The organism is Amycolatopsis sp. NPDC028719 (genome assembly GCF_055565395.1).
In genome coordinates this window covers 56611-112249 of sequence record NZ_JBVHUL010000013.1, presented here as the reverse complement: position 1 = coordinate 112249, position 55639 = coordinate 56611, and the positions used below count along the sequence as shown (strand labels likewise).

The window sequence follows — 55639 nt, the reverse complement described above, 5'->3', positions numbered from 1 at the left end:
CCGGTGGCGAGAACGGCGCAACGAGCTGCGCAAGGCGCACAACCAGGTCGCGCTGTTCGGCACGGAAGAACCCCGCCGGCGCGGCAAGGAACTGTGGAAAGTGGCCCGCAACGGGGCGAACGACGTCCTCGCCGTTCCGGACTCCGGGGACCCGGCGGTGCGGCAGGCCGGTCTCGACCGCGTGCTGACGGGGATCAGCGAGACCGGCGACCGGTTCCTCGAAGCGTGCCGCGCCGATATCCAGGGCACGACGACGGACCACTAGTCACGCCGGGCCGGCGAGCCCGACCAGGTTGCCCTCGGGGTCGGTGAAGTGCGCGACCACCAGGTCGCGCCCCGGCGCGCGGGCCGGGCCCAGCCGGCGCGTTCCGCCGAGGCGTTCGGCCTGCGCCAACGCCGCCGCGACGTCCGGGACGCCCACGTAGAACACCACGTGGCTCTCGTGTCCCGCGCCGCCGCCGACGCCGCCCGGGATGGTGTCCGTCTCGACGAAGCCGTAGTTGCCCGCTTCCGACACCTGGTCCGCCACCGGCCCCGAGGTGTCGAACTCCCAGCCGAACAGCTCGCCGTAGTACCCGCGCAGCCGCGCCGGGTCCGTCCCGATGACCTCGAAGTGCACCACTGGATTTCCCATGACGGCGACCGTACGCCGCTCTAGTTGTTTAAAACAACCTCTCAGTTGTAGATTGGCACCATGTCGACGAGCCGTACCTACGGAGACGCCTGCGCCACCGCCCGCGCGCTGGACATCGTCGGGGAACGCTGGGCGCTGCTCGTCGTGCGCGAGCTGCTGCTCGGGCCGCAGCGGTTCTCCGACGTCCGCCGCGCGCTGCCGGGCGCCAGCTCGAACCTGGTCACCGACCGGCTGCGCGAGCTCAAGGGCCACGGCGTGCTGACCCGCCGGAAGCTGCCACCCCCGGCGGCGTCGACGGTCTACGAGCTGACCGAGTGGGGCCGCGAGCTGGAGCCGATCGTGCTGGCTCTCGGCGCGTGGGCCGCCCGCGTGCCCCTCCCCGAGCCGGCGACGCTCGGCGCGACGTCGATGCTGCTGTTCCTCCGCGGCTCCGCCCGCCCGCGCACGACGGCTTGCTACCGCGTCGAACTGGACGATCGCGTGTGGACGGTCCGCACCGAGCCGGGCCGGCTGACGGTCGAGCCGGGCGAGCCCGCCACCCCGGACGCGACGATCCGGACCGACCCGCCCACGTTGAACGCCCTGCTCGAGAAGCCGTCGGACCTGGACGCGGCGATCGAAGACGGCCGGATGACGGTCGGAGGCGACCGGAAGGCCGTCCGCCGGCTGCTCCGGGAAAGAGTCACCGCGTGAGCGCTGCCTCGCGGACCCGCAGCGACGGTGCGAGGAACACGATCCCGAACGTCGCGACGACCGCCGACGACAACGCCCAGTGCAGCCCGATCCTCGTCGCCAGCGCGCCCACGAGCACCGGCTCCACCAGGAACCCCAGGTACCCGCACGCGGCGACGGCCGCGACCGCCTTGCCCGGCGCGTCCGCCTGCTTGCGGCTCGCCACGCTCCACGCGATCGGCACGATCCCGGCCACGCCGAGGCCGACCACCGCGAAACCGAAGACCACCGCGACCGGCCAGGGCACGAGGAGGACCACGGCGAAGCCCAGCACCGCGACCGTGGTCGCCACGCGGACGAACCGCACCGCGCCCGTGCGCGCCACCACCCGGTCGGCGACCAGGCGGACCGCGATCATCGTCCCGGAAAACGCGAAGTAACCCAGTGACGCGAGCGCGGGCGTCGCGCCGGTGACGTCTGCCAGGTACACCGCACTCCAGCTGTTGACCGCGCCCTCGGCGACGAACCCGCAGAACGCGATCACGCCGAGCGGCACCAGCGCCCGGCCCGGCCACGCGAACGCCGCGTCGCCCTGGCCGCGATCCGCCCCGGACAGGAACAGCGCCCGGCCCCACAGCGCCAGCGCGAGCAGCACCGCGCCCGCGATCGGGAAGTGCACCGAGACCGGGACGTGCAGGGCCTCCATCAGCGCGTCGACGCCCGAACCCGCGAGGCCGCCGATGTTCCAGAACGCGTGGAAGCCGGCGAAGATGGGGCGCCCGTAGCCCTCCTCGACGCGAGCCGCGTGGGCGTTCATCGCGACGTCGAGCAGGCTGTTGCCCACGCCGAGCACCACGAGCGCGGCGACGAACACCGGCGCGGACCACGCGAACGCCACCAGCGGCAGCCCGCCGCACAGCACGGCCGCGCCGAGGACGACGGCCGCGCGGCTGCCGATCCGGGTGAGCAGCGCCCCCGCGCCCACCAGTGCGACCACCGACCCCAGGGCGAGCCCGAAGAGCCCCGTCGCCAGCCCGCCCGTGGTCAGCCCCAGGTGCTCCTGCACCGCCGGCATGCGCGCCAGCCAGGTCGCGAACGCCGCGCCGCACACGGCGAAGACGACGGAGACCCCCAGGCGAGCGCGTTTCAGTTCTCCGGTCACTTTCGCGATTATGCTGATCTCCGTGGCCGGCTGGGACGACGCCGGCCGGATCGCGCGTGGGCTGCCTGAGGTGATCGAGGACAGCTCCCGCGGGTATCCGGCCTGGCAGATCGGCAAGAAGGGCTACGCCTGGGAGCGCCCGCTGCGCAAGGGCGACGTCGAAGCGCTCGGCGCGCGGGCGCCCGCCGGGCCGGTGCTCTGCGCCTACGTGCCGGACGTCGGGGTCAAGGACGCGCTGATCGCCGACGACCCGGCCGTCTTCTTCACGACGCCGCACTTCCGCGGCTTCCCCGCGATCCTCGTCGAGCTCGACCGGATCGACGTGCCGACGCTGGAGGAAGTGCTGGTCGAGGCCTGGTTGTGCCGGGCGCCGAAGCGGCTGGCGAAGACGTGGCTGGAAAATCGGCGAACCCTGTAGAGAACGCGGACCGGACTCCGTCCTTTCCCGTGAACGCGCCACCGGGGCGCGGAAAGGAGCCGATCATGGCGAAGTACATGCTGCTGATGAGCTACACCGAAGGCACCGCGTGCGACCTCCCGATGGGCGAATGGCCGCCGGAGGACATCCGCGCGCACATCGACTTCCAGCAGGCGCTCGACGCCGAGCTGCGGGACAAGGGCGAGCTCGTCGACGCGCAGGGCCTGGCCGGGCCCGACCTGGCGAAGACGGTGGTCTCCGACGGCCGGACCAGTCCCGTGGTCACCGACGGGCCGTACCCGGAGGGCAAGGAGCTGCTGGCCGGCTACTGGGTCGTCGACGTCGAAAGCGAGGAGCGCGCGCTGGAGATCGCGGCGAAGGCCTCGGCCGCGCCCGGCCCGGCCGGGGTGCCGATCGGGCAGCCGATCGAGGTGCGCCAGGTGATGAGCGCGCCCGCCTGATGCCCGGCGACCGGGTCGAGGACCTGCTGCGCACGCTCGCGCCGCAGGTCCTCGGCGTCGTCGCGCGGCGGTTCCGCGACTTCGACGCCGCGGAGGACGCCGTGCAGGAGGCGCTGCTCGCGGCCGCGCGGCACTGGCCGTCCGGCGGGTTGCCGGACAACCCGCGTGGGTGGCTGCTCCATGCCGCCGTCAACCGGCTGACCGACCAGCTTCGCAGCGACCAGGCCCGGCGCCGCCGGGAAGACGCGGCGGCGCTCGAACCACCGCCGCCGGACGTCCCGGGCACCGACGACACGCTGACGTTGCTGTTCCTCTGCTGCCATCCGGCGCTCACGCCCGCGGCGGCGATCGCGCTGACGCTGCGCGCGGTCGGTGGCCTGACCACGGCCGAGATCGCCCGGGCGTTCCTGGTTCCGGAAGCGACGATGGCGCAGCGGATCAGCCGGGCCAAGGCGCGGATCAAGGCGTCGGACGTGCCGTTCCGGCTGCCCGCGCCCGAGGAGCGCGAAGCTCGTCTGCGGTCGGTGCTGCACGTGCTCTACCTGGTGTTCAACGAGGGCTACACGAGCAGCGCGGGCGGCAGCCTGCACCGGACCGAGTTGTCCGGCGAGGCGATCCGGCTGACCCGGCTGCTGCACGGGACGCTGCCGGCCGACGGCGAGGTCACCGGGTTGCTGGCGCTGATGCTGCTCACCGACGCGCGGCGCCCGGCGCGGACCGGGCCGTCCGGCGAGCTGGTGCCGCTGGCCGAGCAGGACCGGGCGAAGTGGGACCGCGGGCAGATCCGGGAGGGCGTCGCGCTGGTCACCGAGGCGCTCGCGCTCGGCGACGCGGGCGAGTACCGGCTGCAGGCCGCGATCGCCGCCACGCACGACATCGCGCCGCGCGTCGAAGACACCGACTGGGACCGGATCCTGCGGACCTACGGGCGGCTGGAGCGGGTGACGGACAACCCGGTGGTGACGCTGAACCGCGCGATCGCGACGGCGATGGTGCACGGGCCCGCCGCCGGGCTCGCCCTGCTGGAGACCCTTGACCTGGGCGGGCACCGGCCCGACGCCGTCCGCGCGCACCTGCTGGAGCTGGCCGGGGACGTCGCCGGCGCCGTCCGGCACTACGACGCCGCGGCCGCGCGGACCACGAACACCCCGGAGCAGCGGTACCTCCTGACGCGCGCCGCCGCGCGGCTCCGGTCGTCGAGGTCCGTCCGAGGCAGCTGAAAACCACCCCACGGCCACCTCGGTCCGGACTATCTTGGCCGGGTGAAATCCTTGAGCCACGATCGGCTGGCCGAGGCGCTCGTCGCCGAGGCGGAGGAGTTCGGGATGGCGATCGAGGGCGCCGCGCCGGACGCGCGAGTCCCGTCGTGTCCCGAATGGACCTTGCGCGACCTGACCTGCCACGTCGGGCTGGCCTACCACAAGTCCGCCGCGATCATCGCGAGCCGGCCCACCGGGTACGTGCCGTTCGAAGCCGTCACGGTCGACGACCCGCCGGACTTCGACGGTCTCGGCGGCTGGCTCGTCGACGGCGCGGAGCGGCTCGTCGAAACCGTGGCCGACGTCGGCCCCGAGACGCTGACGTCGACCTGGACGCCCGATCGCCGCGCCGGGTTCTGGACGCGCCGGCTCACCCACGAGACCGTCGTCCACCGCGCGGACGCCGCGCTCGCGACCGGCGCCCCGTACGACGTCGACGCCGATCTGGCCGCGGACGGGATCTCCGAAGGCCTCGACCTCGTGGCCGTCTTTTCGCGCATCGAGCACCCGGCGCTGGATCGGACGTCGCTCCGCGGCACCGGCGAGACCCTGCTGTTCCGGGCCACCGGACCGGACCTCGGCTGGCTGGCCCGGCGGACGCCGTCGGGCGTCGAGGTGAGTCAGTCACGGGGCGACGCGGACGTCGTCGTCGAGGGCCGTGTCGCCGACCTGCTCCTCGTGCTGACCGGGCGCATCGCCGCCGACGACCCGCGGGTGACGATTTCGGGCGACGCGGGCTTGTTCCGGCATTGGCTGGAGAACACGAAGTTCTGAGGCAGCCTCCTTGACGTCAAGGTCCTTACAGTCAGACGGAGTGTAAGGTTCCTGTCATGAGTTCAGCTCCGACCGGCGACCGGCCCGGCTACCTGATCAAGCGCGCCCAGCAGGCGCTGAACCAGGCCTGCACCGACCGGCTGCGGCCACTGGAGCTGTCGATGTCGCAGTACGCCGTGCTGCGCGCGCTCGACGACCACCCCGGCGCGTCGTCGGCCGAACTCGCGCGGATCACGTTCGTCACCCGGCAGTCGCTGCGGGACGTCCTGGGCGGACTGCGGTCGGCCGGGCTGGTCACCGTGGCCGAGCAGGCGAGCACCGGCCGGGCGCGACCGGTGACCCTGACGACGTCCGGCCACGCGAAGCTGCGCGCCGCCGAAGACCTGATCACGCGGGTCGAGCTGGAGATGCTCGGCGACCTGTCGGCCGATCAGCGGCGCTACCTGGCCGAGCTGCTGCGCACCTGCGTCGAGAACCTGGCTTGACGATGGTCGTATAGTCGGTTCCGACTAATAGGGAGCGACTAGTGCCACCACGCAAGATCCGCAACACCCTCGCGCTGGCCCTGCTCGGGCTGCTGCTGGAACGCCCGATGCACCCGTACGAAATGGCGTCCACGCTGCGCGAGCGCTTCAAGGACAGCAGCTTCAAGATCAACCCCGGCTCGCTCTACGACACCGTGGAGTCGCTGGCGAAACACCGGTGGATCGAGCCCGTCGAGACGGTCCGGGAGGGCAACCGGCCGGAGCGGACCGTCTACGCGCACACCGAACTCGGCCGCCAGGAGTTCATCGCGTGGCTCGACGAACTGGTCCGTGAGCCGGTCGCGGAGTACCCGAAGTTCGTCGCGGCGGTGAGCTACCTCGGCGCACTCGGCCCGGAGCGTGCCGCCGACGCGCTGGAGGAACGCGCCCGCCACCTCGCCGACCGCATCGACGGCGCGAACACCGCTCTCGACGAGACCGTCGGCAAGGGGGCACCGCGGCTGTTCATGATCGAGGTCGAGTTCGTCCGGCACGCGTGGCAGGCCGAGCTCGACTGGGCCCGCGCCACGGCCGCCGAAATCCGCTCCGGCTCCCTGCCCTGGCCCGACCACTTCTGAGGGGAAGCTCGTGCTCGAAACCGATGTCCTCGTCGCCGGCGCCGGTCCGGCCGGCCTGCTGCTCGCCGCGGAGCTCGCGCTGGCGGGCGTCCGCACCACGATCGTCGAACGCGACCCGGAGCGACCGCCGTACTGCCGGGGCTTCAACCTCAACTCGCGCTCACTGGACCTGCTGGCCCGCCGCGGGCTGGCCGAGGGCCTGGTCGCCGAGGGCCACCAGGTGCCGCACGCGCCGGTCACCGGCCTGCCCGGGCCCCTGCCGCTCACGGACACGGCGACCGGTCACCCGTTCTCGCTGGGGATTCCGCAGACGCGCGTCGAGGAGGTCCTGGAGGGGTGGGCCGCCGACCTCGGCGTCGAAATCCTGCGGGGCCACGAGCTGCGGTCGTTCACGCAGTCCCCGGAAAGCGTTTCCACGGTCGTCCACGACGGACAGTTCGGCCGGACGATCTCCGCGCGTTTCCTGGTGGGCTGCGACGGCGGGCGCAGCACGGTGCGCAAGCAGGCCGGGATCGGCTTCCCGGGCGTCGACGCGCGCTGGTACGCGCTGCTCGGCGACGTCGAATGCGAGCTGCCGTACGGGGTTTCGGCCGGGCCGGACGGCCGCACGGTGTTCGTCATCCCGCGGCCGGGGTACGTCCGGATCGTGGTGCGGGAGGACGACCCGCCGGCCGACAAGTACGCGCCCGTGGCACTCGAACGGCTGCAGGCGCAGGTGGACGTCGTGCTCGGCCGGCACGTCGAACTGCGCGCACCCCGCTGGCTGACCCGGTTCGGCGACGCGGCGCGCTTGGCCACGCACTACCGCCAAGGCCGGGTGCTGCTGGCGGGCGACGCGGCGCACATCCACCCGCCGGCCGGGGCGATCGGGGTCAACGTGGCACTCGACGACGCGTTCAACCTGGGCTGGAAGCTCGCGGCGACGGTGCACGGGACGGCCCCCGACGGGCTGTTGGACACTTACCACGCCGAGCGGCACGCGGCCGGCGCGCGAATCCTGGCGAACACGCGGGCGCAGGTTGCGCTCGAAGAGGCCGGCGACGAGCCGTGGGCCGACCTGATGCGCCGGATCGCCGCACACCCGGCGGGCAGCCGGGCTTTGGCGGAGATCATCACGGGACTGGACACGTGTTACGAGCCGGGCGGCCACCCATGGCTCGGCCGGCTGGCGCCGGACGTGCCGCTGGTGGTCTCTTCGACCGAGACACATATGGCCGCGCTGCTGCATCCGGGGCGTCCGGTGCTGGTGGACTTGACGGGGTCTTCGGGCGCTTGGTCGTCGGTGGTCGAGGTGGTTGCGGCGTCGAGTCCGTCCATTTCGGACATCGATGCGGTGCTGCTGCGGCCGGATGGGCATGTGGCTTGGGTCGGTACGCCTGGTTCGGGAGACGAGGGGTTGGCCGAAGCCGTGCACCGCTGGGTGGGTAGTGCTCTTCCTTTGCCGGGTGCCGGAAAAGTCGGGGCCACGCTGCCTGGCTGAGGCTTGGCGGTGTCGCGCGATGGTGGTGTCGTGAACGACTCTTTCACTTCGCCGGACGAGGTGAAAGGGTCGCTCATGACGTCCGGGATGCCGCCGCCGCGTCGACCCGGCCGCGTCACCTCGGGAATGCCCGACTCCGGCTTACAACGGACAGTGCTCCCGGATCGGCGGCGTGCCGCCCCTGCCTTTCCCTGGCAGGGTTCCAGGGAAGTCGCCCGGCCTAGCCGCCCCGGCGCAAGCCACGGGCGTGGCACCTTGGGCAAATCCCGCTGCGAGGCCGAACAGCCCGCGGAGGCGACACCGACCCGGCAGCCGAGTTGTCCACAATCGAACCGGGCTGTGGAAGGTCAATGCGGGCGGTCCAGGACCGCCCGCTGCTCGACCCGTCCGTCCAGCGTGAACCGGCTGTGCGGGGTGAATCCGAGTTTCTCCACCACCCGCGCCGAGGCCTTGTTCACCGGCTCGTACACCGCCATCAACCGATCCGCGAGCCCGGCCGAAAAGAGGTGGTCGCGCACCGCTGTCGTCGCTTCGGTCGCATAACCCCGGCCCCAGCCCGATGGTGCTATCCACCAGCCCATCTCCACCGCCGGCAACCCCAAGCCCGACTCCGTGGGGCTGCGGCTGACCAGCGATACCACGCCGTCGAACGAATCCGGGGCCGTCGACACCGCGAACCAGCCGAAGCCGTGGGTGGCCCAATGGGCGAGCGTCGCCTGGTGCTTGGCGAGTGTGTACTCATGGGTCCACGGCTCGCCCGTGCCCACGTACCGGACCGTCTCCGGGAGCTGGGCCAGCGCGAACAACCCGTCGAAGTACTCCTCGGCCCACTGGTGGAGCGTGAGCCGTTCCGTGGTGATCAGCACCGCCCGAGTCTAGGTGGCCCGTCCACCGATCACCGCGGGTCACAAACAGGGTAGCCCGTTCGGCCTATGGTCCGGACCACCTTAAAGGTCTATACCAATCATGTCCGGAAATCCCCGCCGCCGCGCTCGTCGTCGTGGAGGTTCCACCATGCGTCTCCGTTCCCTGCTGGCCGGGCTGGCCGGCCTCGCGCTCATGAGTACCGGCGCTCCCGCCGAAGCCGCCGCCGGGTCGCCGATCCCCGTCGGGCCCTACGTCGACATGGGCGCGTGGCCCACCCCGAGCCTGTCGGCGATGTCCGCCGCGAGCGGCGTCAAGGGCTTCACCCTCGCCTTCGTCAACTCCTACGGCTGCAAAGCCAGCTGGTTCGGCGCCTACGACCCGCGCACCGCCTGGCAGAAGGACGAGATCACCAAGATCCGCGACGCCGGCGGCGACGTCAAGATCTCCTTCGGCGGCGCGTCCGGCATCGAGCTGGCCCAGGCGTGCAGCACGTCCGCGCAGGTCGCGGCCGAGTACGACGCCGTCGTCAAGGCGTACGGCCTCAAGTACGCCGACTTCGACATCGAAGGCGCGGCCATCGCCGACCCCACGACGATCGCGCGGCGCTCGCAGGCTCTGAAAACGCTCCAGAACAGCAACCCGGGCCTCAAGATCTCGCTGACCCTGCCAGTGCTGCCCACCGGCCTCACCTCGGACGGCCTCAACGTCGTCAAGTCCGCCAAGGACGCCGGCGTGAACCTCGACCTGGTCAACATCATGGCGATGGACTACTACCAGGGCGCGGGCGACCAGGGCGCGAAAGCGATTTCCGCGGCCAAGGCCACCCAGGCGCAGCTCAAGTCGCTCTACGGGCTGAGCGACGCGGCGGCGTGGAAGAAGATCGGCGTCACCCCGATGATCGGCGTCAACGACTCGCAGAACGAGATCTTTTACCAGAAGGACGCGAAGGCGCTGGTGGCCTTCGCGAAGACCGTCCACCTGGGCATGCTGTCGTTCTGGGAGGCCGGCCGCGACGCCAACGCGTGCACCGGCGCGCTCTACAAGTGCACCAACGTGCCGCAGGCGAAGTACGAGTTCGCGAAGATCTTCGCCGGATACACCGGCTGACTCACCATCGGACGGCGTCCGCGAGCAGTGCGTCCCGCACCGCCGCGGGCCCCGCCCGGCAGGGTTCGGCGCGAGTGACCGCGAACAGCGTGTTGATCGGCGGTTCCTCGGGGTCGAGCAAAGCGATCAGCGCGCCCGAAGCCAGCTCGGCCGCACACAGGTACCGCGGCAGCACGCTGACGCCGAACCCGGCCAGCACGCACGTCAGGACGCCACGCAGGTCCGGGACGACGACGGCAGGCCCGGACGACGGCCGCACGCCCAGCACCGAACGCCAATAGCGGCGGATGATCGGCAGGTCTTCGGCGTAGGCCACCAGCGGCGCGGTACGAGGATCGCCAGCGAAGCCGCGCGGGCCGACCAGGACGAACTCCTCGTCGGTCAGCGGGGTCGCCGTCAGGCCCCGGCCGCGCGGCCGGATCGTCGACACCACCAAGTCGAACCGGCGCTGCGCGAGACCCGCCAGCAGGTCGTCGGCCAGGCCGAACGTCACCCGCAGCTTCAGCCCGGAGGCGACCAAACCGGCCAGCGCGGGCAGCACCCGCGACGTCGTGAGCTCGGCGGGCCCGGCCAGGTGCACCGGTGCGGCGAAGGGGTCGACCTCGCCCACGGTCAACGAAGAAAGCGCGTCGACGTGCGGCGCGATCCGGGCGGCCAGTTCGTCGGCCGCCGGGGTCGGCGTGACCCCGCGGGCGCGCCGGACGAACAGCTGCCGCCCGAGCTGGTCTTCGAGGGCTCTGACCTGCGCGGTCACCGTCGGCTGGGACAAGCCCAGCGACGGCGCCGCACCGGTCAGCGATCCTGCCCGGTGGACGGCCAGGAACGTCCTCAGCAGATCGAGGTCCAGGTCAGTCCTCGACCAGTTCGATCGAGTCCACGACGTTCGGGTAGAACGCGACGTGGTCCTTGATCGCCGCGACCGCGTCGTACGGCTTCTCGTACGTCCAGATCGCGTTTTCGGCCTTCACGTCACCGACGTTCAGGCTGTAGTAGTTGCTCTCGCCCTTGTACGGGCAGTACGTCTCGTGGTCGGTCCGCTCCAGCACGCTGAAGTCGACGTCCGCCCGCGGGATGTACTGCGCCGCCGGGTACGTCGACTCCTGCAGCGTCAGCGCGTTGCGGCTGTCGGCCACGACCCGCCCGCCCACCTTGACCACCACGCGCGCCCGGGTCGGCTCGACGGTGATCGGGTGGTCCGGGCCCGGTACCAGTACCTTCTTCTCCGGCATGTCAGCTCCTCGAGAAAGTTCTCTTAGGAGGAGCAGCACTCCGGGCCCGGCCGTTATTCCACCTCAGGGCAGGTAGTACATCGGGTTCGGCAGCTTGGTGGGGTGCAGCGCGTAGCCGCCTTCGAGGTCGCTGAACTGGTCACCGACGTTCAGCACGATCTTCGCGCCGGTCGCCTCGATGTGCGCCCGCGTGCCGGACTTGTACTGGACGGTGTTGCAGGTCAGCCCGCACGGCAGGTAGTCCGGCGCGGTCACCTTCGGCTTGAAGAACGCGCCGGCCGGGGCCGGATAGCCCTCGTTGGCGAGGTTCTTCAGCGACTGCGGGCCCTGCAGCTCGTTGCGGCCGGTCAGGAAGTACAGCTTGACGCCGTGCTGCACGGCCCAGTTGGCCAGCTCCAGCACCGGCTTGTTCGCGTCGAACGTGCCGTTGTCGATGGCCTGCTGCTGCTTGACCGGGTCGAAGCCGAAGTCGTTGTCGGCCTCCCAGCCGTAGGTGACCTCGGCGGTGTCGTCGACGTCCAGCACGATCGCCGGGTTCTTCACGCGGCCGAGTTGCTGCTGCAGGTAGCGCTTCGCGTCCGTGACCACGCGGTTGGTGTCCTTCACGAACCGGCTGGTGTCGGAGTAGTGATGCTTGCCGGCGGCGTCGAGGTAGTCGCCGTAGTAGGCCTTGACGTCGTTCTTGACCTGGCCGATGTTGGCCGGCTCCTTCGAGCGCGCGGCGGTGGCGTCGTCCGAGCCGGCCAGCGCGGTGGCTCCCGAGGCGACCGTGGCGCCGATGGCCGCGGCGGCGGCGAGCTTGACGAGACCTGACCATTTTCCGGACACGGCGACCCTCCAGTGCAGACTTGACGACTCGGGGAACCTACGTCACGTTCACCCGGAGTTCCACCCCTCGAAAGTTTCCGTTCACCTTTCGGCGCGGCAGAGGAAAGCCACCGGCGACCGACCGATGCGCGTCAGCACCACCGACGCTTCAGCGGCGCCACGGGGTTTCAGCCGCCGCCGCAACGCATCCGGGTCGACGTCCAGGCCGCGTACGAGGATCTCCAGCCGTCCGACGTCGTGTCGCTTGAGGACGGCTTTCACCGACTTTTCGCTGTAGGGCCCGTGTTCCAGGACGCGGAAGGCGCGCACGCCCGGTGGCGGTGCGTCGCCGGTCAGGTACGCGATGCGTTCGTCCAGCTGCCACAACCCGTGGCGGGCCGCGTAGTGGCGGACCAGCCCGGCGCGGACGACGGCGCCGTCCGGGTCGACGATCCACTCCCCCGGCTCCCGGGTGGGCAGTTCGTCCGGTTCGGCGTCGGTGACCGTCCACTGTGTCCCGTCCGAGCGCAGCACCGTCGCCCGCCGGGTGACGCCGGTGCCCAGCCCCCGCCAGAGGCAGGATTCCCGGACCTGGCCGTCGAGGGACACGAGCTCGACCTCTTCGGCCCACGGCGTGAGCGCGAAGTCGAGGCCGGGCGCGCACTTCACGGACAGCGCGCGGCCGGGGTAGGCGTCGATCAGCCCGTCCAGCGGCGGGGCGAAGTCCGCGGGTTTCCACGCCCGGCGTCCCGCGGAGTCACGACGCGCGGGGTCGGCGACGACGACACCCGAGCGGCTCACCGGGCGCAGGGCATCCGCGCGGACGAGTCCGAACGCGACACCCGCGGTGATCCCATTGTGCCGGGCCATTTCCAGCCGTACCGGGTCCAGATCGGACCCGAGCGCGCGCCGCGCCACCCGCGCGATCTCGACGAGGTCGGCGCCGACCGAGCACGTGACGTCGTGGACGTCGAGCCCTGCCAGCCGTGCCGCCCGGTGCCGGGCGACCGGCGACGCACTCGCCTGCTGGAGCGCGTCCGAGGTGAACAGCCAGCCGTCACCGGACAGTTTGCCGGCGGCTTTCCGGCGCAGCAGCACGGTTTCCAGGACGGCGGCCGCGAACTCGTCGCCCACCAGACGGCGCACCTGGGCGACCGACGCGATGCGGTCGGTCAGCGGCAGCGCCGAGACCTCGGCGAGCGCCGCCGTCCCCGCGCCGGAGCGCAGATAGGCGACGTCGCCGAGGCTGAACGAATATCCCAATTCAGGACGGCCGCTTGGTCCCGGTGATCATCACGTTGTAGAACAGCTCACGCGGGAGCACCTTCGACAGCAGCTTCTTGTCCACAGCGGACAGCCGCAGCCACAGCTTGTAGGCGAACAGCCGCCAGCGGACGGTCAGCTTCTCCTGCGGCACCGCGGCTTCGAACGTCCGGATCGGCCAGCCCGCCAGCGCCGCGGCGAACTCCTCGGTGACCGCGTGGACGTCCTGCGCACCGGCCCCGCGGGCCCACGCCTCCAGCTCCGACGGGTCGAACGTGTGGATGTCCACCACAGCTTCGAGGGCGGCGGCGCGGGAGGACTCGTCGAGCTCTTCCTGCGGACGGCGCCAGCCGCTCAGCGCGGGCAGCTTCGTCACGCGGGTCGTCAGGAACCAGGTGAACTGGCCGAGCTTGCGGGCGTAGAAGTCGCCGATCTTCGTCGGCTCGCCGGCGAAGACGAACCGCCCACCCGGCTTGAGCACGCGCAGGACCTCGCGGAACGCCGCCTGGACGTCCGGGATGTGGTGCAGCACCGCGTGCCCGACGACGAGGTCGAACGTGTTGTCGTCGTACGGGATGCGCTCGGCGTCGGCGACCCGGCCGTCGACGTCGAGGCCGAGCTTCTCGGCGTTGCGCAGCGCGACCTGCACCATGCCGGGCGAGAGGTCGGTGACCGACCCCTTCTTGGCGACGCCGCCCTGCATGAGGTTCAACAGGAAGAAGCCGGTGCCGCTGCCCAGTTCCATGGCGTGCTGGTAGGGCTGGCCGTCGTCGCCCGCGACGGCGTTGAACACGTCGGTGGCGTAGGAGATGCAGCGCTCGTCGTACGAGATCGACCACTTCTCGTCGTAGGTGCCGGCTTCCCAGTCGTGGTACAGCACGTTCGCCAGCTTGGGGTCGGCGTAGGCCGCCTGGACCTCTTCGGCGGTGGCGTGCGGGTTCGGGGCCGGGTCGTTCACGTCGGTCAAGGCGTCATTTCCCTTCGAAAGTGGCCTTGCCGGGCCCGTTTTCGATGAACGACTTCATGCCGTTCCGCTGGTCTTCGGTCGCCCAGAGCGCGGCGAACAGGTGCGACTCGAGCTTGAGCCCGTTCGCGAGGTCGGTGTCGAGGCCGCCGTCGATGGCCGCCTTCGCCGCGCGCAGCGCCACGGCCGGGCCGTTCGCGAACTGGGCCGCCCACTTGTGCGCGGCCGCGTAGACGTCGTCGGGGGCGACGACCTCGTCGACGATGCCCAGCCGCAGTGCCTCTTCGGCCTTGACGAACCGTCCGGTGTAGACGATGTCCTTGGTCTTGCTCGGCCCGATCAGCCGGGCGAGGCGCTGGGTGCCGCCCGCGCCGGGGATGACGCCGAGCTGGATCTCGGGCTGGCCGACCTTGACGTTGTCGCCGGCGACCCGGCGGTCCGCGGTCAGCGCCAGTTCGAGGCCGCCGCCGAGGGCGTACCCGGTGATGGCCGCGACGACCGGCTTCGGGATGTTCGCGATGGCCGCGAGGGTGCCGGTGAGGTTGGCGCCGAACTTCGCGATCTCGGGGTACGTGCGGCTGGCCATCTCCTTGATGTCCGCGCCGCCGGCGAAGGTCTTTTCGCCGCCGTAGAGGATCACCGCGCGGACGTCGTCGCGCTCGGTGGCCTCCTTCGCCAGCTCGGCGAGTTCGGCGGTGACCTGGGCGTTCAGGGCGTTGACCGGCGGCCGGTCGAGCCGGATCGTGCCGACCCCGTCCTTGACCTCGAGGGTTACGAACTCTCCCACGTCACTCCTCCTCGGTTGACGAATCGCCTTCGCCTCGAGCCACTCTTTACCGGGTGAGAGGCCATTCAATGGAGCCTACCGGTCGGTAAGCGACAGCTTAGCGACGACGGGCGAAGAAGCGATCGCCGGAGCGCTCCAAGACGAGGTCCTGGTCGAACGTCTTCGACAGGTTTTCGCTGGTGATGACGTCGTCGACCAGGCCGGACACCACCGCGCGGCCGTCGCGGAGAAGCAGCGCGTGGGTGAACCCGGGCGGGATCTCCTCGACGTGGTGCGTGACCAGCACGAGAGCCGGCGCGTCCGGGTCCAGGGCCAGCGCCGAGAGCCGTGCGACGAGATCCTCGCGGCCGCCCAGGTCGAGGCCGGCGGCCGGCTCGTCGAGCAGCAGCATCTCCGGGTCGGTCATCAGCGAGCGGGCGATCAGCGCGCGCTTGCGCTCCCCCTCGGACAGCGTGCCGAAGGTGCGCTCGGCGAGGTTGCCGATGCCCATCGCGTCCAGGAGCTCGGTCGCGCGGGCGGTGTCGAGGGTGTCGTATTCCTCACGCCAGCGGCCGAGCACCGCGTAGCCGGCGCTGACCACGACGTCCTTGACCAGCTCGTCGCCGGGCACGCGCTGGGCGATGGCCGCGGACGTGAAGCCGATGCGGGGGCGCAGGTCGAAGATGTTGACCCGGCCGATCCGCTCGCCGAGCAGGTCGACCTCGCCGGTGGTCGGGTGCAGTTCGGCCGCGGCGAGGCGCAGGAGGGTGGTCTTGCCCGCGCCGTTCGGCCCGAGCACCACCCAGCGCTCGTCGAGTTCCACGGCCCAGTCGAGGCCGGCGAGGAGGTCGTTGGTCCCCCGGCGGACGCCGACACCGGCCATCCGGACCACGAGGTCGTCAAGTTCGCTGGACTGGATCGGCTCGCTCACGAAGCCCATTCTGTCTGCCGTCGCGCGCGCGTGCGCACCCGCCCGGGTGAGACGGCGATCCGGCTGGTCGGAGCGCGTCCACGACGTGGAACGGCGCACGCCGGAAGTGCCGTGCGCCACGCGGTTGTGGCAGGATCGCGACCATGTCAGCCGACGTGCACGCCACCCCGGTCACCCGGGGCTCGTTCTGGCGCCGTCGTGCGATCGACCTGCTCCTCGTCGCTTCGGCCGGGTGTACGCGGGCGCGGCTCCGCTGATCCGACGCGTCCCGGCGCGTGCGGGTGCGGTACCGCGCTGGTCCGGTCCCGATCACCTTCGCGTCCGAGGAGCACCCGCGTTGACCACTTCGATCATCCGTCCCGCCGTCGAGATCCATCCGCAGCTGACCGATCCGCTGCTGCCCGAGCTGCTGCACCCGTCGCGGCTGCTGTGGACGCCGCGTGAGCTGGCCGAGCTGACCGCCACCGTGACCACCGAGCTGACCGCGAGCGTCCAGAGCATCCTGCGGTTCGACGAGGACCGGCGCTGGTGGGCCCGGCTGGCCCTGACCGACGGCGTCGAGCTGTGGTTGCTGTCGTGGCTGCCCGGCCAGCACACGAAGCCGCACGACCACGGCGGCGCGGCCGGCTCGTTCACCGTCCTGCAGGGTGAAGTGGGCGAGGAGTACCGCTACCCCGGCGGCCCGATCCGGCGGCGTACGCACGTCGCCGGCGAAGGCATCGGCTTCGGCGCCGGTCGCGCCCACCAGGTCACCGGCATCGGTGACGTGCCGGCGGCGAGCGTCCACGCGTATTCGCCGCCGCTGGTGCCGACGCGGGAGTACGCGACACTCGCCGACGTCCCGGCCGAAATCCCGCCGCTGCCCGCTATCGTCCACGGATGAGCGCGATCGATTCGTTCCTGGAGCAGGCCCGCTCCGGCCTGGCCCGCGTCGGCCCGGCCCGGGCCCGCGAGCTGCAGGAGGCGGGCGCGCTGCTCGTCGACATCCGCCCCTTCGCCAACCGCCAGGCCGAGGGCGAGATCCCGGGCTCGGTGGTCGTCGAGCGGATCCACCTGGAGTGGCGGCTGGCGCCGGACAGCGAGTGGCGGCTGCCCGGCGTGACGGCCGGCTCGACGGTGGTCGTGCTGTGCAACGAGGGGTATTCGTCGAGCCTGGCCGCGGCGGACCTGCAGCGGCTGGGGCTGGCGAACGCGACCGACCTCGAAGGAGGCTTTCGGGCGTGGGCTGCCGCCGGGCTGCCCGTGCAGACCGGCGGCAGCCCGGCGGTGCCTTAGGCGAGCGCCGGCGCGACCTTCTCGGTGAACAGGTCGATGCCGGAGCGGTCGTACGCGGCTTCCGGGAAGTTGAAGATCGCGTACGACATGCCCAGCTCGCCCATCGCGGCGAGCTTCTCGGTGACCTGCTCCGGTGTGCCGGTGGTCGGGCTGTTCTCGAAGTTGCCGGCCCAGCGCTCGACCGCGTCGGCCTCGATGTACTTGCCGAGGTGGGACCGCAGCCAGGCCAGCTTGTCCTGGACGTCCTTTTCGGTTTCGCCGAGGACGATGTTGTGGTTGGCCGAGCGCACGATCGCGTCGTAGTCGGTGCCGACGTCCTTGCAGTGCTGCGCGAGGATCTCCGACTTGCGGGTGAACGTCTCGGGGTCGGCGGCGAAGTTCGTGTATTTCGCGTACTTCGCGGCGATCCGGAGGGTCTTCTTCTCGCCGCCGCCGGCGATCCACAGCGGGAGGCCGCCTTCCTGCGGCGGCAACGGGCGCAGGATCGCGCCGTCGGTGCGGTAGTGCTTGCCGTCCAGAGTGGACTTCCCGGTGGTCCAGAGGTCACGCATGATCTGCACGCCCTCGTCGAGCTGCCCGAGGCGGTCGCCGGCGCCGGGGAAGCCGTAGCCGTAGGCCCGCCACTCGTGCTCGTACCAGCCGGCGCCGATGCCCATCTCGACGCGGCCGCCGGAGATGAGGTCGGCGGTCGCGGCGACCTTCGCGAGGTAGGCCGGGTTCCGGTACCCCATGCAGGTGCACATCTGCCCGAGCCGCACGGTGTCGGTCGCGGCGGCGAACGCGGAGATCAGCGACCAGGCCTCATGCGTGGCCTCCTCGGTCGGCACCGGCACGGTGTGGAAGTGGTCGTAGACCCAGATCGATTCGAAGGGCCCGGCTTCCGCGTGCTTCGCGAGGCCGAGCATGGTCTTCCAGTGGTCCGCGGGGTCGATGCCGGCGAGGTCGAGCCGCCAGCCCTGCGGGACGAAGATTCCGAAGCGCATGCGTCCAACCTAACGCGGCTCACGGCCGAGCGCGGCGTGATTTCCGGCCGCCGCGAGGTGGAGTAACTCCAGGTCAGTCCGGTTTTCCCGGAGTGACTCCAGCTCAGGCCAGCACCACGCGCGCCAGCTCGGCCGGGGCCGCCAGCAGGCCGTGCTTCGGCAGCACCCGGACCGTGTAGCCGACCGACCCCGGCCGCGGCAGCTTCAGCCGGGCCGCGAACGCGCCGATGCCGTCCGCCGTCATCGGGACCGTGACCGCGTCGCGCAGCTCGTCGTCGTCCGCGACCCGGCCGACCACCGCCTGGATGTCCACTTCGGACGGATCGAGCCCGGCCAGGTCGATGCGCGCCCGGATCGTCACCTCCGTGCCGACCACCAGGGGCTCGGTCGCCTCCACCAGCAGCTCCGAGTCGAAGATCCGCAGCCGCGGCCACGACACCTCGAGCTTGGTCCGGTAGTCCGCCAGCGACAGGGCACCGCGGTAGCCGTCGCCGGTCGCCGCCGCGACCATGCGGGACGCCGGCAGGTAGCCGTTGTCGACGTACTCGCGGACCATCCGCGACGCCTGGACGCGCGGGCCGAGCGTCTCCAGCGTGTGCCACACCATCGACAGCCAGCCGGTCGGGACGCCGTCGGGCGAACGGTCGTAGAACAGCGGCGAGATCTGCTGGCCGAGCAGCTCGTACAGCGCCGCGGCCTCGAGGTCGTCGCGGCGCAACGGGTCGGTGACGCCGTCCGCGGTCGGGATCGCCCAGCCGTTGCTGCCGTCGTAGCACTCGTCCCACCAGCCGTCGCGGATGGAGAGGTTGAGGCCACCGTTCAAAGCGGACTTCATCCCCGACGTCCCGCACGCTTCCAGTGGCCGCACCGGGTTGTTCAGCCAGACGTCGCAGCCGCGGTAGAGGTACCGGGCCATCGACATGTCGTAGTCGGGCAGGAAGACGATCCGGTGCCGCACGTCCGCGCCGTCGACGAACCGGACGATCTGCTGGATCAGCTGCTTGCCGTTCTCGTCGGCCGGGTGCGACTTCCCGGCGACGACGACCTGGATCGGGCGCTGCTCGTCGAGCAGCAGGGTGCGCAGCCGCTCCGGGTCGCGCAGCATCAGCGTCAGCCGCTTGTACGTCGGGACGCGGCGGGCGAACCCGACGGTCAGCACGTCCGGGTCGAACACGGAGTCCACCCAGCCCAGCTCCAGCGGGGACGCGCCGCGCTGCAGCCACGCCGCGCGCACCCGGCGGCGCACCTCGTGCACCAGCTTCTCGCGCAGCTCGCGCCGCAGCCCCCACAGCTGGGCGTCGGAAACGCCGTCGCGGAGCGGCCCCTCGCCGACGTCGAGACCCCACTCGCGCCCGAGCAGCGTGCTCAGCTCCCGGGCCACCCACGTCGGGCCGTGGACGCCGTTGGTCACCGACGAGATCGGTACCTCGTCGTGGTCGAACCCGGGCCACAGCCGGGAGAACATCTTGCGCGTGACGCGCCCGTGCAGCTGGGAGACGCCGTTCGCTCGCTGCGCCAGCCGCAGGCCCATGTGCGCCATGTTGAACAGCCCGGGGTTGTCCTCGGCGCCGAGCGCGAGCACGCGGCGCGGGTCGATGTCCGGCACCAGGCGTCCGTCGTTGAAGTAGCGCTGCACCAGGTCCACCGGGAACCGGTCGATGCCCGCGCTGACCGGGGTGTGCGTGGTGAACAGCGTCCCGGCCCGGACCGCGGGCATGGCCTCGTCGAACGCGAGGCCGTCCGCCTGCACGATCTCGCGGGCGCGTTCGAGCCCGAGGAATCCCGCGTGTCCCTCGTTCGTGTGAAACACCATCGGCTGCGGGTGGCCGGTGATCTCGCAGTACTTCCGGACCGCGCGGAACCCGCCGATGCCGGCCAGGATCTCCTGCCGCAGCCGGTGGTCGGCGTCGCCACCGTAGAGCCGGTCGGTGACGCCGCGCAGGTCCTCGTCGTTGGCCTCGGTGTCGGTGTCGAGCAGCAGCAGCGGCACCCGCCCGACGCGCGCCTGCCAGATCTGCGCGCACAGCTCGCGCCCGCCCGGCATCGCGACGCCGATCAGCACCGGGCGCCCGCCGACGGTCAGCAGTTCGAGGGGGAACGCGTTCGGGTCGATCACCGGGTAGTGCTCGACCTGCCAGCCGTCGAGCGACAGCGACTGCCGGAAGTAGCCGTTGCGGTAGAGCAGCCCGACGCCGACCATCGGCACGCCCAGGTCGGACGCGGCCTTGAGGTGGTCACCGGCCAGCACGCCGAGGCCGCCGGAGTAGTTCGGCAGCGCTTCGGTGACGCCGAACTCCATCGAGAAGTAGGCGACCGCGGGCGGCAGGTCGGCGTCGTCACGCTGCTGGTACCAGCGCGGCTCCGAGAGGTACTTGTCGAGGTCCTCGGCCGCGGCTCTCGCGCGTTCGAGGAAGTCGTCGGCGACGGCGAGCTCGTCGAGGCGCGACGGCGGCAGCGCGGTGAGCATCCGCAGCGGGTCGCGTACGGCGTTGAACAGCTCGGCGTCCATCGACGCGAACAGGTCGCGCGTCGGGGGGTGCCACGTCCAGCGCAGGTTGGTGGCCAGCGCGCCCAGGCCGGACAACGACTCCGGGAGACTGGCGCGGACGGTGAACCGGCGGACTGCACGCATGGGAAGCGACGATATCGGGCCGAGGTCTCGCCTGCGCAGGGAGTAGTTCGGGGATAACGTGCACGCTCCGCGTATGCCCTGGGTATGGTCCTGCCCGTCGGGTACCGGGTGGGCACGAGAGCGAGTGAACAGAATGATCCGAGGGGGAGGACGGCGCGCGCTGGTCGCGTTGCTGGCCGTCGCGGCGGTCGCCGTGAGCGGGTGCGACAGCAAGGGTGGCGCCACGGGCGACCCCGCCAAGGACACCGGCGCCGGGTCGGTCGCCGGGCTGCCGGTGACGCACTTCGAGAGCGGCCTCAAGCCGGACGCGCCCACGCCGACGATCGACGTCAAGAACGCCGACGGCGGGGAAGACGACAAGCTCGCCACCGCCGCGATCGACGACGTCCAGACGTACTGGAACGAGCGGCTGCCCGCCGACTTCGGGGAGCAGTTCGAGCCGGTGAAGTCGCTGCTGTCCTACGACTCGCAGACCGACACCGAGAAGACCGGCTGCGGCAGTGTCAAGAAGCTCGTGAACGCGTTCTACTGCTCGGTCGACGACTCGGTGGCGTGGGACCGCGGGGTGCTGCTGCCGATGCTGCGCCAGCGGTTCGGGCCGATGTCCGTGGTCGTCGTGCTGGCGCACGAGTTCGGCCACGCCGTCCAGTACCGGCTCGGCGACAAGGCCAACATGACCAAGAGCACCCCGACCGTCGTGAAGGAGCAGCAGGCCGACTGCTTCGCCGGCGGCTACTTCCGCTGGGTCGCCGAGGACAAGAGCAAGTACTACCGGGTGTCGACGTCCGAGGGCCTGAACCAGGTGATGGCGGCGATGTTCCTGATCCGCGACCAGGCGGGCACCAGCGGCGCCGACCGCGGCGCGCACGGCACGGCGTTCGACCGCACCTTCGCTTTCCAGACCGGGTTCGAGAAGGGCCCGAAGGAGTGCGCGGCGATGAACACCGAGAACGTCAAGGCCCGGCTCACCGAGCGCCCGTTCGACAAGGGCGACACCGGCAAGGGCGACGCGAAGTTCAACGACCAGGCCGTCGACCTGCTGAAGAAGAGCCTCGACGAGGCGTTCAAGGGCGCCGGGGTGGCCGCGCCGGAGATCACCGACGGCGGCAGCTGCCAGACCACGCCGCCGGCGTCGTACTGCCCCGCCGACAACACGGTGAGCATCGACCTGGCGAAGCTGTCGCAGCTGGCCCAGCCGATCGACCGCGAGGCCGAGATGAAGGGCGAGGACCCGGGCGGCATGGGGGACTTCGCGGCGTTCTCGGAGGTCGCTTCGCGGTACGCGCTGGGCATCCAGAAGGGCGTCGGCGCGTCGATCGACAACGCCAACGCGGGGCTGCGCACGGCGTGCCTGGTGGGTGCGTGGGCGGCGTTCACGAACCGGCCGGGCGACCTGCGCCTGTCGGCGGGCGATCTCGACGAGGCGATCGCGGACCTGCTGCAGCCGGAGAGCCTCGTGTCGGCGGACGTCAACGGGAAGCGCCCGGACAGCGGTTTCGACCGCGTCGAATCGCTGCGCCGCGGATACCTCGAGGGATCTTCGGTCTGCTCGAAGCAGTACGCCTGAAAGCCGTGAAGGCCTCCTTACCGGCTCTTGTGGCCGGTAAGGAGGCCTTCACGGCTTTTGCTCAGAAGAGGGCGCTGGCCAGGTCGCGACGGGCCTTCATGACGCGGTCGTCGGCCGGGTCGAACAGGTCGAACAGGGCCACCAGGTGCTCGCGGACCTTGTTGCGGTCGTCGCCCGCCGTGCGGCGGACCGTGTCGATCAGGCGCTTGAAGCCCGCCTCCACGTTGTTCTCCGCGATCTCCAGGTCGGCCGCGTCGAGCTGAGCGGCCAGGTCCGACGGGTCCGCGTCGGCCTTCGCGCGCGCCTCGGGGTCCGCGTTCTCCGCGCGGGCGGTGAACTTGACCTGGGCCAGGGCGTTCTTCGCCAGCTCGTTCGCCGGTTCGACGTCGAGAATGCGCTCGTAGGCGGCCTGGGCGGCGGCGAAGTCACCCCGCTCGAAGGCCTCTTCCGCCTCGGTGAAGCGCGGGTCCTCGGGCTCCTCGACCGGGCCGCCGCCGTTGGCCTCGGCCTCGCGGATCGCCGGGAGCTTGTCGCGCAGGGCGTCGAGCAGCGCGTTGATCCACTTGCGGATCTCGGGCTCGGGCAGCGCGCCGGAGAAGGCGTCGACCGGCTGGCCGCCGCCGATGGCGACGATCGTCGGGATGGACTGCGCACCGAAGAGCTGCGCGATGCGCGGGTTCGCGTCGACGTCGACCTTCGCGACGACCCAGGCACCGCCGGACTCGGCGGCCATCCGCTCCAGCACCGGGGACAGCTGCTTGCACGGGCCGCACCACTCGGCCCACAGATCGACGATCACCAGCTGGTGCAGGGACCGCTCCACGACCTCGGCCTGGAAAGTGGCCTCGGTGACATCGATCACGGCCTCGGACGAACCCGGGGCGGGCGGCGACGCGTCGCCACCGGGCGGGCCGGCCGACGGGGCCGGCTGCCTCTGCGCCGATTCGGCGCGGGCCTTGAGCGCGGACAGGTCGACCGCGCCGGAAAGGGCGGCGGACAGGGCCGCTGACTTCGCTGCAGATCCGCGTGGCTGTGTCACGCTTCCATCCTGGCACGCGGGCCGGATGGTTTCACCGGGTGCCCCGGCCGGTCCGCTTGGCAGGACGGCGCCGCTTGGGGCAGGCTCGCCGGGTGCACATCCGGCGTGACGTGAAGGTGGGCCTGTCCGTCGCGGCCGCCGTCGTCTGGATCGGCGCGGTGACGCTGCTCATCGTGCACGAACCGGACCCGGGCGCCGCTTCGCCCGCGGAGCTGCGCGACCGGCTCGTGTCGGCGCTGTCCGGACACGACGCCGACGCCTTCGCCGGTCTGCTCGACTACCCGGGATCGGGCGGCGACGACTTCGCGAAGGACTACGTCACGGTGCTGGCGGACCAAGGCGTCCACGACGTGCGGGTGGAGCTGGGTCCGGACGCGGCGGCGCCGTCCCGCGCCACGGTGACGGGCGCGCTCGGCGACGGCAAGCCGTTCAGCTACCCGCTGACGGTGACGACGGAAGACGGCCGCTGGACGGTGGCCTTCACCCCGCCACTCCCCTGACCCCGCTGGAGACTCAGGCGTCGCGGAGGTGGGCTTCGATGCGGTCCACCTTGGCCTCGAGCTGGTCGGAGAAGCCGGGGCGGATGTCCGCTTTCAGGACCAGCCCGACCCGCGCCGAGCCTTCCCCCGCGGCCTCGACCGCGCGCTTCACGACGTCCATCACTTCGTCCCACTCGCCTTCCACGTTCGTGAACATGGCGTTGGTCGAGTTGGGCAGGCCGGACTCGCGGACCACCTTCACCGCGCGGGCGACGGCTTCGCTGACCCCGCCGTCGGGCTCCCCGCCGGACGGGCTCACGCTGAACGCGACGATCATGTCGGAAGTCCCTTCTTCGGTGTTCTTTCCGCCGGTCGGGCGACACCCGCCGGTACCCGCTGGTAACTTCGCGTGTCATGAACCGTCCGCTGCCGTTCGACCCGATCGCCCGCGCGGCACAGCTCTGGGAGGCCCGGATCGGGCCCTCCGGCACCATGGCCGCGGTCACCGGCGTGATGCGGGTCCAGCAGATCATCCAGTCCGCGGTGGACGGTGCGCTCAAGCCACACGGCCTGACCTTCGCCCGGTACGAAGCGCTGGTGCTGCTCACCTTCGCCCGCGCCGCCAGCCTGCCGATGCGGGTGATGGGCGAGCGGCTCCAGCTGCACCCCACCAGTGTCACCAACATAGTCGACCGGCTGGAGCGCGACGGGCTCGTGAAGCGCGTCCCGCACCCGACCGACCGGCGCACGACGCTCGTCGAGATCACCGACGAAGGCCGCAAGCGCCGCGAGTCCGCGACCGTCGCCGTCAACGACATCGGCTTCGGGCTGACCGGGCTCACCGACCGGCAGACCGAGCAGCTCACCGACCTGCTGACGAAGGTGCGCCGGGCGGCCGGCGACTTCACCGAATAGCCGCGAACGAGAAAAGGGCCCGCGCCGGAGCGCGGGCCCTTTCTCACATTCCGGCATCAGACGGCGACCGGCTCCTGGACCTGGAACAGGCCGACACCGCCGTGGGACAGCCGCTGCGGGCCGTCGAGCTTGCCGTTGCGCAGCGCCCACTTCTCGAACAGCCAGGTGAACAGCGGCGGGATGCTCGCGAGCAGGGCGAGGACCAGCGTCTTCGGGCGCCAGCCGAGCGGCTTCGCCACGGACAGGGAGACGACCACGTAGAGGACGAAGATCACGCCGTGCACCATGCCGATGACGGGCACGCCGCCCTCGCCGGAGGAGTGCACGACGTACTTGAGGAACATCCCGACAAGCAGCGCCGCCCAGGACAGGGCTTCGGCTACTGCGGCCACGCGGAACACTAGAGCGGCCTTGCTGGACACTTCTTCCTCCTGTGGGGTCTCACCACTGTGGTTGTTGCGCAAAAAACGCCCGACGCACCGTCCACGGCGGACTGCCTGTGGACGTCAACGGCGCTGTCGGACGTGCTGATACCCAGTGTGAGGCGTGATGGCCCTCACGGGAACACCGGGGCCCGTGACGATGCTCACGGCCGTGGTCCACTGTGGTCTGAACCACGGCCGTGAGCGTCCGCGCCTATTCCGCGCAGGGCGAAACCGGTGCGGAGGACGGTGACGTCCCCCACGTGGCCGCCGCGGCGTCGGCGGTCAGGCGGAAGCCGAGCGTCGTGCCCCGCTTCAGCTGGTCCACGTTGACGTACACCCGGTCACTCGCCTTCGAGCCGACCTCGAGGCCCGAGACGTACTGGAGCTTCGAGCCGTCCGCGCCGGGCGCCTTGATCGTGACGTCGCGCCCGTTCTCCAGGTGCAGCACGGACTTCGCGAACCGCGGCGCGTTCAGCACGAAATTCCCAGTCCCTGGGACGGCGGGATAAAGACCGAGGGCGCTGAAGACGTACCAGGCCGACATCGTGCCGAGGTCGTCGTTCCCGGTGACGCCGTTGGGCGCATTGGTGAACAGCGTGTGCGCCGCCCGCACGACCGTCGACGTCTTCGCCGGCTGCCCGGTGAGCGCGTACATCCACGGCGAGTGCAGGTCGGGCTCGTTGTTGGGGTTGTAGCGGAACTGGTCGTAGTAGTCGTACGGGCCGACGACCCAGTTCTCACGGACCGCCGTCGCGGGGTTCTTCACCAGCTCGTCATAGGCGAAGAAGTCGTCGAGCCGCGCGCCGGTGGCCGCCGGGCCGCCCATCCGCTGCGTCAGCCCGGGCACGTCCTGCTGGACCAGCCACTGGTACTGCCAGGCGGTGCCCTCGTGGAAGCCGTCCTGGCTCTGCGGGCTGTACGGCTTGTCCGCGGGAGTGAACCAGTCGCCGCCCGCGACCTTCGGCCGGAAGAAGCCGGTGAAACCGCGGTCGGTCTGCGTTTCGTCCCAGAGCGTCCGGTAGGTCCGGCCCTTCGCGGCCAGCGCCGCCGCATCGTCCTTCTTGCCGAGCGCCGCGGCCATGACCGACAGCGAACAGTCACCGAGCGCGTACTCCAGGGTGGCCGATGCGCCGTGGTTCGGGTCGGTGTCCTGGCCCTTCTTCGGGAAGTCCGGGTCGTACTGCACGAAGCCGTCCCGCTGGTAGCTCGCGTTGCCGGAGCGGCCCTGGAACGGCGACGACGCGGGCGGGATCTGCGTCGAGTTCTGCAGCAGCGCCTGGTAGGCGTGCATCTCGTTGCCCGAGAGCGCGCCGAAGCGCCAGAGGTCCACCAGGAACGGCGTGACCGGGTCGCCGGTCATCGTGTTCGTCTCCTGGCTCGCGTACGCCCACCGCGGCAGCCAGCCGCCCTGGTCGTGGATGGCGAGGATGCTCTTCGCGATGTCCTTCGCGCGGTCCGGCTTCAGGAGCGCGAGGAGCTGGTTCTGCGTGCGGTAGGTGTCCCACAGCGAGAAGAAGTCGTAGTAGGTCCAGCCGACCGCGCGGTGGATCTTCTTGTCGAAGCCGTAGTAGCGGCCGTCGGCGTCGTTCGCCGTCAACGGCTGCAGCAGCGCGTGGTAGAGCGAGGTGTAGAACACCGTGCGATCGTCGGTCGAGCCGCCCTTGATGTCCACACTGGACAGTTCCTTGCGCCAGGTGCGCTGGACGTCGGCCTTGGCCGCGTCGAAGGACCGGATGCGCTCGGCGGCCAGGTTCACCCGCGCGCCTTGCGCGTCCACCTGGGAAATGGCGGTGGTTGCCGTGACCTGGCCGCCGCCCGCGAAGGTCAGCCACGCGCCGCGCAGGCCCGCGCCGCCGCTCGACTCGCGGCTGCCCGGGGTGCCACCGGTCGGCGACCACGTGCCCGAAGACTTGAAGGGCTTGTCGAACTTCGTCGTGAAGTACGTCGTGTAGGCCTTGCCGCCGCAGAACGCCTGCGACTCCACGGTGCCTTCGACGGTCCGGTCGTCGACGACGCGGATGCTGCTGCCCGTCACGGGCTCCTTGTCGTTGGCCTGCCCGACGTTGACGAAGACGTTGGCATCACCCGGTTTCGCGAACGTGTACCGCTCGACACCCGCGCGCGTGGCTGCGGTCGTCTCGACGTCGACACCGCCGTAGCCGGTCAGGTGGACCTTGTAGTAGCCGGGCTTGCCGACCTCGCCGTCGTGGGTGAACGGCGCCGCGTACAGCTTTTGGTCGAAGGTGGCCGCCTTCGTGGTGTCGAACGCCTTGCCGGGGCCGATCTCGCCGGTCGTCGGCAGCGTCGAGACAAGGCCGCCCTGCTCCCAGCAGCCCGCACCGGACAGGAAGAAGTGCCCGAAGCCGCGGATCGCGGTGTCGGTGTAGCGGTAGCCGGCGTAGTGCGAGGTGATCGGGCTGACCTGCGTCATCCCGAACGGCGCCGAGGCACCGGGGAAGGTGTTCCCCTCGTCCTGCGTGCCGATGAACGTGTTGACGGCGTCGAGGGCATCCCCACCGGACGCTTCCGCGACGACGGGACTCACCCCCGTCGCCACCACGGCGAGCGCCAGCGCGCCCACCAGGACCTTGCTCTTCACTGAGCTTCCTCCTCGGGACATGCCGTGAAGGGCACCTTCAGGGACGTGATGTCCCTGAAGGTGCCCTTCACGGCAGAACAACTGCTAACCGACGGCGATGGCGAAGACGTGCAGCACGCCGCCGCTGACGTTCGACGGCAGCGTCACGCTGGCCACCGTCTTGCCCGCGTCGAGGGTGATCGGGTTGGTGCCGAAGACCATCGTGCGGATCTGCTGCGGGTCACTGCCCGCGGCGTTGCGGTACGGCGTGGACAGCACGATCCGGTTGCCGAACGACGGCTGGGCGCCGCCGCCCCCGAGCGTCCAGTCGGAGAACCCGATCGTCGCGGTCGACTTGCTGCCATCGGTGTAGGTGATGGTCAGCGTGCCCTGCGCGTTGCCGTTCGAGCCGGAGCCGAGCAGCGCGAGCCGGGTGCCGGTGCCGGTGACGTTCACCGTCTGGCCGTTTGCGACCGCGTTGTCGGGGTCGCCGACCGGGAACGACGGCCAGGTGAACTTGATGCCGTCACTGGTCACCGTGCCGCCCGGGGTGGCGCCGGCCGCGGCCAGGGCGTCGGCCGAGTAGCTCCAGCCGCCGCCGTCGAAGTTGGCCGCCGACGAGTCGGAGTCCGGGGAGATCCCGGCGTTGTCGACCGTCGCGAGCCAGCTGTTCGGCTGGGCCACGAGCACCGTCAGCACCGCTTGCGTCGAAGCCACGCCCGGTGCCGAGAACGTCACCGGGATGCGGCGGGCGCCGTCGGCCAGCCCGGCCGGAACCGAAACCGTCAGGTCGGCGTGTGCCTTGCCGCCCGCCGGGACGGCGATGCTGCCCGACGCCGGGGTCAGCGTGATCCCGTCGACGCTGCCGGCGCTGTAGGTCCAGGTCCGGGCGGTGCCGGAGAGGTCCTGGACGCCCACCGACGCCGAGGACGTCGACCCCGCGGGCGTCACCGCGCGTGCCGGGTCCACGAAGGACAGGCTGGGCTTCTCCTGCTCCCGGAACGACGGCGGTGCGTCGGCCGTCGCGCTGCCCCACGCCGTCGCCGTGGCGGAGCGCGTGTAGTCCAGCGTGCCGCCGCTGGAGATCAGCGCCTCCGGCAGCCACGCCTTCGAAGCCGCGCCGCCGTTGACCTTCAGGCTGCCCACGTAGTCGCCGGTGCCCGGCGCGTTGATGGTGACCTTCTTGCCCGAGCCGGTCGTGAGCACGGCGTGCTCGAAGCGCGGGGTGACGAGCAGCGTCTCGGCGCGGCCCGGGATCTCCGGGTAGATGCCGAGCGCGGACCACACGTACCAGGCCGACATCTGGCCGAGGTCGTCGTTGCCGATCAGGCCTTCGGGACGCGGGTTGTACAGCTCGTCCATCGAGCGGTGCACGATCGACTGGGTCTTGGCCGGGGCACCCGCGTACGAGTAGACGTACGGCGCGTTGGAGTTCGGCTCGTTGCCCATGAAGGCGTACGGTTCCTGCGTGCCCGCGTTCAGCTGGGTGAAGAAGGTGTCCAGCCGCGACTGGGTCGCGGTGTTCCCGCCGAACGCCGTCACGACGCCGCCGAGGTCGTAGGGCACCATCCACTCGTACTGCGCGCCGTTGCCCTCGACCCAGCCCTGCGAGCTGGCGGGGTCGTAGGTGCCGGCGAACGAGCCGTCCGCGTTGCGCGGCTGCAGGTGGCCGGTGCCCGGGTTGTAGAGGTTCTGCCAGTTCTGCGCGCGCTTCATGAACGTCGTGTACGTCGCGCTGTCGCCGAGCCGCTTCGCGAACTGGGCGATGGAGAAGTCGGCGCTGGTGTATTCGAGGGTGTCCGCGCCGGCTCCCGGCACGTAACCCAGCTTCTGGTAGTCGTCGAGGCCCGGCCGCTCGGTGTAGCCCTGGGTCGGCTGGGTGGCGCCCTTGATCATGAGCAGCAACGCCTTCCGGGCGTCGAAGTCACGGGCACCGAAGGCGTACGCGCTGGAGACGATGATGTGGTACGGGTCGCCGTTCATGACGCCGGTGTAGTCGTTGGCGACCGTCCAGCGGTCCCACGAGCCGCCCTGCTCGGCGTAGGCCATCATCGACCGGACGATGTCCGAAGTCTCCTTCGGGTCGATCGTCGCCAGCAGCGGGATCTCCGAGCGGTAGATGTCCCAGCCGGAGAAGTTGGTGTACATCGCGTGGCCCTTGTCGGCCGTGTGGATCCGGCCATCGAAGCCGATGTACTGCCCGTTGACGTCGGAGAAGACGTTCGGCTGGATCAGCGAGTGGTACAGCGAGGTGTAGAACGTCGTCATGTCCGCGTCGGAGCCACCGGTGACGGCGATCTTGCCCAGCTGCGCGTTCCACGCCTTGCGCGCGCCCGCCGCGACGGTGTCGAAGGACTTGCCGGTGTTCTCCGCCTTCAAGTTCGCCTTCGCGCCGTCGACGGACACAAAGGACAGTCCGACCTGGACGTTCACCTGGGCGCCGTTGAGGTTGGCGAAGGTGACGTACCCGCCGCTGCCCGGTCCGGACACGGTGGTGTTCTGCTGCTTGGCCGTGGTGGTGCGCGCGATGGACGCGTCGACGCCGTTGGGTTGCGCCACCTTCGCCTTGGCGCCGCCGGTTTCCGCGGCCTTGTTCGGCGTCACGGCCCCGTTCTTCCAGGTGCCGATGGACGCGAACGGCGTGTCGAACTTGGCCGAGAAGTAGACGCGGTAGCTGTTCCGCGCCCCGCAGAAACGGCCGCTCGTGGCCCAGCCGCTGATGGTGTCCTTGCCGATGGTGATCGACGCGTCGTCGGTGCCGTTGACCGAGCCGGAGGTGTTGACCAGCAGCGTCGAGGACGCGCCCGCCGGGTAGGTCAGCCGCGCCGAACCGGTGCGCTGGGTCGCGGCCAGCTCGACCTTCGCGCCGCCGTCGAGCGTGACGTCGTAGGCGCCCGCCGTCGCGTGTTCGTTGGCGTGCGAGAACTTCGACGTGTAGTGCGCCGGATCGGTCGCCGGCGAAGTCGTCACTTCACCGACATAAGGGATGAACGGGATGTCCTGATAGGTCGAACAGCCGGCGCCCGAAAGGTGCGTGAGGCTGAACCCGGTCAGGGCGTCGTCGTCGTAGAAGTACCCGCCGGGCTGGGATTTCACGGTGTCCGGGCTCCACTGGACCATGCCGAACGGCGCCACCGCACCCGGGAACGTGTTGCCGGCACCGCCCCCGGTGCCGTGGTCGGCGCCGCCGGGACGGGTGCCCACGAAGGGGTTGACCCACTTCGCGAAATCCGTCGCCTGGGCCGCCGCGGCGGGGACAGCGGGAGCCACCGCTGCCGTCACCGCCAGTGCCAGGAAGGTCAAACCGGCTCTTAAGCGCGCTTGCGCCATGGCCATCGCCTTTCACCTCATCAGCGCGACCAGAAACGGTGTCATGACAACCTTGTCGCGCAGTCGGTCGAACCGGGTCACCTTGGGCAGCGGCTCACCAAGTCGTCAAGGGTTCCCGTCAAGACCTGTCCGCTTCCGGACAGCGTCATCAGCCATCTGTCCTACGACGTCGGTAGCCGAATCGGCACAATCCACGCAGAGACCGTTGACAAGCCACCGGCGGGTGGCGTTCAATCCCGTGCACTATGACAACGTTGTCTCCCCCCGGCCGGGACCGGGACGGCGCTCCGCGCACCGCGAGCAGGCGAGCCACGATGAGCGACGTGGCCCGGCTGGCGGGCGTGAGCATCAAGACCGTCTCGCGCGTGGTCAACGACGAACCCGCGGTGCACCCGGACACCGCCGAGCGGGTCATGGCGGCCATCGAGCAGCTGGGCTTCCGGCGCAACCTGGGCGCGCGCAACCTGCGCCGCGGGTCGACGACCGGCACCATCGGGCTGATCGTCGAGGACGTCGGCAACCCCTTCTACTCCGAGCTGAACCGCGCGGTCGAACGCATCGCGACGTCGTTCGGCCGCCAGGTGCTCACCGGCTCGTCCGAGGAGAACTCCGACCGCGAGCGCGAGCTCGTGCTGGAGTTCTGCGCGCGGCGGGTGGACGGCATCCTCGTCGTCCCGGCCGGCCTGCAGCACGGCTACCTGGTGCCGGAGATGCGCGCGGGCACGCCGGTGGTGTTCATCGACCGCCCGGCCGGCGACATCGTGGCCGACACCGTGCTGGTCGACAACCTCGGCGGGACCATCGAAGCCGTCACCCACCTGGCGAAGCACGGCCACCGGCGGATCGCGTTCCTCGGCGACAGCCCGGACATCTTCACCGCGGCCGAGCGCTTGCGCGGGTTCCGCGAGGGCTGCGTCCGCAACGGCATCTCCTACGACGAGTCCCTGGTCTCCATGCGGACGCCGACGCAGGAGTACATCGGTGACGCGGTGAAGCGCCTCATGCACGGCCCGGACGCGGCCACCGCCGTGATCGCCGGCAACAACCGGGTCGCCGTGCACGTGCTGCGCGCGCTGGCCCACGCCGAGCAGCGCCCGGCGATGGTGGGCTTCGACGACTTCGAGCTGGCGGACCTGCTCGACCCGCCGGTCACCGTCGTCGCGCACGACGTGAGCGCTCTCGGCCACGCCGCGGCCGAGCTGCTCTTCGCCCGCGTCCAAGGAGATCAGTCCCCGCCCAGAAAGGTAGTCCTGCCCGTGCATCTCGTCGCCCGCGGCTCCGGTGAGGTCGCCCCGTGACCCTCGAACCGATCCGGCTCCCCGCCAACCAGCCGCCGCAGTTCTACCGCGGGGGCGACGCCATCGCGGCGCTGCGCGGCGCGTCTTCGGACAAGAAGTTCGGCCCGGAGGACTGGGTCGCTTCGGTGAGCACCATGTTCGGCCAGGAGACCAACGGCCTTACCCGGCTCCCGGACGGCGCCTGGCTGCGCGACGCCGTCGTGGCGAACCCGAACGGCTGGCTCGGCGCCAAGCACGTCGAGGCGCTCGGGACGTCGACCGGGCTGCTGGTCAAGCTGCTCGACGCGGGCCAGCGGCTCCCCGTGCACTTCCACCCGGACGACGCCTTCGCGAAGCAGCACTTCGACTCGCACTTCGGCAAGACCGAGGCGTGGATCGTGGTCGGCACCTACGGCGACGACCCGCGCGTCTACCCCGGCTTCAAGGAGACGCTGTCCAAGGCGACGGTGTCCGAGTGGACGCGGGAGCAGGACGTGCCGTCGATGCTGGGCGCGCTGAACAGCGTCCCGGTGACCGCGGGCGACACCGTCTACATCCCGGCCGGGCTGCCGCACGCGATCGGCGAGGGCGTGTTCGTCGTCGAACTGCAGCAGCCGACCGACTTCTCGCTCACCATCGAGTGGCGGGACTTCCTCGAGTCGCCGGAGAAGGGCCACCTCGGGATCGGGTTCGACACCGCCATCGAGGCGCTCGACACGTCGGGCTGGGACGCCGGGCGCCTGGAGACCATCATCAAGCGCACCGCGGCGGACAGCGCGTCCACCGTGGACCTGCTGGCCGGCGGATCGGAGCGGTTCTTCCGAGCCGACCAGCTGCGCACGGACAAGCCGACAACGTTGTCACTCGACCCGTCGTTCGCGGTGCTCGTCGTCCTCGACGGCGAAGGCACCTTGCGCACCGAGCACGGCGGCGAGCACGCGCTGGCGAAGGGCGACACCTACGTCGTGCCGTTCGACGCCGGCCAGACCGAGCTGTCCGGCACGGCGACGGTGATCCGCTGCCGGCCACCGGCGCCGGAAGAGAGGCACGGATGAGCGAAATCCTGCTGGAAGCGGTCGACCTGACGAAGCACTACGGGTCGGTCGAAGCCCTGCGCGGCGCGGCTTTCCAGGCGCGCGCGGGTGAGGTGACGGCGCTGATCGGCGACAACGGCGCCGGCAAGTCCACTCTGGTCAAGTGCCTCTCGGGCGCGGAACAGCCGACGTCGGGGAAGATCCTCCTCGACGGCGCCGAGGCGCACTTCGACTCGCCCACGACCGCGCGCCGGCTGGGCATCGAGACGGTCTACCAGGACCTGGCCGTCGCGCCGGAGCTCGACCCGGCCGCGAACCTGTTCCTGGGCCGCGAAATCCACCGCAAGGGCATCCTCGGCAAGCTCGGCATGCTCGACAAGGCCGAGATGCGGCGCCGGGCCGTCGAGGAGTTCCAGCGCCTCGGCGTGACGCTGCAGAGCACCGACGTCCCGATCGGCTCGCTGTCGGGCGGCCAGCGCCAGAGCGTCGCGGTCGCGCGGTCGGTCGTGTGGGCGTCGAAGGTCGTGTTCATGGACGAGCCGACGGCGGCCCTCGGTGTCGTGCAGCGGGAACGCGTGCTCGACGTCATCAAGAAGGTGCGCGACAAGGGCATCGCCGTCGTGCTGATCAGCCACAACATGCCCGAGGTGCTGTCGGTCGCCGACCGCGTCGAGGTGCTGCGGCTCGGCAAGCGCGTCGCCCGGTTCACCGGGTCGGACACGAAGCTCGAGGACCTCGTCGCCGCGATGACCGGCGCGCTCGTGCAAGAGGAGGCCGCGTGACCGTGTCGACCCCGGCTCAGAAGGACATCCAGGAGTCGCCCGAAGCGGGCTTCGGCAAGCGCCCGCTGGGCAAGCGGCTCGTCGGCGCCAACACGTTCTGGATCGCGCTCGTGCTGGTGGCGCTGATCATCGTGTTCAGCGCGATCGCCCCCGGCGAGTTCGCGACGCTGTTCACCTTCCAGACGCTGCTCATCGAGACCGCGGTGCTGCTGGTGCTGTCGGTCGGGATGACGTTCGTGATCATCACCTCCGGCATCGACCTGTCCGTCGGCTCGGTGCTGATCTTCGCCGGCATGGTCGCCGGCAAGGTGATGGAGGCGATGTCCGGCGGCAACGCGTCGAGCGCCGGCTGGGGCGTCATCACCGTGGGCCTCATCGCCGCGGTCGTCGCCGGGACGGTGTGGGGCCTGATCAACGGCTTCCTCATCGCGGTGGCGGGGATCCCGCCGCTGATCGTCACGCTCGGCACGATGGGTGCGGCGCTCGGCGCGGCGTACCTGCTCAACAACGGGTCCGACGTGCGCAGCGTGCCCGTCGTGCTCAACCAGACCCTCGGCTACGGCACCTCGTTCGGCGTGGTGCCGAACCTGGTCATCGTCGCCGTGGTGATCACGCTGGTCGGCGCGTGGCTGCTCCACACCACGAAGTTCGGCCGCTACACCTACGCGGTCGGCTCCAACGCCGAAGGCGCGCGGCGCGCCGGCATCGGCGTCACCGCGCACCTGCTGAAGGTGTACACGCTGACGGGTTTCCTGGCCGGCATCGCCGGGTTCCTTTCGCTCGCGTACTACGCGTCGACCACGATCTCGGCGCACACGACCGACAACCTCAACGCGATCGCCGCGGTCGTGATGGGCGGGACGAGCCTCTTCGGCGGCGTCGGCACGGTGCTGGGCACGGTGATCGGCGTGTTCATCCCGGCGGTGCTGAAGAAGGGCTTCAACATCACCCACGTCCAGGACTTCTGGCAGATGATCGCCGTCGGCGCGGTGCTCATCGCCGCCGTCTGGTTCGACCAGCGGCGCCGCCGTCGCCGCAACTCCCGCTGAGTTCCCCGAGTCCCCGAGTACAAAGAGGTGCTTGTGTCATGAACCTTTCCAAGACTCTGGTGGCCGTCGGTGCGCTGGCCTCGGCCGCCGCGCTGCTCACCGCGTGCGGGTCCGGCACGGTCGGGCAGACCGGGTCCGGCGACAGCCAGGCCAACTCGGCCGGCTCGAAGAAGCTGGCGCTCATCCCGGGCGTGCAGGCCGAGCCGTTCTACATCTCGCTGCAGTGCGGCGCACAGGCCGAGGCGAAGAAGCTCGGCTACGAGCTGACCACGCAGGCCCCGCAGAAGTTCGACGCGGCGATGCAGACCCAGCTCGTCAACGCGCTCGGCTCGAACCCGCCGGCCGCGCTGCTCATCGCCCCGACCGACGACACGGCGATGCTCGCGCCGATCCAGCAGGTGAAGGCGCGCGGCGCGAAGATCGTCGAGGTCGACACGTCGCTGAAGGACACGGGCGTGGCCGCGTCGTCCGTTTCCTCCGACAACGCCGCGGGCGGCAAGCTCGCGGCCCAGACGATGGCCAAGCTCGCGAACGGCAAGAGCGGGTCGGTGCTGGTGCTCGACACGATCGCCGGCACGTCCACCACGGCGGCCCGTGCGAAGGGCTTCGAGGACGAGCTGAAGAACACCCCGAACCTGAAGTCGATCGGCGTGCAGTTCACCCAGAACGAGCCCGACCAGGCAGCGTCGAAGGTGACGGCGGCGCTGTCGTCGACCCCGGACCTCATCGGGGTCTTCGCGACCAACCTCAACACCGGCGAAGGCGCGGCGACCGGCCTGCGCAACGCGGGCAAGGTCGGCGCGGTGAACCTGATCGGCTTCGACGCCAGCCCGTCGGAGGTCGAGGGCCTCAAGAACGGCCAGTACCAGGCCCTGATCGCCCAGGACCCGGCCTCGATCGGCACCCAGGGCGTCCAGCAGGCCGTGGCGGCCATCGAGGGCAAGCCGGTGACCCGGAACCTGACCGCGGAGCTGCACTCGATCACCAAGGCGGACATGGACGCCAACTCGCAGTACTTCTACAAGCAGTCCTGCTGACCCGTCCGTCAGAGCCCTGCGAGCGGTGTGCGCGTCGCTCGCAGGGCTTTGACCAGCGTATTCACCCCTGGTGATCGCACACTGCCGGTCACCGCGGCCGGTGAACCGCTCACCGCACGCCCGGTTCCGCCGGACGGGTGTCCCGCGTCACACTCATCTGCACATGCATCTACACATGCATGATCGCAGGGAGGGTGCGATGAACTACGAACGATCGGCCGTGCACCGGACGATCTTCGCCGTGGACGTCGAGGGCTACGGCGACCGGACCAGGACGACACCACACCGCCTGGCGTTGCGCGACGGGCTGTACCGCGCGCTCTGCCGGGCGTTCGACGACGCGGGCGTCCCGTGGGCCGCCTGCCGGAACGAGGACTGCGGAGACGGCGTCTTCGTCCTCGCCCCGCCGGACATCCCGAAAGGGCTCTTCGTCGAGTTCTTGCCCAACGCGCTCGCCGTGGCGGTGCACCGGCACAACCTGACCCACCACCCCGGCGCCCGGATCCGGCTCCGGATGGCGCTGCACGCGGGCGAGATCGCCTACGACGACCACGGCGTCACCGCGCCGTCGATCAACCACGCGTTCCGGCTCCTGGACGCCGCGCCGCTGAAGGAGGCGCTCAAGGCGTCGCCCGGCGTGCTGGGGCTGATCACGTCGGCGTGGTTCTTCGAGGAGGTCGTCCGGCACAGCGAAGGGCTCGATCCGACGACGTTCCGGCCGGTGCGGGTGGCGGTGAAGGAGACCCGCACGACGGGCTGGATCTCCCTGCCCGACCGCCCCTACCCGGCCGACGCGAGCCTGCTGGCGCGGGTGCCGGAACCCGCCAAGGTCACCGGGATCGACGACTACCGGACCTGGCGCCGCTTCCGCCGCCACGCCCAGGTGCTGGCCGACCGCGAGGAACCCGGATAGCCGTAGGATCTGGTGCCCTGGACACCGCTGCCGAGGGGAGGCCCGATGACCGTGCACCTGCGCCCGGCGTCCCGCGCCGACCCGCTGCCGGTGCTCGCCGCCGCCCGCCGGATCACCGGCGACCTGCGCGACGGCCTCTCCGGCACCCGGGCCCGCCGCGCCGCGCACGGCCTGCGCCGGCTCTTCGGCTTCCCGGGCCTCGGCCTCACCGACCTGTCCGGCTCGCTGCTCTGGTCGGGGCGGCCGGGGCCGGACGCGGTCGTCGCGAAGGTGCTCGACGGCGTCCTCCACACCGAGGAACCCGGCTCCGCGCCGGACGTCCTCGTGCTGCCGCTGCACGTCCACGACGAACTGGCCGGGGCGCTGCTGGTCGTCGGCGACGTCCGGGACGCGGTCGCGGGCCAGGCCGCCGACCTCGTCGTCCAGGCTCTGGAGCGGGGCCGCCTGGAGGCGTCGGCGGACCAGGCGGCGCAGGCCGAACTGCGGGCGCTGCGGGCGGAGATGTCGCCGCACTTCGTCTACAACGCGCTGACCGTCATCGCGTCGCTGGTGCGTTCGGACCCCGACCGCGCCCGCGACCTCATGCTCGACTTCGCCGACTACACGCGCTACAGCCTGGCGCGGCACGGCGAGTACACGGTGGTCGCCGAGGAGTTCCGCGCGATCGAGACGTACCTGGCGCTGCAGCGGGCGGTGCTCGGCGAACGGCTGCGCGTCCAGGTGCGGGTGGCCCCCGAGATCCTCGCCGTCGCGGTGCCCTACCTCGTGCTGGAGCCGTTGGTGGAGAACGCGATCCGGCACGGCATCGAGCCGCGGTCGGGCACCGGGCTGGTCCAGGTGCACGGCCAGGCGGAAGGGAACGACTGCGTGATCTTCGTCGAGGACGACGGGGTCGGCATGGACCCGAAGCGCGCGGCGGACATCCTGGCCGGGCGCACCGGCGAGGACGACCCCGCCGGGCTCGGACTGGCCAATGTGGACAGACGACTGCGGGACGTCTACGGCGCCTGGTACGGGCTGACCGTCGAGACCGAGGTCGGGGCGGGCACCCGGGTGATCGTCCGGGTGCCGCGGTTCCAGGCGGGGGTGCTGCCGTGACCGGGCTGCGCGTCCTCGCCGTCGACGACTTGGCGCCCGCGTTGGACGAACTCTGCACCATGCTGCGCGAAGCACCCGAAGTCGGCGAAGTCGTCGGCGCGGCTGACGCGCTGAAGGCGTTGAGGCTGCTTCAGGCCGACAGGTTCGACGCGGTGTTCCTCGACATCTCGATGCCGGGTCTCGACGGGCTCGAGCTGGCCGGGCTGCTGGCGAAGCTGAGCGAACCGCCGGTGATCGTGTTCGTCACGGCGCACGACGGGCACGCGGTGACGGCGTACGGCATCGGCGCCGTCGACTACCTGCTCAAACCGGTCCGCGCCGAGCGGCTTTCCGCCGCCTTGGCGAAGGTGACGCGCAACGCGACGCCGTCGTCGCGCACGACCCCGGACGCGATGGCCGCGCTCCCGGTCGAGTCCGGCGGGCGCACCCGGTACGTCCGCCGTGACGACGTGCTGTTCGTGGAGGCCCACGGCGACTACGTCCGCCTGCACACCCGCGGCGGCGTGCACCTCGTGCGGATGCCGATCTCACGGCTCGAGGAGTACTGGGAGGGCACCGGCTTCAGCCGGGTGCACCGCGGGTTCCTGCTCTCGGTGGGGGCGGTGCTGGAGCTGCGGAGTGACAGCGCGGGTGGGCTGCTGGCCCACACCGAGGCGGGCGACGTCCCGGTCAGCCGCCGGCACGCGCGTGATCTGCGGGACCGGCTGCTGGAAGCCGCCCAGCGCGGCCAGCTCGGACCGGGCTCGCGATGAGCAAGATCCGGCGCGTGGCCGTCACGAGCCCCCAGACGCGGCTCGCGCACGCCCGGCGCCGGTCCCGCCACCGCTGGCGCCAGCCCCGCCTCCCCGTGGGCGACACCCAGCGCGCGACGGCGTTGTACCGCGCCCAGCGCCGCCGCGGTGTCCCCGCGCTCGTCCTCATGTTCGCGCTGCTGCTCGGCCTGCCCGGAGTGTTCGCGCTCTTCCCCGGCCTGGACACCGTGCGGCTGCTGGGGATCCCGGTGTCGTGGCTGATGATCGCGGTCCTGCCGTACCCGGCGATGGCCGTCCTGGCCCGCTGGCAGCTGCGCCGCGCCGAGCGCCTCGAGGACGACCAGTGACCCGCGGCTCCCCCTGGCCCCCAGCGCCCCAATGTGGCGTTGGTTGCGTCCCACGCACCCATTGTGGCGTTGGGTGCGTGGGACGCACCGAACGCCACATTGGGGCGCTCGGTAGCGGGGCCGGCTAGTGGGCGTCGCGCTCGCCGTCGCGCCGGTCGTGCTCATGACGCTGCTCATCGGCGTCCGCGGGGTCGCCGCCATGCGCACGACGTCGGACTTCCTCGTGGCGTCCCGCCGGATCTCCCCGCTGGTGAACTCGGCCGCCGTCTCCGGCGAATACCTGTCCGCGGCGTCCTTCCTCGGCGTCGCCGGGCTCGTGGTCAAGGACGGCATCGGGGCGCTCTGGTACCCGGTCGGCTTCACCGCCGGCTACATCGCGATGCTCGTGCTGGTGGCCGCGCCGATGCGGCGCTCGGGCGCGCTGACCGTCCCCGACTTCGCCGAAGCCCGCCTCAACTCCCCCGCGCTGCGCCGCCTCACCGCGGTCGTCGTGCTGGTGATCGGCACCATCTACGTCGTCCCGCAGTTCCGCACCGCCGGCCTGGTGCTCACCGCGGTCGGCCACACGCCGTACTGGGTCGGCGTCGTGCTGGCCGGCGCCGCGGTCAGCATCACCCTCGCCCTGGGCGGGATGCGCGCGGCGACGTACGTGCAGGCGTTCCAGTTCGTGCTGAAACTCCTGCTGTTCCTCATTCCGGCGATCTGGCTGGTGCTGCAGGCCGGCGCCGTCAACCGCACCGACGCCCTCAACCCGGTCGAGTTCACCCACTTCGCCCGCGCAACACCGGTGAAGTTCGAGGTCGAGGTCACGATGGAGATCCGCGAGCCGACCGCCGTGCGGCGCAACGGCGTCGCGGAAACCCTGCCCCCCGGCGAGTTCATCGCGCGCAGCCAGGACGAAGTCGTGTTCGGCGCGGGCACCGCGGTCCCGGCGGTCCGCGGCGGCGCGCCTCTCGGCGGGCGCGACTGGCAGCGCCCGCTGCTCGACCTCGGCGACCAGGGCTATCCCCTGCTCGGGACGTGGGCGGTGCTCATCGCGACCATGCTCGGCACGATGGGCCTGCCGCACGTGCTCATGCGCTTCCACACCAGCCCGGACGGCCGCGCCGCGCGCCGCACCGCCGCGATCACCGTGGCCCTGCTGGGCATCTTCTACCTCTTCCCCGGGGTGTACGGCGTTCTCGGCCGCGTCCTCGTGCCGGGCCTCTACCTCTCCGGCGCCACGGACACCGTGGTCGTCGCGCTGCCGTACCAAGTGGACAGTGGCTGGGCCGGCGGCCTCTTCACGGCGTTGCTGACCGCGGGCGCGTTCGCCGCGTTCCTGGCGACGTCGCTCGGCCTGCTGCTGGTGATGTCCGGCGCGATCGCGCACGACCTCGTCCCCGGTGGGCTGCGCCGGCTGCGGATCGCCGTGTTCGGCGTCGCCGCGATCATGGTGCTGCTGGCGCTGCGGTCGGCCGAGCTCGACGCCGGGGTGCTCGTCACGTGGGGCTTCACCGTCGCCGCGTCGACGTTCTGCCCGCTGCTCGTGCTCGGCATCTGGTGGCCGCGGCTGACCGCGGCCGGCGGGATCGCGGGCGTGCTGACCGGGCTCGTCGCGTCGTCCGGCTCGATCCTGTTCGCCCTCGCCGGCCCGGAGCTGCACGGCTGGGTGGCGATCTTGGTGCAGCAACCGGCACCCTGGTCGGTACCGCTGGCGTTCGGCGTAATGGCGTTGGTCTCCTTGCGGGGCAGGCCACCCGCCTGGTCGACGGCCGCGATGCTGCGCCTGCACCTGGACGAACCCCGTTCAGCGGGACCCCGCGACCGTTCGTCAACCGTTCGTCGTCTGGCCCGGCTGTTGAACCGCTGAATCTTCACACCAGACTCACCCGTCCCTACGGTGTCGCAGGTCACTTTCCGCAACGTCGCAGGGAGCAGCGATGAGCACGACCGACACTGGCGGCGGGCCCCCGGACACGTCAGAAACCATCTGGGAACGAGCGCACGAAAGCACCGAATTCCGCGAGCTGCGCAGCCGGCTGCGCCGGTTCGTCTTCCCGATGACGGCGGTGTTCCTCCTCTGGTACCTGCTCTACGTGCTCCTCGCGGACTACGCGCACGGCTTCATGAGCACCAAGGTGTTCGGCAACATCAACGTCGGCCTGATCTTCGGCCTGCTGCAGTTCGTCTCGACGTTCGTGATCACCGGCCTCTACGTCCGGTACGCGAACCGGAAGCTGGACCCGGTCGCCGAGAAGATCCGTGAGGACATCGAAGGCGACTCTACGAAGGAGCAGGCATGACGACGACCATCGCCGCGGGCGTGGAAGGCAGCAACCCGCTCCTCAACATCCTGATCTTCGCCGCCTTCGTGGTCATCACGCTGGTGATCGTGTTCCGGGCGAGCCGCAACACCAAGACGGCGTCCGACTACTACGCCGCCGGGCGCGCCTTCACCGGTCCCCAGAACGGCATCGCGATCTCGGGTGACTACCTGTCGGCTGCGTCGTTCCTCGGTATCGCCGGCGCGATCGCGATCAACGGCTACGACGGCTTCCTCTACTCCATCGGCTTCCTGGTGGCGTGGCTCGTCGCGCTGCTGCTGGTCGCGGAACTGCTGCGCAACACCGGCAAGTTCACGATGGGCGACGTCCTCGCGTTCCGCATGAAGCAGCGCCCGGTGCGGGCCGCGGCCGCGACGTCGACGCTGGCCGTGTCCTTCTTCTACCTGCTGGCGCAGATGGCCGGGGCCGGCGGTCTCGTCGCACTGCTGCTCGGCGTCGAAGGCGGTGGCGCGCAGGCACTCGTGATCGCCGTGGTCGGCATCATCATGATCGCCTACGTCCTGATCGGCGGCATGAAGGGCACCACCTGGGTGCAGATCATCAAGGCCGCGCTGCTGATCGTCGGCGCGCTCGTGATCACCCTGTGGGTGCTCGGCAAGTACAACTTCAACTTCTCCAGCCTGCTGCAGGCCGCCGTCGACAAGGCGGGCAAGGCCGGGGAGACGCTGCTCGGCCCGGGCAAGCAGTACGGCGCCACCGGCACGTCCAAGCTGGACTTCCTGTCCCTCGGCATCGCGCTGGTGCTGGGGACGGCGGGGCTGCCGCACGTCCTGATGCGCTTCTACACGGTGCCGACGGCCCGCGACGCGCGTCGCTCGGTGGTCTGGGCGATCGTCCTGATCGGCGTGTTCTACCTGTTCACGCTGGTGCTGGGCTACGGCGCCGGTGCGCTGGTCGGGCCGGATACGATCAAGAAGGCGCCGGGCGGGGTCAACTCCGCGGCTCCGCTGCTCGCGCTCGAACTGGGCGGGCCGGTGCTGCTGGGCCTGATCTCCGCGATCGCCTTCGCGACGATCCTCGCGGTGGTCGCCGGCCTGACGATCACGGCGTCGGCGTCCTTCGCCCACGACGTCTACGCGAACGTCGTCAAGCGGGGCAAGACGTCGCCGGACTCGGAGGTCAAGGTCGCCCGGATCACCGCGGTGGTGATCGGGATCCTCGCCATCGGCGGCGGCATCCTGGCCAACGGGCAGAACGTCGCGTTCCTGGTCGCGCTGGCCTTCGCCGTCGCGGCCTCGGCGAACCTGCCGACGATCCTCTACTCGCTGTTCTGGAAGCGGTTCAACACCCAGGGCGCGCTGTGGTCGATCTACGGCGGCCTGGCCATCACGATCGTGCTGATCGTGTTCTCGCCGGCGGTGTCCGGCAAGAGCACGTCGATGTTCAAGAACGCCGACTTCGCCTGGTTCCCGCTGAGCAACCCCGGCATCGTCTCGATCCCGGCCGCGTTCATCCTGGGCTGGCTGGGCACGGTCCTGTCCAAGGAGCACGACGCGAAGAAGTACGCCGAGATGGAGGTCCGCTCCCTGACCGGCGCGGGCGCCGAGAAGGCCGTCGCGCACTGACGGTCCCCGAAACACCGAAGGCCGTCGCGAGTCACCCTCGCGGCGGCCTTCGGCCATTCAGTAGGGCAGCTTCCCCGCGGCGACGTCCGCGAGGGTCGCTTCGAAGTGTTTCCGGGCGTACTGCCAGAGCCCGCCGCCGAGCGAGATCCTCGCCACGCCCAGTTCGGCGAGACCGCCCAGGCCCGGGCTGCCCGGCCACGCGGGCGCGTTGACGGCGCCGCCGACCCCCCGCACGAACGCCGCCAGCACTTCGGGAGTGCGCAGGTGGATCGGGTAGACGCAGTCGGCGCCGGCTTCGAGGTAGGCCTTCGCCCGGGCGATGCCGTCGACGAGGTGGTCCTCCGGGTCGATGCCACGGAAGGAGTCCACCCGGGCGTTGATCACCAGGCCGTCTCCCGCCGCCGCGCGCAGGGCGGCGATCCGCTCCGCCTGCTCGGCGACCGGCCGCACGCCGCCGGTGGCGTGGTCGGTGTCCTCGAAGTTGCAGCCGACGGCGCCGGCGTCGAGCAGCCGGCCGGCCAGCTCGGCGCCGGAAAGGCCGTAGCCCGACTCCGCATCGACGGTGACGGGAATGTTCACGGCTTTCGCGATGCGCTTCGCCGCGGCGAACATCTCCGCGGCCGGAGCCTTCTCGCCGTCGGGGAAGCCGAGCGCAGACGCCACGGCGATCGAGCTGGTCGCCACGACCGGGAACCCGGCGGCCTCGACGAGCCGGGCCGTGTCGGCGTCCCACGCGTTCGGCAGCACGAGCGGCTTGCCGGGGACGTGCAGCGCCTTGAGGGCGGCGGCGGTCACGCGTCGCGCTTCGGGAGCGGGCTGTGGCTGGTGACGGCCATGCGGTTCCAGCTGTTGATCGCGATGACCTCCCACGCGATCGCGCGGTACTGGTCCTCGGTCAGCACCTTCGTCGCCCGCTCGTAGACGTCGTCGGGCACGCTCTGGGTCGCCGACAGCTTGGTCATCGCCTCGGTGAGGACCAGCGCGGCCTCTTCCTCTTCGGTGAACAGGTCCGTCTCGCGCCAGCCGTCGAGCACGAGCAGCCGGCGCACCGACTCGCCCAGCTCGAGGGCGTCGCGGCTGTGCATGTCGAGGCAGTACGCGCAGCCGTTGAGCTGGGAGGCCCGCATCTTCACCAGCTCGAGCAGTTTCGGGTCGACGCCCGCGTTCGCGGCGGCCTTGTTCACCTCGGCCTGCAGGTTCGCCATCGCCTGGTAGATCTCGGGCGCGCGCCCGAGTCCGATTCGCTTCGTCATGCCATCCACGCTAGCGCCAACTGGTCCACGGGTATGGTCCAGTGGCATGACGGATTCGTGGTCCAGTTCCGGGCTCGACGTCCACCTCGACTGGGTGCCTTCGACCGGCCGAGGCGGCCTCGCGGCGGCGATCCGCGCGGCCATCCGCGACGGCCGGTGGCAGGCGGGCGCGGCGGTGCCGTCGACCCGTTCCCTGGCCCATGACCTGGGCATCGCTCGGGGCACGGTCACCCGGGTGTACGCCGATCTGGCCGCCGAGGGGTACCTGCGCACGGCCCAGGGCGCGCCGACCCGCGTCGCGACGGCGGGCTCGCTGCCCCAGTCCGCGCCGCGGCAGGCACCGCGCGAACCGGCCCCGCGCTGGGACCTACGGCCGGGACGTCCGGACCTGACGGCGTTCCCCCGCCAGGCGTGGATCACCGCGACCCGCCGGGCCCTGCTGCGGACCCCGGCGTCGGCGTTCGGCTACGGGTCGGAGCTGGGCGCCCCCGAGCTGCGGGACACGCTCGCCGGCTACCTCGCCCGGGCCCGCGGGGTGGTCGCGGATCCGGAGCGGATCGTGGTCTGCCACGGGTTTTCGCACGCCATCGCCGTGATTTCCCGGGTCCTTGCCGAGCTGGGCGTCCACGAGACGGCGTTCGAGAACCCGTCCCTGGAGATGTACCGCTCGATCGCGGCGGCGCAGGGCCAGCGGGTCGTCGGCGTCCCGGTGGACGAACACGGCCTGGACGTGTCCGCTTTGGACAGTCCGGCGGTGGTCGTGACGGCGGCGCACCAGTACCCGACCGGCGTCACGCTGGCCCCGGACCGCCGCACCGAGCTGACCCGCTCGGGCGCGTTCGTGCTGGAGGACGACTACGACGGCGAGTTCCGCTTCGACCGCCAGCAGGTCGGGGCGCTGCAGGCGCTGGCGCCGGAGCGGGTGGTGTACGCGGGGACGGCGAGCAAGACCCTGGCCCCGGCGCTGCGGCTGGCGTGGCTGGTGCTGCCGCGCAAGCTGGTGGAGCCGGTCCGCGCGGCGATGGCCGACAGCGGGTCGCGCCCGGCGGTGCTGAACCAGCTGGCCCTGGCGGAGCTGATCGACTCGGGCGCGTACGACCAGCACGTCCGCCGCAGCCGGGCGGAGTACCGCTCCCGCCGCGCTCGTCTGCTGGCGGCGCTGCCGGACTCGGTGCGCCCGCAGGGCATCGCGGCGGGCCTGCACCTGCTGCTGATGCTCCCGCCGGACGGCCCGTCGGAGGCGACGGCCCTGGCGGCCTGCCGCCGCCGCGCGATCGGCATCGAGGGCCTGGAGGAAGACGGCTACTGGATGGACGCCGGCCGCCCCGGCGGCCTGATAGTCGGCTACGCGGCAACCCCGAAACACGCGTTCGCCGGCGCAACCCAAACGCTGGTGGAGGCCCTCTGGGAAATCACCACCTAACCCACCCCCGCCTATCCCCAAGTCCCGCCCCCAATCACACGTGATGCCCCCTCAATCACGCGAGATGCCTCTCCAGTCACGTGTGATGCCCCGTCAATCACACGTGATGCCCGGAGCGGGCCACCCCCGAGCCCGGGAGTGGCCCGCGTCCGCTGTCAGAACCAGCAGTCCGGACGGACCCGAAGCAGCTCCGTCCGCAGCACGGGCGTCCCGTCGACCGGCGCCGGGTCGTCCGCCGTCGGCTGGATCCCACCGGCGGCGACCCGGTCCAGGGTCTTCAGCCCTTCGGCGCCGACCGTGCCGAACACCGTGTAGTTCGGCCGCAGCGCGGAATCGCCGTACACGACGAAGAACTGCGAGCCGTTCGTGTCCGGTCCCGCGTTGGCCATCGCGAGCAACCCGCGCGCGTAGACCTTGCGCGCCCCGGTCGGGTCGGTCGGCGACGGCGGCAGGTCCACCGGCAGCTCGTCCTTGTACTTGTAGCCCGGGCCGCCCTCGCCGGTCGCGCTCGGGTCGCCGCACTGCAGGACCTTCAGCGTCGGGTACGAGGTGAGCCGGTGGCACACCGTGTGGTCGTAGAACCGGTGCCGCGCCAGGTGCAGGAAGCTCTGTACGGTGCACGGCGCCTTGGCGCGGTCGAGCCGCAGCGGCAGCGCGCCCTGGCTGGTCGGGACAGCGACGTCGACCTTGCCGTGGCTCGGCGTGTGGCGCGGGTCGGGCGGTAGCGGCACCGGCCGCGAAGCCGGTTCGTCCGGGGTCTCGGTGTACTGGCACGGCCCGTGCGTCGTCTTCGGCGGCGGCGCCTCGGCCGCGGTGGCGACGCCGTTGCCGGCCACGAACAACGCCCCTGCCGCCAGCGCGGTGACGAGTGTCTTTCTCATTCTGCACGCCCTCCCAGTGATCGCCCGGTTCCGGAGCGCCCCGCAGTCTAGGGCGCGGCACCGACAACAAGAACCGGCGAAAGTCGCCCATGTCAGCCGGTCGGGTGAACCTCGGCGGCCGGACCCCGGAAATTGTCGGACCCCCGGAGCACGATGGCCATCACGCGGCAAAGCGCCGCCCGGCAAAGGGGGAGACATGACGGTCCACGTGGTCAACCGCAGGAGAAACGCAGTGGTGGCAAGGTTTCCGGAGGCGATGGTCGTGGACGTGACGTCGCGCGGGCCGGAGCCGTGGGTGCGGTTCAGCCCGTTCTACCCGCACGGCGGCATCCCGGTGCCGTACTCCCCGGGGGTCGAGAGCGCGTCGGTCGAGGGGATCCGGCAGGCGCTGAAAGTCTTCCGCGGCAGGGGAATCGACGAGGGGAAGCTCCGGATCAAGTCGATGAGGGGCCTGAAGCGCACGGTCCGCAAGTACGGCGAAGTGGTCGGCCACCGCGCCGGTGTCGCGGGCACCGAACTGCTGCCGTACGAGCAGGCTCGAAGACGGATCTACCTGCCGTCCTACCGCTGGGTGCTGGAAAACAGGCTGGCCGACCTGGTCACCGAGCTCCGGGAAACGAGCGCGAAGCGGGACATCGTCCTGCTCGATTACACCACCAACAGCCAGGTCGAGGACCTGACGAAGCCGTTGTCCCACGCGGCATTGCTGCGCGCGCACCTCGCCGGGGAGTGGCCGTGGACGCTGTGACCTCGACGCTCGCCCGGATCCAGCACGCACTCGGCGACCACGGCCGCATCCGCGCCTGGCCCGCCAACGGCGGCATCTCCGCGCTCCTCAACCGCCTCACCACCAGCCGGATCCGCGCGTGGCTCGCCGACCGCGGCATCTCCGCACTCCACAACCAGCCCACCACCAGCCGGCTCCACGTCTCCGGGCTCCGCGATCGGCTCACCCTGAGCCGAGGCCTGATTCTCCGGACCCGTTCCCGGCCTATCCCCCACCGCGGGCCGAGTTCCCAGCCCACCAACGGCGGTAGCTCAGCTCCGCAGGTCCGCGATCAGCTCGTCGGCGGCGGCGAACGGGTCGATCTCCCGCGCCACGACGCGCTCGGCGACCCCGGCAAGCCGTCCCCCGCCCCGCAGGTCGGCCAGCTCGGCCCGCAACCGGCGCACGGCGATGGCCTCGACCTCGTCGCGCGCCCGCGCGATCCGGCGCCGGGCCAGCTCGTCGTGCTCCACCAGCCAGTCGTGGTGGGCGGCCAACGCCCCCACGACCTCGTCGACGCCCTCGCCCTTCGCCGCAACCGTCCGCACGATCGGCTGGCGCCAGCTCGCGCCCCGGATCTCTCGGCGCGCCAGCGAAATCATCTGTTTGAGGTCGTGCACCGTCGCGTCCGCGCCCTCGCGGTCGGCCTTGTTCACGACGAAGACGTCGGCGATCTCCAGCACCCCCGCCTTCGCGGCCTGGATGCCGTCGCCCATTCCCGGCGCGAGCAGCACCACCGTGGTGTCGGCCAGCTTCACGACGTCCACTTCGGACTGTCCGACGCCGACGGTCTCGATCAGCACCACGTCGAAGCCGGCGGCGTCGAGCACGCGCACCGCCTGCGGGGTCGCCCACGACAGCCCGCCGAGGTGCCCGCGCGTGGCCATCGAGCGGATGAACACGCCGGGATCGGTGGCGTGCTCGGTCATCCGGATCCGGTCGCCGAGCAGCGCGCCGCCCGAAAACGGCGAAGACGGGTCGATCGCGAGCACCCCGACCCGCTTGCCCTCCGCGCGCAACGCGGTGAGCAGCGCCGACGTCGAAGTCGACTTGCCGACCCCCGGAGGGCCGGTGAGCCCGACGATCCGGGCCCGCCCGGTGTGCGGGGTCAGCGCCCGGGCGATCTCGGCGACGCGGGGATGGGCGTCCTCGACCAGCGACAGCAGCCGCGCGACGGCACGGGGCTGCCCGTCCCGCGCGCGGCCGACCAGGTCGTCGAGGTCCAGTGCACCGGCCACTTACGCGGTCGGCACCCGCAGCAGGAGGGCGTCACCCTGGCCGCCGCCACCGCACAGCGCGGCCGCGCCGAGCCCGCCACCGCGGCGGCGCAACTCGTGGATCAGGTGCACGGCGAGCCGGGCCCCGGAAGCGCCGATCGGGTGGCCGAGCGCGATGGCGCCGCCGTTGACGTTGACCTTCTCCGGGTCGAGGCCGAGCTTCTCGGTGGAGACGAGCCCGACCGCGGCGAAGGCCTCGTTGATCTCGACGAGGTCGAGCGCGCCGGTGCCGAGGTTCGCCTTCGCCAAGGCGGCGAGGATGGCGTTCGACGGCTGCTCGTGGAGGCTCGCGTCCGGGCCGGCGACGACGCCGTGCGCGCCGATCTCGGCGATCGGCGTGAGGCCGAGTTCCTCGGCCTTCGCCTTGCTGGCCACGACGACCGCGGCGGCGCCGTCGGAGATCTGCGAGGCCGAGCCCGCGGTGATGGTGCCGTCGGAGGCGAAGGCGGGACGCAGCTTGGCGAGGCCTTCGGCGGTGGTGTCGGCGCGGACGCCTTCGTCGGTGTCGAAGACCACCGGGTCGCCCTTGCGCTGCGGGATGGAGACCGGCGCGATCTCGTCGGCGAAGTAGCCGTTCTTGATCGCCTCGGCCGCGCGCTGGTGCGAGCGGGCGGAGAACGCGTCCTGCTGCTCGCGGGTGACGCCGTAGCGGGAGTTGTACTTCTCCGTCGAGGAGCCCATGGCGACCTGGTCGAAGGCGCAGAAGAGCCCGTCGTAGGCCATGTGGTCGACGAGCGTCGTGTCGCCGTACTTGAAGCCGGAGCGGGACTTCGGCAGCAGGTGCGGTGCCTGGGTCATCGACTCCTGGCCACCGGCGACGACGATGTCGAACTCGCCGGCCCGGATCAGCTGGTCGGCGAGCGCGATCGCGTCGAGGCCGGACAGGCAGACCTTGTTGATCGTCAGGGCCGGCACGCTCATCGGGATGCCCGCGGCGACCGCGGCCTGGCGGGCCGGGATCTGGCCGGCGCCGGCGGTCAGCACCTGGCCCATGATCGTGTACTGCACCGCGTCCGGGGCGACTCCGGCGCGTTCGAGGGCCGCCTTGATCGCGACCCCGCCCAGCTGCGCCCCCGAGAAGTCCTTGAGGGACCCGAGCAGGCGCCCGATCGGCGTACGGGCGGCACCCAGGATCACGGAACCGGACACGGCGTCCTCCAAGCTTCGGCGCATGGGCAGTTTTTCCGACCATACCCGGAGGGTGGGCTTCTTGATGGAGCCAGTGTGAGGCGGGGCACGCGACGATTCGGGGTCGACGCCAGTCCGGAGCGCCCTATCCTGCCCCCATGAATGACGCCCTGCGGCCGTTCGTGACGGCCATCGACCACGTCGGCATCGCGGTCCCGGACCTGGACGCGGCCATCGAGTTCCACCGCGCGCACTTCGGCCTGGAAGTGGCGCACGAGGAGGTGAACGAGGAGCAGGGAGTGCGGGAGGCGATGCTGCGCGCGCCCGGCACGGCGGGCACGGAGACGCAGATCCAGCTCCTCGCCCCGCTGCGCGACGACTCGGCGATCGGCAAGTTCCTGGCCAAGAGCGGCCCGGGGCTGCAGCAGCTGGCGTACCGCGTGTCCGATGTGGACGCGGCGGCGGCGGCGCTGCGCGAGCAGGGCCTGCGCCTGCTGTACGAGGCGGCGAAGCGCGGAACGTCGAACAGCCGGGTGAACTTCGTCCACCCGAAGGACGCGGGCGGCGTCCTGGTGGAGCTGGTCGAGCCGGCCAAGGACGGCGCCGCGCACTGACGGCGATCCCGTTCCGGCGAAACGACTCCGGCGCGGCCAAGGCGCACACCGGTGACAACCAGGCGGGCGGAGCGGCGGGAGGGAGTGGGGGCGGGCGGGGCGGGGGGCCGGGACAGCAATCCGACGACGGCACTCCCCCGCGCCGCGCACCGGCATCGGACCGCGCCCCACGAGCCGGAGCTGCGTATCAGTTGCCCTCCGCGCGAGGTCCGCGCCCCAAGAGCCCCGGATCGGCTGCCCTCCGCACGAAGTGCGAGGCCACGAGCCGGAGCCCTGGATCCGCGCCCTCCACGCGAGGTACGCGCCCCACGAGCCGGAGCTGCGTATCCGCGTCCTCCGCGCAAGGTACGCGGCCCACGAGCCCGGAGCTGCGCATCCGCCACCCGCCGCGCAAGGCGCGGCCCAGGCGACCGCTACACCGGTGCGGCCGCAGCGGCCCCGCGCCTAAGCCGGCGCCGTCTTCGACGCGAGGGCGTCGGCGATGAACGTCAGCTCGCCGTCGAACTCGGCGGGCAGGTCGTCGTCGGAATGGCGGGCCGTGGCGTGCCGGTGGCTGACCGCGCGGGCCAGCAGGCCCGACGCGCGGTCGACGTCGGCCGGGGGTACGCCGCCGCCCGTTGCCGCCAGGATCACCGCGTGGACCTGGCGCACGAGCACCTGGAAGCGCTCGTGGAGGGCGTCGCGGACGACGTGGTGGGTGTCCGCCTCGCGCCACAGCAGGTGCGAGAGCCCGAGCGATCGGCTGAAGCGGTGGTCTAGTTCGCGGACGAGCCGCCGCAGGCTGCCCACGAGGTCGCCGGGCACGACGACCACGGCCGGCTCGATGCGCTCGTCGGGCAGCCGCTCGACAAGCGCCGTGAGCAGGTCCGCCTTGTGCCGGAAGTAGTAGTGCACCAGCCCCTTCGGCACCCCGGCCCGCTCGGCGATGCGAGAGGTCGGGGTGGCGTCGAAGCCGGACTCGGCGAAGAGCGCCTCGGCGGCGCAGAGGATGCGCTCCTTCGCCGAATCCTCGGTCATTCCGGTGCCTCCAAGGCTGTCGAAACCGTCAGTGCTGGCCGGCGGTGCGGTGCGCGGCGTTCGCGACCGGCATGGCTGCCGCGCCGGCGATGATCGTCAGCACCCCGGCGATCCAGGACGTCCAGGAAGCGCCGTTGAACTCCGTGTATCCCATCACCCACGGCGCGATGAAGAACAGCACGCCGAGCGCGATCTGGATGCCTTCGCCGTAGACCATGCCCGGCATCGCCAGCGACACCAGGCCGTCGAGTGCGATCAACGCGCCCAGGACGACCATCGTCCACATCGCGGTCGAGTCCGTGCTCAGCCAAAGGGGTGAAAGAGCGGCGACAACCCCGATGACGACCTCGGCCCAATCGTGCGGCCGGGCCCAGGCGCGCGTAGAGACTTCACTCATTCGTGCTCACCTCCGTCGGTGAAACTGCTGGTCGGGTGGGTGTTCCCACTGCCGATGATCCGCTTGACTGGCCAGCCGGTCAAGACTGATCGGTCACAGTTCGTCGTGTAATCGTGCTGTCCGTCTCGTACAGTTGTGTGCGCGAGTTACCGGCGAGTAATTTCTGCCGCCAACGCCGTTGACCCCCATCTCCGCGGAGGAACCGATGACGCAGCTCGGCGAGATCCAGCAGGCCATCCTGAACGGCGAGTCCGCCGCGGTCGGCTCCCTGCCCGTGCCCGAGAGCTACCGCGGGGTGACCGTGCGCGCCGACGAAGTCGACATGTTCGAGGGCCTCGAGAGCCGGGACAAGGACCCGCGCAAGTCGCTGCACGTCGACGACGTCCCCGTCCCCGAGCTGGGGCCGGGCGAGGCGCTGGTCGCCGTGATGGCGAGCGCGATCAACTACAACACCGTGTGGACGTCGATCTTCGAGCCGATCCCCACGTTCAAGTTCCTCAAGAAGTACGGGAAGCTCTCGCCGCTGGCCAAGCGGCACGACCTGCCGTACCACGTCGTGGGGTCGGACCTGGCCGGCGTCGTGCTGCGCACCGGCGTCGGCGTGCACAACTGGAAGCCGGGCGACGAGGTCGTCGCGCACTGCCTGAACGTCGAGCTCGAAAGCCCGGACGGGCACAACGACACGATGCTCGACACCGAGCAGCGGATCTGGGGCTTCGAGACGAACTTCGGCGGCCTCGCCGAGATCGCGCTGGTCAAGGCCAACCAGCTGATGCCGAAGCCGGACCACCTGACCTGGGAGGAAGCCGCCTCCCCCGGCCTGGTCAACTCCACCGCCTACCGCCAGCTGGTCTCGCGCAACGGTGCGGACATGAAGCAGGGCGACGTCGTCTTGATCTGGGGCGCTTCGGGCGGCCTCGGCTCCTACGCGACGCAGTACGCGCTGAACGGCGGCGCGATCCCGGTGTGTGTCGTCTCCAGCCCGGAGAAGGCGGCGATCTGCCGCAAGCTCGGCGCCGAGCTGATCATCGACCGCAGCGCGGAGGACTACAAGTTCTGGAAGAACGACACTGAGCAGGACCCGAAGGAGTGGCAGCGCTTCGGCGCGAAGATCCGCGAGCTGACCGGCGGTGACGACCCGGACATCGTGTTCGAGCACCCGGGCCGGGAGACGTTCGGCGCGTCCGTCTACGCCGCGCGCAAGGGCGGCACGATCGTCACGTGCGCGTCGACGTCGGGGTACATGCACCAGTACGACAACCGCTACCTGTGGATGAACCTGAAGCGGATCATCGGCTCCCACTTCGCGAACTACCGCGAGTCCTGGGAAGCGAACCGGCTGATCTCGAAGGGCCTGATCCACCCGACGCTGTCGAAGACGTACTCGCTCGAAGACACCGGGCAGGCCGCGCTGGACGTGCACCGCAACGCCCACCAGGGCAAGGTCGGCGTGCTCGCCCTCGCCCCGCAGGAAGGCCTCGGCGTCCGCGACGAGGAGAAGCGCGCGAAGCACATCGAGGGGATCAACGCCTTCCGCGGCGCCTGATCCACGACGACGCCGGGGGCGGCTCCGCTCCCGGCGTCGGAATCCACCGCGGTACGACCGGATCCGGCCAGTTCCCTTCGCCGCATCACACGGCGCGCTCGGCGCACGGTACGGGTGCTCACCCGTCCGTGACCGGACTGCGACTACGGTAGGCGCATGAGCCTTGGCGATGAACGGGAGCTTGTGCCGCTGGGAGCCGGCTTCGACGTGGCGAAGCGCGGGTACAGCCGAGCACAGGTCGACGAGCACCTCGAACGGCTGGACGCCGACCTCAAGATGCTCACTGCGGATCGGGACGCCGCCATCGCGCAGGCCGGCGACCTCGCCCGGCAGCTGGAGATCGCGCGCGGCGAGATCGCGGACCTGCGCGGGCAGGTCGACCGGCTGGCCCAGCCGCCGACGAGCGTCGAAGGCCTGTCCGAGCGGCTGCAGCGGATGCTGCGCCTCGCACAGGACGAATCCGCCGACACGCGCGCCCGCGCCGAGGCCGAGGCCGGGCACATCCGGGCCAAGGCCGAGACGGACGCGAGCGCCATGCGCGCCCGCTACGAGCAGCTGCTCACCGAGCTCGACCTGCGCCGCAAGGAGATGGAGGCGGAGCACCGCAAGGTGCTCGAGGACGCCCGCGCGCAGGCCAAGGAGATCACCGACAAGGCCGAGGCGGAGCGCACGCGGCTCGACACCGAGTCGGCGGACCGCCGCACCAAGGTCGAAGAGGACTTCGAGATCGCGATGGCCTCGCGCCGCACCGAGGCGATGCGCGTGCTGGCCGAGCAGGAGGCGGCGAGCAAGGCCGAGGCCGCGCGCCGCGTCCAGGAAGCGACGCAGGACGCCGCCGACATCCGCGCGAAGATCCTCGAAGAGGAGAAGACCACCAGGGCCGAGATCGACCGCCGGCAGCGGGAGTCGGTCGCGGACGCGAACAAGCGCCGTCAGGACTCGATCAACGAGGCGAACGCCCGGCTCGCGGAGGCCGCCGACGAGGCGCGGCGCCGCGTGACGACGGCGACCGAGGAGTCGAACCGGCGGATCACCCAGGCCAACGAGCGCGTCGACGCCCTGCGCAAGGTGCGCGGCGGGCTGGCCGAGCAGGTCCGCGCGGCGCGGGCGGTGCTGGCCGAGGCGCACACCGTCCTCGGCGACGAGGTGAAGGTGCCCGCCGACGTCACGGCCGATCTCAAGGCGGACGACCTGAAGGCCGACGCCGACACCGGGAAGACGAAGCCGGTGGGCGACGTCGAGGAGACGATCCGGATCAAGGCGTCGGACGTCCCGAAGCCGCCGCAGGCCCCCAAGCAGTCGCCCAAGCCCGCCCCGAAGCCCACTCCGCGGCCAAGCGGAGCGCGAAAAGCGACTGGCGAGTAACCTTCCACCCGACACGGGCGCGGACGAGGCGGCGCGGTCGATCCCGACCGGCCATCGTCCCAGCTCACGCGGGATCACCTGGAGGTTTTGCGCATGGGTGCGGCATATCGGACCGTGGTGGTGGGCACGGACGGCTCGGAGTCCTCGTTCGCGGCGGTGGACCGCGCGGCGGCGGTGGCCGGCGACGCGGGCGCCACGCTCGTCATCGCGTGTGCGTTCTACCCGGCCAGCAAGACCGACGTCGAGAAGGCCCAGGACGTCCTCGGTGACGAGGCGTACCAGGTCGTCGGCTCGGCCCCGGCCGAGGACACCCTGCAGTCCGCGCGGGACCGGGCGGTGCGGGCCGGCGCGGAGAAGATCGACACGGTCGCGGTCAAGGGCGACCCGGTCGACTCGCTGCGCAAGGTCGTGCACGAGCGCGAGGCCGACCTGCTGGTGGTCGGCAACCGCGGGCTGAACACGATCGCCGGCCGGATCCTGGGCTCGGTGCCGTCGGAGGTGGCGCGCAAGTCCGGCGTGGACGTGTTGATCGTCCACACGACCTGAGCACGTGGCCGATTCGAGCGAAGAGCTCCAGCAGCGGCTCGAACGCGTCCTGCTCGGCGGCAGGCGGAAGTACACGCGGCTCGAAGTGGCCGAGAAGGCCGGCGTGCCCGAAGAGCGGTCTCGCCG

The 55639-nt window shown here is 71.1% G+C and carries 58 protein-coding genes (2 of these 58 running past the window's edge); 34 read left to right on the top strand and 24 right to left on the bottom strand.

Annotated features, from left to right (window positions below):
* On the top strand, nt 1-265 hold the end of the coding sequence (locus tag ACZ4TR_RS42285) for a hypothetical protein (RefSeq protein ID WP_465293853.1). The gene continues 272 nt to the left of window position 1, outside the view; 265 of the gene's 537 nt are visible here — the last part of the coding sequence; the start codon falls outside the window, past its left edge; it ends in the stop codon at nt 263-265.
* Here the strand turns inward: ACZ4TR_RS42285 and ACZ4TR_RS42280 are convergent, their stop codons facing one another.
* Nucleotides 266-634, bottom strand: coding sequence for a VOC family protein (locus ACZ4TR_RS42280; RefSeq protein ID WP_465293851.1), 369 nt, complete (start codon nt 632-634; stop codon nt 266-268).
* Between the two features lie 60 nt (nt 635-694).
* Between ACZ4TR_RS42280 and ACZ4TR_RS42275 the strand changes: the two genes are divergently transcribed.
* Nucleotides 695-1327 (top strand): winged helix-turn-helix transcriptional regulator, encoded by a 633-nt coding sequence (locus tag ACZ4TR_RS42275; protein WP_465293849.1) that lies wholly within the window; start codon nt 695-697, stop codon nt 1325-1327.
* On the opposite strand, the gene ACZ4TR_RS42270 is transcribed toward ACZ4TR_RS42275, so the two are convergent.
* Nucleotides 1317-2468 (bottom strand): MFS transporter, encoded by a 1152-nt coding sequence (locus ACZ4TR_RS42270; RefSeq protein WP_465293847.1) that lies wholly within the window; start codon nt 2466-2468, stop codon nt 1317-1319. The genes ACZ4TR_RS42275 and ACZ4TR_RS42270 overlap by 11 nt on opposite strands.
* Before the next feature lie 10 nt (nt 2469-2478).
* On the opposite strand from ACZ4TR_RS42270, the gene ACZ4TR_RS42265 reads away from it, so the two are divergent.
* The 7 genes from ACZ4TR_RS42265 (at nt 2479) to ACZ4TR_RS42235 (ending at nt 7962) form a co-directional block, all read left to right on the top strand.
* The gene (locus tag ACZ4TR_RS42265; protein ID WP_465293845.1) at nt 2479-2886 is read left to right on the top strand and encodes an MmcQ/YjbR family DNA-binding protein; all 408 of its coding nucleotides are present in this window, start codon (nt 2479-2481) and stop codon (nt 2884-2886) included.
* Nucleotides 2887-2951: 65 nt separating this feature from the next.
* Nucleotides 2952-3347, top strand: a complete 396-nt coding sequence (locus ACZ4TR_RS42260) for a YciI family protein (RefSeq protein WP_465293843.1) — start codon at nt 2952-2954, stop codon at nt 3345-3347.
* Nucleotides 3347-4567: an RNA polymerase sigma factor gene (locus ACZ4TR_RS42255; RefSeq protein ID WP_465293841.1), complete on the top strand. Its 1221-nt coding sequence runs from the start codon at nt 3347-3349 to the stop codon at nt 4565-4567. Before ACZ4TR_RS42260 ends, ACZ4TR_RS42255 begins: the two co-directional genes overlap by 1 nt.
* 42 nt (nt 4568-4609) lie before the next feature.
* Nucleotides 4610-5380, top strand: coding sequence for a maleylpyruvate isomerase family mycothiol-dependent enzyme (locus tag ACZ4TR_RS42250; RefSeq protein WP_465293839.1), 771 nt, complete (start codon nt 4610-4612; stop codon nt 5378-5380).
* 56 nt (nt 5381-5436) lie between these two features.
* Entirely contained in the window at nt 5437-5865 is a 429-nt protein-coding gene (locus tag ACZ4TR_RS42245) for a MarR family winged helix-turn-helix transcriptional regulator (RefSeq protein WP_465293837.1), read from the top strand.
* A gap of 41 nt (nt 5866-5906) precedes the next feature.
* Nucleotides 5907-6482 (top strand): PadR family transcriptional regulator, encoded by a 576-nt coding sequence (locus ACZ4TR_RS42240; RefSeq protein ID WP_364513201.1) that lies wholly within the window; start codon nt 5907-5909, stop codon nt 6480-6482.
* A 10-nt stretch (nt 6483-6492) separates the two neighbouring features.
* Nucleotides 6493-7962 carry an FAD-dependent monooxygenase gene (locus ACZ4TR_RS42235; RefSeq protein WP_465293835.1) on the top strand — a complete coding sequence of 490 codons (1470 nt, stop codon included), beginning with the start codon at nt 6493-6495 and terminating at the stop codon, nt 7960-7962.
* Nucleotides 7963-8309: 347 nt separating this feature from the next.
* Here the strand turns inward: ACZ4TR_RS42235 and ACZ4TR_RS42230 are convergent, their stop codons facing one another.
* Nucleotides 8310-8828: a GNAT family N-acetyltransferase gene (locus ACZ4TR_RS42230; RefSeq protein ID WP_465293833.1), complete on the bottom strand. Its 519-nt coding sequence runs from the start codon at nt 8826-8828 to the stop codon at nt 8310-8312.
* Nucleotides 8829-8976: 148 nt separating this feature from the next.
* On the opposite strand from ACZ4TR_RS42230, the gene ACZ4TR_RS42225 reads away from it, so the two are divergent.
* Nucleotides 8977-9936 (top strand): chitinase, encoded by a 960-nt coding sequence (locus ACZ4TR_RS42225; RefSeq protein WP_465293831.1) that lies wholly within the window; start codon nt 8977-8979, stop codon nt 9934-9936.
* A 1-nt stretch (nt 9937) separates the two neighbouring features.
* Here ACZ4TR_RS42225 and ACZ4TR_RS42220 read toward each other — a convergent pair whose 3' ends face one another.
* The 7 genes from ACZ4TR_RS42220 to ACZ4TR_RS42190 form a co-directional block, all read right to left on the bottom strand.
* Nucleotides 9938-10768 carry a LysR family transcriptional regulator gene (locus tag ACZ4TR_RS42220; protein ID WP_465294129.1) on the bottom strand — a complete coding sequence of 277 codons (831 nt, stop codon included), beginning with the start codon at nt 10766-10768 and terminating at the stop codon, nt 9938-9940.
* 16 nt (nt 10769-10784) lie between these two features.
* Nucleotides 10785-11165, bottom strand: coding sequence for a DUF427 domain-containing protein (locus tag ACZ4TR_RS42215; RefSeq protein ID WP_465293829.1), 381 nt, complete (start codon nt 11163-11165; stop codon nt 10785-10787).
* 63 nt (nt 11166-11228) lie between these two features.
* A complete protein-coding gene (locus tag ACZ4TR_RS42210) occupies nt 11229-11993 on the bottom strand; it encodes an HAD family acid phosphatase (protein ID WP_364513209.1) in 765 nt (254 codons plus the stop codon).
* 81 nt (nt 11994-12074) lie between these two features.
* Nucleotides 12075-13235 carry a class I SAM-dependent methyltransferase gene (locus ACZ4TR_RS42205; protein ID WP_465293827.1) on the bottom strand — a complete coding sequence of 387 codons (1161 nt, stop codon included), beginning with the start codon at nt 13233-13235 and terminating at the stop codon, nt 12075-12077.
* 1 nt (nt 13236) lies between these two features.
* Nucleotides 13237-14202, bottom strand: a complete 966-nt coding sequence (locus tag ACZ4TR_RS42200; RefSeq protein WP_465293825.1) for a class I SAM-dependent methyltransferase — start codon at nt 14200-14202, stop codon at nt 13237-13239.
* A gap of 4 nt (nt 14203-14206) precedes the next feature.
* Nucleotides 14207-14986, bottom strand: coding sequence for an enoyl-CoA hydratase/isomerase family protein (locus tag ACZ4TR_RS42195; RefSeq protein WP_364513218.1), 780 nt, complete (start codon nt 14984-14986; stop codon nt 14207-14209).
* A 97-nt stretch (nt 14987-15083) separates the two neighbouring features.
* Nucleotides 15084-15905, bottom strand: a complete 822-nt coding sequence (locus tag ACZ4TR_RS42190) for an ABC transporter ATP-binding protein (RefSeq protein WP_465293823.1) — start codon at nt 15903-15905, stop codon at nt 15084-15086.
* A gap of 328 nt (nt 15906-16233) precedes the next feature.
* Here ACZ4TR_RS42190 and ACZ4TR_RS42185 point away from each other — a divergent pair, with 328 nt between their 5' ends.
* Nucleotides 16234-16779, top strand: a complete 546-nt coding sequence (locus tag ACZ4TR_RS42185) for a cysteine dioxygenase (RefSeq protein WP_465293821.1) — start codon at nt 16234-16236, stop codon at nt 16777-16779.
* The gene (locus ACZ4TR_RS42180) at nt 16776-17171 is read left to right on the top strand and encodes a rhodanese-like domain-containing protein (RefSeq protein ID WP_465293819.1); all 396 of its coding nucleotides are present in this window, start codon (nt 16776-16778) and stop codon (nt 17169-17171) included. Before ACZ4TR_RS42185 ends, ACZ4TR_RS42180 begins: the two co-directional genes overlap by 4 nt.
* Here the strand turns inward: ACZ4TR_RS42180 and ACZ4TR_RS42175 are convergent.
* Together ACZ4TR_RS42175 and glgP are read right to left on the bottom strand one after the other, a co-directional pair.
* A complete protein-coding gene (locus tag ACZ4TR_RS42175) occupies nt 17168-18154 on the bottom strand; it encodes an LLM class F420-dependent oxidoreductase (RefSeq protein ID WP_465293818.1) in 987 nt (328 codons plus the stop codon). The two genes, ACZ4TR_RS42180 and ACZ4TR_RS42175, sit on opposite strands and share 4 nt — an antisense overlap.
* Nucleotides 18155-18257: 103 nt before the next feature.
* Nucleotides 18258-20786 (bottom strand): alpha-glucan family phosphorylase, encoded by a 2529-nt coding sequence (glgP, locus tag ACZ4TR_RS42170; protein ID WP_465293816.1) that lies wholly within the window; start codon nt 20784-20786, stop codon nt 18258-18260.
* Between the two features lie 133 nt (nt 20787-20919).
* On the opposite strand from glgP, the gene ACZ4TR_RS42165 reads away from it, so the two are divergent.
* A complete protein-coding gene (locus tag ACZ4TR_RS42165; RefSeq protein WP_465293814.1) occupies nt 20920-22353 on the top strand; it encodes a neutral zinc metallopeptidase in 1434 nt (477 codons plus the stop codon).
* A gap of 61 nt (nt 22354-22414) precedes the next feature.
* Here the strand turns inward: ACZ4TR_RS42165 and ACZ4TR_RS42160 are convergent, their stop codons facing one another.
* Nucleotides 22415-23392, bottom strand: a complete 978-nt coding sequence (locus ACZ4TR_RS42160) for a tetratricopeptide repeat protein (RefSeq protein ID WP_465293812.1) — start codon at nt 23390-23392, stop codon at nt 22415-22417.
* Nucleotides 23393-23484: 92 nt separating this feature from the next.
* On the opposite strand from ACZ4TR_RS42160, the gene ACZ4TR_RS42155 reads away from it, so the two are divergent.
* Complete coding sequence (locus tag ACZ4TR_RS42155) at nt 23485-23892, top strand: Cif family virulence factor (RefSeq protein ID WP_465293810.1); 408 nt, start codon at nt 23485-23487, stop codon at nt 23890-23892.
* Between the two features lie 13 nt (nt 23893-23905).
* On the opposite strand, the gene ACZ4TR_RS42150 is transcribed toward ACZ4TR_RS42155, so the two are convergent.
* Nucleotides 23906-24208 (bottom strand): thiamine-binding protein, encoded by a 303-nt coding sequence (locus tag ACZ4TR_RS42150; protein ID WP_465293808.1) that lies wholly within the window; start codon nt 24206-24208, stop codon nt 23906-23908.
* Nucleotides 24209-24285: 77 nt separating this feature from the next.
* Between ACZ4TR_RS42150 and ACZ4TR_RS42145 the strand changes: the two genes are divergently transcribed.
* Nucleotides 24286-24786, top strand: a complete 501-nt coding sequence (locus ACZ4TR_RS42145) for a MarR family winged helix-turn-helix transcriptional regulator (RefSeq protein ID WP_364513242.1) — start codon at nt 24286-24288, stop codon at nt 24784-24786.
* Between the two features lie 56 nt (nt 24787-24842).
* Here the strand turns inward: ACZ4TR_RS42145 and ACZ4TR_RS42140 are convergent, their stop codons facing one another.
* The 3 genes from ACZ4TR_RS42140 to ACZ4TR_RS42130 form a co-directional block, all read right to left on the bottom strand.
* Nucleotides 24843-25208 (bottom strand): DUF3817 domain-containing protein, encoded by a 366-nt coding sequence (locus ACZ4TR_RS42140; protein WP_285999236.1) that lies wholly within the window; start codon nt 25206-25208, stop codon nt 24843-24845.
* A 214-nt stretch (nt 25209-25422) separates the two neighbouring features.
* Nucleotides 25423-27831 (bottom strand): GH92 family glycosyl hydrolase, encoded by a 2409-nt coding sequence (locus ACZ4TR_RS42135; RefSeq protein ID WP_465293806.1) that lies wholly within the window; start codon nt 27829-27831, stop codon nt 25423-25425.
* 63 nt (nt 27832-27894) lie between these two features.
* A complete protein-coding gene (locus ACZ4TR_RS42130; protein ID WP_465294127.1) occupies nt 27895-31119 on the bottom strand; it encodes a GH92 family glycosyl hydrolase in 3225 nt (1074 codons plus the stop codon).
* A 314-nt stretch (nt 31120-31433) separates the two neighbouring features.
* Here ACZ4TR_RS42130 and ACZ4TR_RS42125 point away from each other — a divergent pair, with 314 nt between their 5' ends.
* The 12 genes from ACZ4TR_RS42125 to ACZ4TR_RS42070 all read left to right on the top strand — a co-directional run bounded on the left by ACZ4TR_RS42125 (nt 31434) and on the right by ACZ4TR_RS42070 (nt 43300).
* A complete protein-coding gene (locus ACZ4TR_RS42125; RefSeq protein WP_155544981.1) occupies nt 31434-32417 on the top strand; it encodes a LacI family DNA-binding transcriptional regulator in 984 nt (327 codons plus the stop codon).
* A complete protein-coding gene (locus ACZ4TR_RS42120; protein WP_465293804.1) occupies nt 32414-33451 on the top strand; it encodes a class I mannose-6-phosphate isomerase in 1038 nt (345 codons plus the stop codon). The genes ACZ4TR_RS42125 and ACZ4TR_RS42120 overlap by 4 nt, the downstream gene beginning before the upstream one ends.
* Entirely contained in the window at nt 33448-34212 is a 765-nt protein-coding gene (locus tag ACZ4TR_RS42115) for an ATP-binding cassette domain-containing protein (protein ID WP_364513271.1), read from the top strand. Before ACZ4TR_RS42120 ends, ACZ4TR_RS42115 begins: the two co-directional genes overlap by 4 nt.
* A complete protein-coding gene (locus ACZ4TR_RS42110; RefSeq protein WP_465293802.1) occupies nt 34209-35261 on the top strand; it encodes an ABC transporter permease in 1053 nt (350 codons plus the stop codon). The genes ACZ4TR_RS42115 and ACZ4TR_RS42110 overlap by 4 nt, the downstream gene beginning before the upstream one ends.
* 38 nt (nt 35262-35299) lie before the next feature.
* Nucleotides 35300-36298, top strand: coding sequence for an ABC transporter substrate-binding protein (locus ACZ4TR_RS42105; protein ID WP_465293800.1), 999 nt, complete (start codon nt 35300-35302; stop codon nt 36296-36298).
* Between the two features lie 199 nt (nt 36299-36497).
* On the top strand, nt 36498-37211 hold the full coding sequence (locus tag ACZ4TR_RS42100) for a hypothetical protein (protein WP_364513280.1): 714 nt from the start codon (nt 36498-36500) through the stop codon (nt 37209-37211).
* 45 nt (nt 37212-37256) lie between these two features.
* Entirely contained in the window at nt 37257-38309 is a 1053-nt protein-coding gene (locus ACZ4TR_RS42095; RefSeq protein ID WP_364513283.1) for a sensor histidine kinase, read from the top strand.
* Complete coding sequence (locus ACZ4TR_RS42090; protein ID WP_364513286.1) at nt 38306-39061, top strand: LytR/AlgR family response regulator transcription factor; 756 nt, start codon at nt 38306-38308, stop codon at nt 39059-39061. The genes ACZ4TR_RS42095 and ACZ4TR_RS42090 overlap by 4 nt, the downstream gene beginning before the upstream one ends.
* Complete coding sequence (locus tag ACZ4TR_RS42085) at nt 39058-39408, top strand: hypothetical protein (RefSeq protein WP_465293798.1); 351 nt, start codon at nt 39058-39060, stop codon at nt 39406-39408. Before ACZ4TR_RS42090 ends, ACZ4TR_RS42085 begins: the two co-directional genes overlap by 4 nt.
* A gap of 127 nt (nt 39409-39535) precedes the next feature.
* Nucleotides 39536-41260: a sodium/solute symporter gene (locus ACZ4TR_RS42080; protein ID WP_465293797.1), complete on the top strand. Its 1725-nt coding sequence runs from the start codon at nt 39536-39538 to the stop codon at nt 41258-41260.
* Between the two features lie 70 nt (nt 41261-41330).
* Entirely contained in the window at nt 41331-41693 is a 363-nt protein-coding gene (locus ACZ4TR_RS42075; RefSeq protein ID WP_465293795.1) for a DUF485 domain-containing protein, read from the top strand.
* The gene (locus ACZ4TR_RS42070) at nt 41690-43300 is read left to right on the top strand and encodes a solute symporter family protein (RefSeq protein WP_465293794.1); all 1611 of its coding nucleotides are present in this window, start codon (nt 41690-41692) and stop codon (nt 43298-43300) included. Before ACZ4TR_RS42075 ends, ACZ4TR_RS42070 begins: the two co-directional genes overlap by 4 nt.
* Nucleotides 43301-43357: 57 nt before the next feature.
* Here the strand turns inward: ACZ4TR_RS42070 and ACZ4TR_RS42065 are convergent, their stop codons facing one another.
* Nucleotides 43358-44095: an isocitrate lyase/PEP mutase family protein gene (locus tag ACZ4TR_RS42065; RefSeq protein WP_465293792.1), complete on the bottom strand. Its 738-nt coding sequence runs from the start codon at nt 44093-44095 to the stop codon at nt 43358-43360.
* A complete protein-coding gene (locus tag ACZ4TR_RS42060; RefSeq protein ID WP_364513298.1) occupies nt 44092-44553 on the bottom strand; it encodes a carboxymuconolactone decarboxylase family protein in 462 nt (153 codons plus the stop codon). The genes ACZ4TR_RS42065 and ACZ4TR_RS42060 overlap by 4 nt, the downstream gene beginning before the upstream one ends.
* A gap of 46 nt (nt 44554-44599) precedes the next feature.
* Here ACZ4TR_RS42060 and pdxR point away from each other — a divergent pair, with 46 nt between their 5' ends.
* Nucleotides 44600-45976, top strand: coding sequence for a MocR-like pyridoxine biosynthesis transcription factor PdxR (gene pdxR, locus ACZ4TR_RS42055; protein ID WP_465293790.1), 1377 nt, complete (start codon nt 44600-44602; stop codon nt 45974-45976).
* Nucleotides 45977-46131: 155 nt separating this feature from the next.
* Here pdxR and ACZ4TR_RS42050 read toward each other — a convergent pair whose 3' ends face one another.
* Nucleotides 46132-46857 carry a peptidylprolyl isomerase gene (locus ACZ4TR_RS42050; RefSeq protein WP_465293788.1) on the bottom strand — a complete coding sequence of 242 codons (726 nt, stop codon included), beginning with the start codon at nt 46855-46857 and terminating at the stop codon, nt 46132-46134.
* 196 nt (nt 46858-47053) lie between these two features.
* Between ACZ4TR_RS42050 and ACZ4TR_RS42045 the strand changes: the two genes are divergently transcribed.
* On the top strand, nt 47054-47605 hold the full coding sequence (locus tag ACZ4TR_RS42045) for a DUF6939 family protein (protein ID WP_465293786.1): 552 nt from the start codon (nt 47054-47056) through the stop codon (nt 47603-47605).
* Between the two features lie 290 nt (nt 47606-47895).
* Here the strand turns inward: ACZ4TR_RS42045 and meaB are convergent, their stop codons facing one another.
* On the bottom strand, nt 47896-48861 hold the full coding sequence (gene meaB, locus ACZ4TR_RS42040) for a methylmalonyl Co-A mutase-associated GTPase MeaB (RefSeq protein ID WP_465293784.1): 966 nt from the start codon (nt 48859-48861) through the stop codon (nt 47896-47898).
* Nucleotides 48862-50049: an acetyl-CoA C-acetyltransferase gene (locus ACZ4TR_RS42035; RefSeq protein ID WP_465293782.1), complete on the bottom strand. Its 1188-nt coding sequence runs from the start codon at nt 50047-50049 to the stop codon at nt 48862-48864.
* A 137-nt stretch (nt 50050-50186) separates the two neighbouring features.
* Between ACZ4TR_RS42035 and mce the strand changes: the two genes are divergently transcribed.
* Entirely contained in the window at nt 50187-50642 is a 456-nt protein-coding gene (gene mce / locus ACZ4TR_RS42030; RefSeq protein ID WP_329050979.1) for a methylmalonyl-CoA epimerase, read from the top strand.
* A 444-nt stretch (nt 50643-51086) separates the two neighbouring features.
* Here the strand turns inward: mce and ACZ4TR_RS42025 are convergent, their stop codons facing one another.
* A complete protein-coding gene (locus ACZ4TR_RS42025; protein WP_465293780.1) occupies nt 51087-51659 on the bottom strand; it encodes a TetR/AcrR family transcriptional regulator in 573 nt (190 codons plus the stop codon).
* Between the two features lie 28 nt (nt 51660-51687).
* Complete coding sequence (locus ACZ4TR_RS42020; RefSeq protein ID WP_364513321.1) at nt 51688-52056, bottom strand: SPW repeat domain-containing protein; 369 nt, start codon at nt 52054-52056, stop codon at nt 51688-51690.
* Between the two features lie 205 nt (nt 52057-52261).
* Between ACZ4TR_RS42020 and ccrA the strand changes: the two genes are divergently transcribed.
* The 4 genes from ccrA to ACZ4TR_RS42000 form a co-directional block, all read left to right on the top strand.
* On the top strand, nt 52262-53602 hold the full coding sequence (gene ccrA / locus ACZ4TR_RS42015) for a crotonyl-CoA carboxylase/reductase (RefSeq protein WP_465293778.1): 1341 nt from the start codon (nt 52262-52264) through the stop codon (nt 53600-53602).
* A 156-nt stretch (nt 53603-53758) separates the two neighbouring features.
* Complete coding sequence (locus ACZ4TR_RS42010; RefSeq protein WP_465293776.1) at nt 53759-54967, top strand: chromosome segregation protein; 1209 nt, start codon at nt 53759-53761, stop codon at nt 54965-54967.
* Nucleotides 54968-55060: 93 nt separating this feature from the next.
* Entirely contained in the window at nt 55061-55513 is a 453-nt protein-coding gene (locus tag ACZ4TR_RS42005; RefSeq protein ID WP_364513330.1) for a universal stress protein, read from the top strand.
* Nucleotides 55514-55517: 4 nt separating this feature from the next.
* Nucleotides 55518-55639, top strand: the 5' end (the start) of a protein-coding gene (locus tag ACZ4TR_RS42000) for an adenylate/guanylate cyclase domain-containing protein (RefSeq protein ID WP_465293774.1). 985 nt of this gene lie beyond the right edge of the window; the window shows 122 of its 1107 coding nt (coding positions 1-122); its start codon is at nt 55518-55520; its stop codon lies beyond the right edge, outside the window.

Bases quoted from the DNA above. Each gene is read 5' to 3' on its own strand.
- ACZ4TR_RS42135 (WP_465293806.1), bottom strand. From the start codon at position 27,831: ATGTCCCGAGGAGGAAGCTCAGTGAAGAGCAAGGTCCTGGTGGGCGCG.
- ACZ4TR_RS42125 (WP_155544981.1), top strand. From the start codon at position 31,434: ATGAGCGACGTGGCCCGGCTGGCGGGCGTGAGCATCAAGACCGTCTCG.
- pdxR (WP_465293790.1), top strand. From the start codon at position 44,600: ATGACGGATTCGTGGTCCAGTTCCGGGCTCGACGTCCACCTCGACTGG.
- mce (WP_329050979.1), top strand. From the start codon at position 50,187: ATGAATGACGCCCTGCGGCCGTTCGTGACGGCCATCGACCACGTCGGC.
- ACZ4TR_RS42070 (WP_465293794.1), top strand. From the start codon at position 41,690: ATGACGACGACCATCGCCGCGGGCGTGGAAGGCAGCAACCCGCTCCTC.
- ACZ4TR_RS42265 (WP_465293845.1), top strand. From the start codon at position 2,479: ATGCTGATCTCCGTGGCCGGCTGGGACGACGCCGGCCGGATCGCGCGT.
- ACZ4TR_RS42085 (WP_465293798.1), top strand. From the start codon at position 39,058: ATGAGCAAGATCCGGCGCGTGGCCGTCACGAGCCCCCAGACGCGGCTC.
- ACZ4TR_RS42190 (WP_465293823.1), bottom strand. From the start codon at position 15,905: ATGGGCTTCGTGAGCGAGCCGATCCAGTCCAGCGAACTTGACGACCTC.
- glgP (WP_465293816.1), bottom strand. From the start codon at position 20,786: ATGCGTGCAGTCCGCCGGTTCACCGTCCGCGCCAGTCTCCCGGAGTCG.
- ACZ4TR_RS42150 (WP_465293808.1), bottom strand. From the start codon at position 24,208: ATGATCGTCGCGTTCAGCGTGAGCCCGTCCGGCGGGGAGCCCGACGGC.
- ACZ4TR_RS42025 (WP_465293780.1), bottom strand. From the start codon at position 51,659: ATGACCGAGGATTCGGCGAAGGAGCGCATCCTCTGCGCCGCCGAGGCG.
- ccrA (WP_465293778.1), top strand. From the start codon at position 52,262: ATGACGCAGCTCGGCGAGATCCAGCAGGCCATCCTGAACGGCGAGTCC.
- ACZ4TR_RS42245 (WP_465293837.1), top strand. From the start codon at position 5,437: ATGAGTTCAGCTCCGACCGGCGACCGGCCCGGCTACCTGATCAAGCGC.
- ACZ4TR_RS42175 (WP_465293818.1), bottom strand. From the start codon at position 18,154: ATGCGCTTCGGAATCTTCGTCCCGCAGGGCTGGCGGCTCGACCTCGCC.
- ACZ4TR_RS42280 (WP_465293851.1), bottom strand. From the start codon at position 634: ATGGGAAATCCAGTGGTGCACTTCGAGGTCATCGGGACGGACCCGGCG.
- ACZ4TR_RS42005 (WP_364513330.1), top strand. From the start codon at position 55,061: ATGGGTGCGGCATATCGGACCGTGGTGGTGGGCACGGACGGCTCGGAG.
- ACZ4TR_RS42130 (WP_465294127.1), bottom strand. From the start codon at position 31,119: ATGGCGCAAGCGCGCTTAAGAGCCGGTTTGACCTTCCTGGCACTGGCG.
- ACZ4TR_RS42075 (WP_465293795.1), top strand. From the start codon at position 41,331: ATGAGCACGACCGACACTGGCGGCGGGCCCCCGGACACGTCAGAAACC.
- ACZ4TR_RS42100 (WP_364513280.1), top strand. From the start codon at position 36,498: ATGAACTACGAACGATCGGCCGTGCACCGGACGATCTTCGCCGTGGAC.
- ACZ4TR_RS42165 (WP_465293814.1), top strand. From the start codon at position 20,920: ATGATCCGAGGGGGAGGACGGCGCGCGCTGGTCGCGTTGCTGGCCGTC.
- ACZ4TR_RS42145 (WP_364513242.1), top strand. From the start codon at position 24,286: ATGAACCGTCCGCTGCCGTTCGACCCGATCGCCCGCGCGGCACAGCTC.
- ACZ4TR_RS42180 (WP_465293819.1), top strand. From the start codon at position 16,776: ATGAGCGCGATCGATTCGTTCCTGGAGCAGGCCCGCTCCGGCCTGGCC.
- ACZ4TR_RS42010 (WP_465293776.1), top strand. From the start codon at position 53,759: ATGAGCCTTGGCGATGAACGGGAGCTTGTGCCGCTGGGAGCCGGCTTC.
- ACZ4TR_RS42115 (WP_364513271.1), top strand. From the start codon at position 33,448: ATGAGCGAAATCCTGCTGGAAGCGGTCGACCTGACGAAGCACTACGGG.
- ACZ4TR_RS42020 (WP_364513321.1), bottom strand. From the start codon at position 52,056: ATGAGTGAAGTCTCTACGCGCGCCTGGGCCCGGCCGCACGATTGGGCC.
- ACZ4TR_RS42225 (WP_465293831.1), top strand. From the start codon at position 8,977: ATGCGTCTCCGTTCCCTGCTGGCCGGGCTGGCCGGCCTCGCGCTCATG.
- ACZ4TR_RS42050 (WP_465293788.1), bottom strand. From the start codon at position 46,857: ATGAGAAAGACACTCGTCACCGCGCTGGCGGCAGGGGCGTTGTTCGTG.
- ACZ4TR_RS42060 (WP_364513298.1), bottom strand. From the start codon at position 44,553: ATGACGAAGCGAATCGGACTCGGGCGCGCGCCCGAGATCTACCAGGCG.
- ACZ4TR_RS42255 (WP_465293841.1), top strand. From the start codon at position 3,347: ATGCCCGGCGACCGGGTCGAGGACCTGCTGCGCACGCTCGCGCCGCAG.
- ACZ4TR_RS42105 (WP_465293800.1), top strand. From the start codon at position 35,300: ATGAACCTTTCCAAGACTCTGGTGGCCGTCGGTGCGCTGGCCTCGGCC.
- ACZ4TR_RS42260 (WP_465293843.1), top strand. From the start codon at position 2,952: ATGGCGAAGTACATGCTGCTGATGAGCTACACCGAAGGCACCGCGTGC.
- ACZ4TR_RS42275 (WP_465293849.1), top strand. From the start codon at position 695: ATGTCGACGAGCCGTACCTACGGAGACGCCTGCGCCACCGCCCGCGCG.
- ACZ4TR_RS42095 (WP_364513283.1), top strand. From the start codon at position 37,257: ATGACCGTGCACCTGCGCCCGGCGTCCCGCGCCGACCCGCTGCCGGTG.
- ACZ4TR_RS42045 (WP_465293786.1), top strand. From the start codon at position 47,054: ATGACGGTCCACGTGGTCAACCGCAGGAGAAACGCAGTGGTGGCAAGG.
- ACZ4TR_RS42215 (WP_465293829.1), bottom strand. From the start codon at position 11,165: ATGCCGGAGAAGAAGGTACTGGTACCGGGCCCGGACCACCCGATCACC.